We start from the raw sequence: 57,671 nt of genomic DNA, 5'->3' as shown, positions 1-57,671 counted from the left end.
TTTGGGTTTTCGTGATTTTTTTAAAAATCAAAAGATGCAAGAAGCAACTGCTGTCTCTCGTTTACGAAATGCAGGGGCAATTATTATTGGAATGACTAATGTACCCGAGATGCTCATCTGCCCAGAATCAGATAATCTGGTCTATGGCCAAACCAAAAACCCTTATAATTTTTCACGCACCTGTGGTGGAAGTAGTGGCGGTGAAGGAGCCACGCTTGCTGCAGGATGCTCTTCATTAGGAATTGGGTCTGATGGGGGAGGAAGTATTCGTGTCCCATCTCATTTCTCCGGTGTGGCTGGTTTAAAACCAAGCCAATATCGTGTTCCCAATACCGGAGGAGGTTTTGGTTTAGATTTAGGCCTACTTAGCCATTTTGTAGTAACAGGCCCTATGGCACGCGCTGTTGATGATTTGCTGTTATGTTTATCTATCATAGCTGGGCCTGATGGTTATGATCCACATACTATGCCTGTACCTCTTCACTCCTCCAGCCCTGCATCACTAAAAAATTTACGTGTTGCTTTTTATACAGACGATGGCAATAGAACACCAACACAAGATATCCAAGACACGGTTAAAAATGCAGCTTTTGCACTCAAAGATTTTGTTGGCATTGTCGATGAAAATCGCCCCGAATGTCTTAGTAAAACCTGGCCACTAGTATGGGAGGCTGCATTTTTAGGCGGTGACGGAGCTAAAGGGCATAAAGAAACGCAACAACTCTTTGGTAATCCACAAATATCATCACTGTACCAACAATTTTTGCACTTGGCCGAAGCCTGTAACCTCTCTGTGACTGAAATGAACAGCAGAATCAGAGCCATGGATCAATTTCGCGTCGAACTACTTGGTTTCTTTCAAAAATATGACATTATCCTTTGTCCCGTAGTTGCTACTTGTGCGAAACCACATGGTATGGCACTGAAAGAAATTATGGACCTTTCTTATTGTATGAGTTATAACCTAGGTGGAAATCCCAGTGTGGTTGTACGTTGCGGCACGTCAAAAGAAGGATTACCCATTGGTGTGCAAGTCATAGCTAAACCTTGGCTGGATGATGTAGCGCTTCTCGTCGCCAAACAATTAGAAAGCCTATTCGGCGGCTGGAAACCATCGCCACATCTTACTTAAACTCTAGTAACAAAAGTAGACCTGAGGGTGCAGGAAGCGTCTGCATTGTCCCTCTACAAGCAAATTAAATACTAAGAGTAAGAGCCATAAGAATTAGAAAATGGTGTCGGATGAAATGTTTGCTCCTCTGGCATTCTTTCTTCAGTTCTTATTGATTCACCTTCTTGCATGGATACATGTGTTCGTGCTTCTTGCTCTTCAGATTGAAGCGTTTTTAATGCTAACTCTTGTTTGGGTGGCATCAGTTGAAACATTTTTTTTGTACTATCAATGGGGCCAGTAACTTCTTCTGGAGATTGAGATATTTTCGGTGATTGTTCTTGATAGTGCATTCCGCGATTACATCGTACATTTTGCAGCGCCTCCCAATTTTCTTCCCAACCGGTGGCAAAACCATATTTCTCTTTAAACCACCTCATCGCATGCTCCAATTGGAAATAGGGTTTGATGAGTGTTTCAGCAAGAATATGTCCATTTCCTTCACTTGGCCCCTTTGCAAAATAAACTGTTGCTTTCCTTTCTTTTAAATCACCAGTTAAATCGATTGCAACCCACCCTCGCCATGGTCCCATGTCACCGGTCTTAAACGCGGTAAGTGGCTTGCCATTTTCATCGACCTCCAGTTGAAAGCCCAAACATTCAGCTGCATATTTTAAATCCTGGTGATCTGACACCGTTTCTTTCGCCCAAGGATCCTGCGTCATAAGAATTTGGGGATTAAAAGCATATTGCAATGTTTCATCATTCATCCAAGCTTGCACAAATAGTGCATAATCTTCCGCGGTTGTGGTTAATGTATTTGCTGCACAGGGTTTTTTTCCAAAACTGCTGTGGTTCATATGTAAAGGGTTAAACACATATTTCTTAGCAAGCACATCAAGGTTTGCGGTATGACCACGTTTTGCTACTTCTTCAAGAATTTTGGGTAAATAGGGATTAAGCTCCTGGACATCAGTAAGCTTTTGTAAATTACAATTAAGTGCGTTTAAGTCTATGGTACTGGATGTTCCTATCCCCGTATTATCAAAAATTGTATATCTTAGATTTGGAGGATTGATTGAAACATACAGTTTATTTTCCTCAAAAAAATCATTATCCGGCATTAAAGCAAGTTTGGGCTCGTGAAGTTTTTCAATCACTTTCTGCAAATAAAACAAAGGTAATCCTGAATACCTATAATATTCTTGGCCAGGCTCAAACTGATGATTCACTTCATTTTTTCGATTTAAATCAAATCCCGTTTTATGAGCAAGAATCATAGCCGGGGTAAATGCATTAATGCGCGCCATATCTGCTTCATTGATTTCTTCATCATTTTTCCATGCAAAACCATGTTGTTGACAAAAGTCCTTAAAGGGCAAAATGTCATTAAGCCTCTTCATATCCAAGGAGAGTTTGCCTGCTTCTGCAAGCTTTAATACCAGATAAGTAAATACTGGCTTACTCAGTGATGCAGCGCCAAAAACTGTATCTTTATTCACGGGTCCATAACCATGGGTTTCAGGAATGCTATTACCCACCACTGTGGCCACACTTACTTGTTCTATATTGGCTGTCTTCCTAATCCGTTCCACCTCAGACTCGGTGCTGTTAGTCCTACTTAAATCCTCTCTAAATGATGCCATTAATTTGATAATTTTTGCTTTCATGCTGTTCTCCTTCGACTTATAAATCCATTATACCGAAACACAAATCGCTAATTGTATAATCTTTGTATCAATTGGATATACTTAGACAGGAGTAGGGGAATTACGAACGGCTCTATCTCTCAACACTTTTTAACTGATTTTTATTTGGCTTGTGGTTTTTATAAGACGTATACCTAGTATTTGGGAATTCTAGACCAACATGACTACACTAATATTAAACCGCATAGAAATATAAACGATGAACATAAATATATTGTTGGTTGAAGATAACTCCAAATTAGTCAAGTATTTAAAAAAAATGCTTACTGATGAAGGATATCATGTTGCTACAGAGTCTCGAGGAGATAGCGCCGCCTATCGCATTATTAGAGAACAGCCCGATTTAGTGATTCTTGATATCATGTTGCCTGGGATGAATGGTGAGCAGATTTGTGAGACCGTACGCGATGAGTATCGTGGTAAAATTTTAATGTTAACTGCCTTAAACAGTGAGCAAAACGAGGTAACTAGCCTTAAACTTGGCGCAGATGACTATGTAACCAAACCAGTTAAAGAAGAGGTATTAAAAGCACGAATTGCAGCACTCTTAAGGAGGCCGAAACTAACCGTAGAGCCTCAAAAAATTCAATTTGATAATTTAATAATTGACCTAATAAAAAGAAATGTAAGTTATGCTGGAAAACTAATTGATTTGAGTCCAACTGAATATGAACTACTCACACTACTCGCAAAGAATGCTGATACTGTTTTGAGTAGGGATAATATTGTTTATGCATTACGTGGCAGAGAATATGATGGTGTAGACAGAAGTATCGACCTTAAGATATCAAGATTAAGGAAGATGTTAGGTGATAACATTGAGAATCCTTATCGAATTAAAACTATTTATGGAAAAGGATATCTACTTTTATCGGACTCATGGAAAGATAAATGATAAAATTATACCTAAAAACAATCTTCGCCTCTTTATTAATACTCTTTTTTATCCTGTTTGCGTTTTATCTATCCTTTACATACTCAATACGAATAAGCTCTCAAAAAGTTCATGACATTTTAGAAATAGGCAATTTTTCAGTACTCGAGCAAATAGTACTAAAGTCAAACAAATCACAAGGTTCTCATGGTGAATTTAAGAAATTATTTCCGCTAAACAGCCATGTCGCGCAAGTTATTGAGATGAATTCACTGCCCTTTACTGATAAAGAAAAAGAACAATTGCGTGCAGGTCATATCGTTTATAAAGATAAAAAAAACCTTATGTTTTTAACTTATAGCCTCCATGATGCCTATGCCTACAAATTGATTGATAAGAGCTCTTCTGTTTTGAAAATCCAAGTAGGCACAACGATGAATGAGATTATTTCCAACTCAACCTATTTGATGAGAGCGATCATTTTAAATAGGTTAAATAGTATCCCAATGAACCAATGGAGTGGCGTATTAGAAAAGCTCCAACGTCAATATCAGATTCCCTTAAAACTTTTATCAATTAATAACAAAAATATTTCTCAAAAAGCAAAAAATGAATTAATAAATGAGGGTATTGGTTATGAGAATCCGGCGAATGAGAAACCGATAACAACTATTTATTTTAAAATTCCTAATAGCGACAAAATAATAAGTGTTGGCCCTCTAAACTATCCCTATTTTTCACTTCGATTGTCAAAAATTCAAATCTACTTTGTCCTCACAATGACTTTTTTAGCTGTTTTTGCTGTGGCCGTTCTCACGTGGCTATTCAGCAGAAATAGCTTAAAAATATACAAATTAACTCAAGAGTACAGTCAGGGGCATTTTAACTATGATGTAAATCTAAATCGCTTTTCAACTTTAAGAGGTGTCTATGAAAATGTTGTTGCTATGGGTAATAAAATAAATAAACTGATGCAGTCACAACAAAATATGGCACGATTTGTCGCACACGAAGTCCGCACTCCTTTATATACCATACAGCTGGCACTAGATTCTTTAAAAAAACTTAAAACCCAGTCAAGTAAAGAGCAAGAACATTTTGAAAGCATCCAAGAAGACATACAAGAATTGAATCAGTTAATTCACACTTTTTTACTCTACTCACAAAGTACTACACATGAACTTAAAATCAATAAGGAACTACTTAATCTACGCAAGTGGCTTGAACATTTAGTAAAAGCACATCAGTCCTATGAAATAAAAGTGTTATTTAATTACCAACAAAGTGATAATGAATTGATATTTTTTGATCCAAAAATTTTATATTTTGCTGTAAACAATCTTATTAGTAACGCGCTTAAATACGCCCATAACGAGGTGCTAATAAGCTTGGAGTATCAAAATAAATCCGCGATTATTCGCGTAGATGATGATGGTCCTGGTGTGCTTGAAGGTGATAGAGTAAAAATAGTGGAACCCTTTACCACATTAAATTCTAGTGACACAACAGGAAAACATATTGGTTTGGGTTTATCGATCACGAAATCAATAATAAAATTACATGAGGGGATTCTCTCAATAAATGATTCCAGCATATTACATGGAGCGAGTTTTAGCCTTATCTTGCCTAGAAAAACTTAACGCTCAGGAAGCAGGACTTATAAAGAAAATGCAAATATAACCTTATTGAGTCACCACGCTCAAGTCAGAAAATCATCATGTATTAGGATATTTCAGTATTTAGTAAATAGCCTATCCTCCAGAACATCCAAGTGAATTTCTTCAAATGGCTGTGCTGAAAGAGATCTAATTTGAATAATAGCTTCCTTTATTTCTGCTGGCAGGATTTCGTTTGGAGCATCTTCTCCTGGCCAAGATTCATCACGAGTTTTCTTATCCGGCCAACACGAATAAGCCAGAAAAGCTCCATCATGAGTTTTATGTAAACGAGATCCCATTGCCCCTCTATTTTCAATGAAGTAACTTGCGATAACTTTCCATAGTTTTTTATACTCTTCTTCATTTTCAGAGGGTATATAACCTCGATAAATAACAGCAAACATAATCTATATCCAAAAAATTAAAAATGCCTCTATTCTAAACAACAGGAAGAGTGTAATCCAATCTGTGGTTCTAACTCTTGTGTTTTTGGGCATAATTAGCCATGCGTAGTCTGGCTGCTTGCAGCCAGGAACTCACAGAAACTCTCCAGAAAGTCCTGGTTGTAAGCAAACAGGCTACAGTAATGACTTTTTAATAAAGCAATTTGCTAAAAATCTCAAACTGACTTCATTAACTCATCCTGGCTGCTTTATAATGAGTAATATAATTTAGAGTAACAGATTACTATTATAGGAGTTTGTAGTGAGTAAGGCTTTTACTAAAGAAGATGATGAGTATACGGAGCCAGAGCGCCCAGACTTAAAGTTACCAAGTATCAAAAATTATATGACTCCCATTGGTTTTACAATGCTGCAAACTGAATTACGAAATTTAGTGAGTCATGAGCGACCTGAAATTGTGAAAGTAGTAAGTTGGGCAGCGAGTAATGGTGATCGCTCAGAAAATGGGGATTATATTTATGGAAAAAAACGCTTACGTGAAATTGACAGACGCATTCGTTATTTAACAAAACGACTGGAAAGTGCTCAAATAGTAGACCCTAAACTCCAAGTGGGTCTTACGCAAGTTTTTTTTGGTGCCACTGTCGAATACATCAATGAAAATGGTGAATCCCATTCTGTCAAAATTGTAGGCCTGGATGAAGCTGATATTAATGCAGGAAAAATAAGCTGGGTTTCACCCTTGGCGAAAACATTATTGAAAGCTAGAGTTGGAGACAGTAGGACCTTACGCGTTGGTGATGAGGAATATAATTTAACAGTGACAAATATTTCTTATGTGGTCTGATTTTATATTTAAATTCAGGCTCTTGAAAACCAAAGTTAAAAATAAAATCATCCTCGCGAAGAATCCATTTCAGAAATGTGGCATAGAAATGAGAAGCTCCCCTTTCTTCGCGAAAATGATAAGCGCTTTAACTGAATGACTGTGGTACAAAGGCTCTATAATTGAGTAACTCCACCATCGACGAAGAGCTCACTTCCTGTGATATAAGATGATTCCGATGCAAGCAAGAAAGCGACAGCCGCGGCAACCTCTTCTGCAGATCCGAAGCGCTTCATAGGATTGGATGCCTTGATATCCTCCAAAACCTTATTCACCTGATTTGCAGGCAATCCTCCTTCTACGAACCATAGTGGTGTATCTATTGGCCCTGGGCTGACTGCATTGACACGAATTTTTCGCGCCACAAGACTAGCAGCAAAAGTGCGAGCCATAGATCGCACTGCCGCTTTGGTCGCACTGTAAACCGAAGAGGTAGGACGACCTGTACTCCCAGCAACCGAGGCATTAACCACAATGGAGGCACCATCCGCCAAATGTGGAATTGCTTTTTGGAGGGTAAAGAAGACACTTTTGACGTTCATATTCATCAGTCTATCGAAATGCTCTTCTGTTACTTCTTCTACCGGTTCAAAGATTACCGTGCCTGCATTGGCAAAAAGTCCATCAATGAGACCAACATCTTTTTTAATAAAAGAGAACAAGGCATCAATATCACGCATACTACTGGCATCAGAAACAATGAACTGCGCCATTTTTCCAAGTTTTTTTACAGCAGCATCCAGATTCGTTTGATTGCGGCCAGTGATAATCACTCGTCCACCTTCATCAGTAACTCGTTTTGCGGCAGCAAAACCAATTCCACTACTTCCACCAGTAACCAGTACAGTTTTTCCATTAAATCTCATTATATTCTCCCTAATATTGTATGAAACAAATACATTCTACGCGCTGTCCGGCCTCTTGATTTGCCGAGCCCAATAACCAACCCACACTTTAAACTTCAACTTTATAACCTACATCAACATCACAGCCTGCGAGACCACCAAGAATTCCCCAATTTTCTCGGCTGCTTTCTCTCAAAAGAATTTTTATATGATCTTTAGGTATACCACATTGTTCTAAGTTTTCTGTAATTCAACAGTAGTGATAGCGTTTGGTTTCAATGGTTCGCCCCGTAAAGCAATCAATGGTAATCATTGTATATAATTCAGGATGGCTATAATTTTCTGATTTATTTTTTACAATTGCTCTTTTAGGCATTAGATCGATGCTCACGCCTTTATCTCAGTACATACATGTTCGACAGGCTTTTCTGCAAAACGATCAGCAACCCAAGGGACATATAAAGGTTCCGCACTTGCTGGAGTGGTAAAGTGGTTTTGATTTCCAGGGAGTTGTACCCTTATAACTTGACCACCTATTTTGCACATTTGCTTAAAATAAAGCGATCCCATAATGGGAGGTACGGTTGTATCATTTGTTCCCCAATAAATGATTACCGGAGCAAGTGGGGCGATAGGGTTTACACTACCCTTTATGTTTGCTTTTACCCATGAATTAGCATTCTTGATATCTGAACGTAAAAAGTTCTGATATCTATCCCCATAATTAAAACTCAACGTATCGGAAGCGCCGTGCATGCATTTTCTTGCCATCAGTTTATTTACGACATCAGCCCCCTCATCAGTCAGGATATCGCTCAGTTTCAGCTCAGGAAATGCCGCAACCAGTCCCCAAAGATTTTGCGCATAATGAGTAAAATTAAACACATTGGTGCCAAATATCTTACTGATATTCTTTAAATGCTCTAAGGCCTCTTGCTCTGTTTTAATCTGAGCAGGAAAAGTCGCAGCGATATCGTAAGGTGCCATAGCAACAAAGCCGAGAATTTTAATCTGATTATTCACGGAGTTTTTAATTTTAAGATAATGCTGCATGCCTCCTACCGCAAGAGTTGCTCCGCCACCTTGAGACCATCCGTACACTATAGCTCTATTACCCGCATGAGCTTCCTTAAGTTGGGTGGCTGCTCTGATAGAGTTAATGACGTCCTGGGCTTGGGTTGTTGCAACGGCATATTGATGCTTGCCTCCGCCACCCAGTCCTTGATAATCCGTCGCTACAATCACATAACCTGCTTTAATGAATGCATTCATCGCGGGCAAACCGAAATCTGTCCAGGAAGTACCATTCATTAAGAAATATTGATTCAATGGCTGAGCTGGATTCAATACTTGTGATGGACCGCAATTTTGAGCGGTTCCTGTTGTACCATGAGCCCAAGCCATAACCGGGCGCGGCTTTTGAGAATCAGATAAAGGAGCCACCAAAATACCTGTGGCTAGTGTTTTATTTCCATTCACATCGGAAGAGAGATAGGCTATTTTCCAAGCCTGAATACCAGGAAAAGTAGTCGCTATAGATTCATATTTGATCAACGAACCTAATTTGCCTTCGGAAGGGACATTAGGCAGAGTGTTATAAAATTCGCCCATGTCTACAGGACCAAAATCAGGGGAAGCATTAATCAGTCCTGAGAACAAAAGGATAAGGCCGAGCAATAATTTTCTTGATTGCAGCATGTTAATATCCTTTTATAGACCAGTTCATTTGGAATGAGAGAGTAGCATGTGGCAAATAAAAAAGTCACTACCATACACACGACTCGAGCAAGGTATTACATCTCATACAGTTTTGGGTAGATAAAAAAATGGACTGGCTGAGCGGTTAAACCCAGCCAAGGCTAATTCATTTAGGTTCTAAGAGCACAAAACCTGCTGCTTCAAATGGCGCATTCTCAAAAGCAGTATTGCCCGCTAAGGGAATAACCTTTAAAAGATTGTTTGCGGCTACTTTAGGTGTCATTCCTCTTGAAAGAATCATGTCAAAATAGAGAAATTCGATAATTGCGCTCATCGACCAGTCAACAGCAGTTGTATATCCTGAAATTGGAAATTGTACGTTTTGTGACATATGTTCATGAATTACTTTAGGAACACTTTCTTTCATCATTAAACAGGCTGAAAAATGTAACAGTTCTAAATTTACAGCATAGCTTAGAGCCTGGCTTATTTTTTCGCCGCTAATGGTTTCGTCACCGACAGTGATTCCATCAACACTTCCATGCGATGCTACTGATAAAACCACAGGTTCAGGAAGATACGCAATTTGTTGCACCCATTTAGTGAAACTTTTTTCACCCGTAAAATATCGATGACGAACTTGTACATTAGATATTCTTGCGAAAAAGCTTTTAAGCATGTCGCCAAAGGAAAACTCTTGTTGTTCAAGTGCAGTCTCCCAACGCGCTTCAACAATGACCAACCATTTGATCCCAGGCATTGGAAGCACTCTTGATCCTTGCCAATCAGTCCATTCTGTATTGCATTTCGCACGCCATTTCCCTTTAAAACCATTACCGGCCTCATTTAATTGGAACCATCCCTCTCCCTCGGCATTTGGTTCTTTATAGGTAAAATTAAACCGATTATTTTCTAAAGTGCCATGAATCGTTGAATTCATTGATGGATCATAGACGCCATCAATTTGATTATCTTTTTGGATTAAACGCATCGCACCATAATCTGTTTTCCAAACCCCATCAAAATTCATTTCCTTCGTGGCAAAACGCTCACCTTTCCAGGGGTGCCAATCACTATGCCCTTTTTCACGCCAAAAACCTGAAAAACTCTGTCCGTCTTCAGAAAGTTTAAAGTATCCCTTACCACTAGCCTGAGGCTCGCGATAAGTAAAAACAAATTTTTGGCCATTGTTTTCAAGATGCCCATCAATCTGACACGATTGCTGACTTAAAATATATGCGCCTTTGAGCTGATTTTCTCCAGCACTTTCTAATTTCATAATTCCAAAAGTAGTATTCCAACTTCCTAAAAAGTCGCCCGCGGCATTAGCCGTAAAACTTACAATACTTATTAAAAAGAAAAGAAAGAAGACGCGTTGCTTCATGCTGAATATCCTTTTCACAGGTGAAAATCATTCTAAAACTAATTGGCGAGTATTTACAATTGCATGCGACCAATTGATAAATTTATTGATATAAACAATAAACGAGATTTTGTTTCCTAATCTCATTTATTTTTGCCTCTAATCACGGTAAGAACTTGATAAATTAGGTAAAATTATCGAGTCCAAGTAATTAAAAATTTTTATGCATTCCAGTACATTAAATCAGTCAATATCTATATAATCATCCATAGCTTTATTGCTGAAGAACTTTATATGTCAGCATGTTATTTTGCTAAATAGATTATAAAGGGTAAGTGAACATGGATTTTAATCTCCGTGAAGTGAAAATCTTAGCTCAAATTCAGCCCCATCAACTATGGATGAAAATTGGATTTCCCTTTCCTTCGAAAAACTCAAAATTGTCTCTCTGATATTCAAAAACAAAATACTAAATAGAATATTAACATCGAATCCAGCATAGCACTTGAGTGAGCTATCATTTGATTTTAAGTTTTTTTGAATTATTGATGAGGGAATCTATAAAATGGAAATGAAATTATTTAAACCGCAAAAACCGAACACAAAAAAATGTCCATATGCCACGGACACAACACAAAATTCAGCAACATCGCCGCATGCAGTACTGCCAAACATATCCGAAGCAGAGACAACCGCTAAAGTACTACCGCAGCACCAACAAGGGTGGCGCAACTTAGGACGTTTATTCGATCAGGGCCCCTCTCTTTTCTCTTACGAGATGGCTGCACGCACAAAACAAAAGTTTTTCAAAATTAACATTGGCCCACAGAACCTTTATATGATAACTGATGGGAAAATTGCAAAAGAGCTGCTGACAAAACATCCAGAGCTTGGCCGCGGAGATATTCTCGAGCCTTTTACACATATGGTAGGAAGAGTTTTTTTCGCAGAAGATGGACAGGCAGCTTCTGAACCACGTAAAGTTTTTTTGAATACCATTGCTCGCGGGCCAATAAATTTTGAGCGAATCACCCAAGTCAATCAGCGTACCTTTGACTCTCTGCAGCTGACATCCAATGGCGGCATTGATGATCTCTATGCCAGTGTCGCATGGCATACTATAGGTTGCATTGCAGCATGTTTTGTAGGCACTTATGATCTGTCGGCGTTACCACCAGACACACACAAAATATTCATGGATGCAACGCGCTTAATTACCAAAGCAAGTATGGATCCTTTAAGCCGCCTGGTCCATCCAGGCCTACGATCTGACTTTCGGGCAACCAGCAAGGCTATGGCAGATATTGCACAGAAACTTCTTTATTCAAACCTAGACAACATTTGCAAAGGCAATAATTACATCTGGGATTTGGGGGTATTTCGTGCCGAGCAATTGCACCCCGAGATGAATTTTGATAACTGCACGCACTTTGATGAAAACAATCCACAAGCAAAGATTATACGTAATCTGATTGAACATGATCGCTTTATTCGAGAACACGGGCCGCTAACGATTTTCGCCTCCTCTAATGTAGGAGCAACGATGTTTTATATGCTAGATGTGCTCAGTCAAAGACCCGATGTAGTAAAGAAGATGCACGAAGAAATTGCTCGCGTTTTGGGCAATGAACCATTTACATACAAACGAATAGCAGACTTACCCTATGTGCAGGCAGTCGTTCAGGAAGCATTATGGCAAGCAACTCCTATTCCCAATTTTCCCAGAGCGGTACTCAAACCCTTCCAGGCGAATATTAACGGAGAGACTGTATCATTTCAGAAAGGTGAGATGTTGATGTTTCTGTTTAGACCCATGCAGGGGCCCAGTCGCACGTTTTCACCAGAAAGGTGGCTTGACGGCGATGATGAGTTATTCTCATTCGGCGCAGGAGCAAGACGTTGTCCAGCGAGTCCTTTTGCAAAGCAAATGTTAATTCAGTTTTTGGTCGACATGAACATACATGGCCTGCGAATTATGCCAACGAGACAACCCACCTATACCACGCGCAACGGTTTATTAGGGCCTGATTATCAGCCAGGACAGCCCCTGTCTGCCGAGGTGGAGCATGATACAGAAGCGGAATATCCAAGAGCAACTGCGAGATTATAACGCTTTCTGAAGGCATGTCTGGTTGCCGCTCATGAGCAGTGATCTTACTGGGGGATGGATTCATCCTCCCCCTATTATTATCCTGAAAATAAAAAAACTTTATCCTATTAATTATGCACCACCTAATCCAGATGAAAAGCACAATCTTCTTCTATAAACTGAATATATATCATACAAAAAGATTGCTATTTATTGCCCTTTGCAGCACACTTCTCTTGCATAAAAGAGAGTAATAGTACATGCAAGACAAAAAATGCACACAACATTCTTATCCCTTTTCTAAAACCCTAAATAATCCCGCAGTTTTTATCACGAACTCCAAAAAAAGAGAACGTGGCTCAAGCTTATATTTTGTTCATGAAAATGGGACTATTCGCTGTTCTGGATCCAATGAGGGTAAAAGAAAAGCAACAACCTTTATAAGACCTTATCTTGTTGGTTATATCACATCTAAAAAACCTGTTATCTTCAATGTGCCTGCCATAGGACTTTTTCCATTTGAAGGACGTGCCAAAAACTATCATGAACTACTGCAAATTAAAAAACTTGGATATGGTCATAAAGGAAATATAATCACAGAAGTCATATCGTTTGAGAGCCTAATAAATCCCCGTTTTATTCCATTATCTTGGCAAGGATCAGAGAAGGGAGGAACAGATTGGAATATTGCACGACAAGAAGTACTTGATGCATTGAGCAATATTCGCTTAAAAAACGGTGATTTTAAAAAAGAAGAACATCATGTAGAAGACCCTGAGTTTAAAAAATCACTTATTTAACTGCAATAACTATGACGTTACCTAAGAAATCACTGTATCTAAATCGCGACCATTATGTAAATAAGCAGCAACATTGTATTGAACTACAGTGATTTTTTGGCTAATCGATTTAACATATGTTTAGGAAGCAGGAGCCAATAATGGCCTTCATTTTTCATATGCTCACCAAGAAATGCAGCAAGCTTACCTGAACCCCAGTAAATATCACCACGCATAAACCCACGAATCGCACCACCGGTATCTTGGGCAATCATGAGACGCTGGAATTGCTTTTCTTTTTCTTGATCTTTTTTATCAGGACGTTTTGTATCCAACCAAAGTGGAGCACCCAACGGAATCCATTTTTTATCTACAGCTAAGGAATAACCTGGTGTAAGAGCCATCCCTTGAGCGCCAAGCGCCATAGGTTCCTTTAAATCCTCAAAAAAGACAAACGATTTATTTTTTTGGATAATCGTTTTTGCTTTTTCAGGATGCTTCTCCAAATAACGGATAATCGCCTCTTTAGATGCATTATGGCGAGTCATGATCCCCCTATTAATCATAACCTTGGCAATTGATGTGTATGGAGCGCCATTTTCACCTGCGTAGCCTAAATATATATTTTCACCATCAGGCAGTTGAATCACACCTGAACCTTCTATCTCTAAAAAGAGCCGCTCAGCAGGACTATGGATCCATGCGATCACACGTGCTTTTTTCTTAAGCGCCCCATTATCAATTTGCTCCCGAGTATAGGAAGTTGAATATTTACCCTTTGGCATTCCATAAATCGGCGTATTGTATTTAGAGCTTTTTGTTAAATTTCCTTTTATTTTAGGCATATAATAGCCTGTAAATAAGCCATGAACTGGTTTCTTTTGTGCAAACTCAATAGGGTGAAACCACTTTTCAAAAAACTCTTTTGCCGAATCATCTGAAACCGAATCCAGAGCTAAAGCCGCTTTACATGCCGGATGCCAATCCCGGGCTTTTAATTTGATGTGTTGTGTTCTACTAATCGTATGTGATGGTGATTGTTTCAAGAACGTCTCACACGATTTCTGAAATGCCAATAAAGATTTTTTTACATCTGCAGTATCCCAACCAGGCAATTCATCGAAAGATACTTTGGTTAAAGCAACATTTCTGCTTTTCGCAATCACCTTGTGTGGGGGAGGGGTAGATCGATTGCTTTTTTTGGCAATCACAGTTTTTTTAGTATGCTGTGCTATTACTTTAGCACTTTGCGCAATTTTTTCAGCGTCTTTATGTGCTACTTCTTTAGCACGACGCGCAATTTTTTTAGCGCTTTTATGTGCTATCTTGTCAGCATTCTTATGTGGGGTATTATCTTTTGTCGTGCCCTTTTTTACCGTTTCGGTTTTTTTAATAACTTCCTTTTTAAGACTTAACGGCGTCTCATGAACCTTAGCTTTATTATAAAGTGCCAGTCCAATCGCCCCAAATGTAAGGCAACTAATACCGATTATTATGTAAATTAATTTCCTACTCATAGGGCGCAAGGTTTACATAAGATGAAATTTAAATCAACACTTTTTGGCCTTTTTTCTACAAAATTAGCTCCAATTGCATTATATTTGCACTATTTTTATTAAAAAAATACTGAAAATGGTATCATAAGTAAGAAAATTTATCGCTCAAAAAGCGTCAATTTGAACCTTGCTGCGTGTTTTTAACCTGATAGGCGGAGTATTTTTTTGCACATATTTGAGATTAATTGCAAACATGTGCAGAACGGATTTAGCCCCAAAAAACCAAAGCCACTCACCAAAATGATGTGTATTTATTTATAATTTTTTTGATTGAATTAAGGAGAGCAAGTCTTGGTCCATAGCTGTAAAAAATGCCATTTTGTCCTTAGCTTGATGGCTAGACTTAGGCCCTACGCAAACCAAAGATTAATCCCCTCAACCAACGTAGGATGGGCAAACATTACATCGCGTAACTTCTGATAAGGCATACCTAATTCCATCGCCAACTGTATTACACCTAGAATTTCACCTGCTTCCGCACAGAAGAGGGACACACCCAAAATATGATCTGTTTTTGCATCAATTACGGCTTTCAAAAGGCCTGTTGTTTCCCCTTGTGTTTTTGCCCTAGGAATAATCGCCGCAGGAATTTTTGCTATCTTCACAACATGACCTTGAGCAAGGGCTTGGCTTTCAGTTAGCCCAATACGCGCTAGTTCTGGGTCGAGAAATACTGTATAAGGAATGAGCCGTCCTTGAACTGAACGCTTATTCTGAGGATTTTGCAGATTATGCGTCACTAACCGATAATCATCTAAAGATAAATGCGTAAATTGAGCCCCACCCTTTACATCGCCTAAAGCCCAGATACCTTTGGCTGTTGTTTCTAAATAGTCATTAACCTTAATAAAGCCACGATCATCCAGCGCAACACCTGTTTTCTCTAAATTTAATCCGCTCGTATTCGCAGTACGCCCCACCGCAATGAGCACATCACTCCCACGAATCTGCTCGGGCTTTCCATTTTGATTAACATGGATAAGTACTTCACCATGTTCTTCTTGAATACTATTAATTTTAGTATTCAGCGCAATATGAACTCCCTCTTTGGTTAAAGTAGTGAAAACCTGTTCCGCAATATCTCTATCTTCACGACTAAGAAACGTGCTGTCTGCTTCGATTACCGTAACCTCTGCCCCTAAGCGTCGAAATAATTGAGCGAACTCTAAACCAATATAACCGCCACCAACAATAAGCAAATGCTGAGGCACTTTATCAACATTCATTAAGCTGTCGTTGGTAAAATATTTTATTTTGTCAAGGCCTGGAATTGCAGGTATAAAGGGTAAGGCTCCAGTATTAATAAAAATTTTATCCGCAGTAATTTCCAATACTTTTTGGCCATCTCTTGGTGAGGATAGGCTCACTTCAATCGTCTTTGGGCCAATGAAGTGTCCACGACCCAACAACAGATCCATACCTGAATCCAAAAACTGTTTTAAATTAGCCTCTCGCATCGCATGCACTACGGCATCCTTGCGCGCACGAATCGCTTTAAAATCAATGGGCGCAAGAGTAGCCTCTAATCCATAATCTGCTGCAGAACGACAATAATGTGCTATTTTTGCTGATTGTACGAGTGTTTTTGTGGGGATACACGCCACATTAATGCAGGTGCCACCAATTTGGTTGTCTTCAACCATCGCAACCCGCTGCCCAGCTTTAGCTAAATTAACAGCTAGGGTTTTTCCTCCTTTGCCACCACCTAAAACAATCACATCATATTCCATTAGCATGACGATTTCCCTGAGTTATAATAACTAGTCCATATCGCAAAAAGAACGTGTGAACAACAACTAGTCACCACCTTTCTCTAGAGCAAAATTTGCTGTGATATTTATGGTACCGATCCCATAATTGCTGTTATTTGAATTCGTCACCGCGCTGGTATTATTTTTATTAAAATTGACGGTAGAAAGATAGCGAAAATCAAGGCCAAGAGTAGTAAAGTCGTCAAGATAATAATTGAATCCGACGATACCTTGTATCGCGAAGCCATTGCTTGATGTATTCAAAGTTTGCGAGACAATCGGCGAACAAGTACCTAAGGAAATACATTGGTTATTACTATGAAATAAAGCATGGTTTTTAATCATAGCGCCTCCCAAACCGAGCCCCAGATAAGGGACAAAGTTTACGGTTGGATCGCTGGACAAAAAATCATAAAACGTATTAAAAAGCCCATAATAACCCATGGTGTTGCCATTAAACGCAAGACCAGTATTTTCAATAAAAGCAGAACAGTTACCATTAGGACCTAACACATCGGGACTAATAAGAGTACAAGAACCAACATTAAGTGAACCGTAATTATTTATATTAAAAAGGAGCTCTCCCTCTAAGCGAAAGTTTCTTATTTTATACCCTATAGAACCGCCAACACCACCACCTACTATGCTTAATTTAACTGATCCATTATAAGTATTCCCATCGGGGAGTGAAAAACTAAGATTTGTATTTGGTGCATGACTGAGTTGCCCCAGTAAACCCAAATAAAACCCTTGAACAGGGTCTGCACTAAAAGCGTTGCTACTCGCCGCTAAACCTAATATAAATCCAAATTTAATTATATGTCTCATTCTATATCCTATATTAATCCAAAGGACAAAGTCCAATACTCCTGCACAGGCTGCAAGGCTATATGAAAACATACTGCCCATGCAAATTTTTTATTTTAAGAAATTAGTGTGTACCTCAAAAATTCTTCTATGGGTAGAAAATTTATTTTTAAATAGACTAAGCCCCTCTTCACGCATTGTTACCGCAAACTCAGCAAAATAGACATTGAGAGCGTTTCTATTTTCTAATTGATATTGGACAGTTAATTGCTCCTGCTCCGTAGTTCCCTCATTTTCGGGTGCTAAAACACTTGCTTGAATAAATCCAGGAAGTTGCAGCATTTCTTTAATGTGCTTTTTTAGCCATAATTGAAACCGAGGGTAAATATCTCCATCAATGGCCAAATTTACTTCATATATAACCATATTCTTTCCTAAACAAAGTCAAAGCTAAAGCAACATAAATACTTAATAACACACCTGTTTAAACAAATATGAAGGTTACAATTAAATTGGATGTTAATCCAGCAGATAAAATAGGAAGAGAATAAAATTTTTTATGAATACATGACTCAGCCAATACCATACTGAATTATTTTTTCAGGGCTTTATGCCAATTGTTCTTTGTACTCAAAGTTGCAATTCTTTAAGTTGACACAAGTAGGCGAACGGTTAACATAAAACAATGATTAGTAGAAAAACTACCAATAACAGGCACAATAAATGAAATGCTTGTTTAAAAATTTTAAAACAAGAAAAGCATCAACACTGCTTCTCAGCATCATGCTCATTATTTTTTCTAAAGTAAATTTTGCTGGTGCCCCTTTTCTTACCGATGATCCTGTCCCCCTGAACTCCAAACAATGGGAAATTTTCCTGTTTACAATTTTCGATAAAAACAATGATCTTTTTTTAGAACCCGACCTATTTGCTCCTGCCATAGAAATAAATTATGGCCCACTCGATGATTTACAGTTGCATGCTATTGTTCCTTATGCATGGTCTTTACCCAATGCTGCGCCGCCTGCAAATGGTTTGGGGGATATTGAGGTAGGGGTCAAATACCGATTCATTCGCGAAACATCAAAGCAGCCACAAGTAGGTTTTGCGCCTTTACTTGAGTTACCGTCAGGGAATGTATATCAAAATTTGGGTAATGGCATCCCTTGGGTAAAACTCCCTGTTTGGGCACAAAAAAGCTGGGGGAAATGGACCACCTATGGTGGTACTGGTTATGCCATTAATACAGCGCCAGGCATGCTGAATTATTTTTACACAGGCTGGTTGTTACAACGAAAACTCAAAGAATCACTTACGTTAGGCAGTGAGATTTTTTACCAAGGTGCTATAACAGCTGATGGCAATGCCTCCGTCATCTTGAATGTTGGCGGTTTTTATAATTTCAATAAGAATTTTTCCCTGCTTTTTACGGCAGGACATAGCATTGCAGGACAAAACCATTTAGTCGGCTATTTAGGGCTTTATTGGACGTTTGGTAAAGTTTACTCACCTCCAACATCACATCGTCGGGGTGGTAGGATTTTTTTTGCAGAACATTGATTAGTAGAAATAATTATATGTCGTCAACTACCTCGCAGGTTAAAGTAAGTTTAAGTCGTTCTGGAGTGGTCCTTATTTTATTTTCTGGAAAGATAATACGAAATCCTGGTTCCAGAATTTGCCCTCGAGGATTTAATGAAATTTCAGAAGCACGAACCTCTGCTTGCCGTTGCGCCAATAAATGATACATCATAAGTACGTTGTTACTCTTTTGCAGTTTGAATTGGCAGTGTTGCAGATATTTCTTTGCTTTTCGCATATAAAACGCTGCATCGTGTTGTGACGCCATGAGATTTTTAAGTAGACTTTTAGCAGCCCAATCCCCTGATTGGTTAAGATTTTCTTTAAACACTTCGCGCCAATTCGCTGTGAGGGCATTAGGAAGGAAACGCAAAAGCCGACAACGTGCTGAGGAAAATATTGGATTTGTCATATCTACATCCAAAACATCCATCATAAATTTTTGATCAATAATCCCATTTTTTATTAGATTGTCCACTGCCAGCATATCTGACTGAGCCTTCACGGGGGTAAGCCAGGCATGATCAGCATCGTTTAAATCAGTTTCAGGAAAATGACTCCCTACTGCATTCAATGCAGCATTATAAAAAACTCTAGAAATCCTTATGGTTTGCTTTTCTTTAGTCTGCAACAATCTTGAGTCAAGAAAAAACTCTGCCGGGATATTGAGTTCGGCGCGTTGTTCATCGCTAGGGGCCGTATCTGACATTAAATTTAATTCAACAGGACAAAATAAAGGGCGGAGTTGCTCCGGTAATGAACGCGCTTTTTGGCTCCGATTCAATTTTTTAAGTCCTTTTAGAACATTTTTAGCTAAATGCTCAGGAGGAACTAATGTTTCTAGAATCTCTTGCAATAAAGCATCCGGGTTGTGCCCACCAAAATCCAATCTCCTAATAGGTTCCCACCAATCATTATGCGGTTTAGCCAGCTCTTTCATAATGGGTCCACCAGCACCATGACAACCAGAGCAACGAAGTCGATTACCAAACTCTGGGTGCTGGGGATTGGGCTGTCGATGTAGTAACTCATTATCGGCAAAAATATCCGATGAATCTCCTCGATAAAACCATTGCCCCTGTGAGCCATCACCACGTAATTCATAGAAATTAAATACTTTTTTCTTTGTATCCCAGGCAAACGCTTCGATCATCAGTGAGTTTTCTTCTGGATTTTGATCCGCTATTAAATCACCCTCTGCTCCTATTCCTGTAAAATGCCCAAAGAAAAAATCACCTGCATTAATGTACCAATGAGCATCTGATATTTTGAGCTCCCCCAAAGCCATTTCAAATAAACTAAAACTACCCTGAGTTGGATTATGAAATCCTCGATTTGCAACCATGGTGGTTTCCAATGTCAAACCAGCATTTTTGAGCAGTTGACGCAATGCAAAAACATTTTGCGGACATGGCATATTAGATAGAAGTAAACGCCCTAAAGCATCATCCACACGCTCAACAGTGTGGCTTGAAGAATCAATAAGGGAACAACGAGCACATATATTCTGAGAAAAAATTATTGTTATGAAGTAGAGAATAACTGAAAAATAAAATGTTCCTTTGTTCGCCATGACATTCCTATTTCTATATTTTCTACAAGAGATTAGTGTTCACTTAAAAAAGTGGTAATTGTTGTTTCATCCAAAAATCATTCTGCAACTGATAGTGCATTCGCGAACCTTTAAGAAAATCATTTTTATTAATTTCTAGAATTTGCCATAAGTTTGGAATGATTTGCAGGACACCAAAAGACGAAGAAATCCCATCCACAGTTTTATTGGTGTTTATTAAGTAATAATTTCTCCAATATTCATCTAGAAAGTTTTGCCAATATAAACTGGTTAACGAAAGATTGCTCTCACTTGTATCTAATACCGCAGTTCCCTCTACGATTATTTGCCCGTAATCTGGATTCAAGATACAAACTCCTATATTAGGACAATGACTTAAATGTATCCATTTGGGTGAACTCGTATCAGTTAAAAAAATCAACGAACCTTTAGGGGTAACATGGTAGAGATCCATCGTTCTAATATGTGGTTTTTGATTCATTACCGTTGTTACTTGTGCAAATATTTTCCTTTTAGGAAAAGAAAACCACTCATATAGATAATGTTCTACGGTATTCATTAGCTCCAAGGAAGTAATTAGCATCATTTCTCTTTAACCAAATAAATCACATCATAAAACAAATATTCATTGAGTCAAAAATTAACTTAACCCACTGAAAGACAACCAATAAATCACTCCGACCAAAATAAGTGCACTTTTTCCAAAAACTACTATACTTTTAAAACTTGGACGAACAGGAATTGAGTGATATGGATGCCATTCAATTAGCACTGGATGTACATTTAAAAAGGACTTATCAAAACTCGCAACGATTTTTTTTTAACAAGCATGAATTATCAGAAACCACTCATCCACTATTCGTATTTTATCTGGAATGGCTTAGAGCAATTAATGCAGAGCCGAATAAATTTGATGTGCTGCAGCAAAATGAACAAAAAAAATATGCATTCAAATTCTTATTGAAACACAACCTGTTATTTTTTCTAACAGTTACACGCCAATTTAATGTCATTGCCAAATTGTACAAAACGCCGTCTTACAAGGCGAAATTACGTCATTTGCACGCTTTAGTTAGAAAAGCGCATCAGAAAGCAAGACAAAAAAAGAGGAAACGTCTGCTGATGGCCAAATTTAATGAAAAAGCAAAAACCTACAACTTAGACCGAAAAAAAATCGATACACATTACCCGGCGAATGCACACGATAACAAAAAAATTAGTAGCCGCTTATCGGATGAATATAATGCTAGAAAAATAAAAGATATGTCTTATGCTATCAAAATTAATCATGTTAGGAGCACTTTAAAAACAATCCCAAAAAATGCCTATGCGCGAGCAAGTACTCAAAAAACATTCCGGCATCAACTTACATCCATTCACCAGCACACATTAAACAATAAGACCTCACAACAGCTTACAAAAAACCATAGTAACAATGAAGACTCTACACCCCCATATGTTGGATTTCTATCTGAGGTTTGGCAACGGCCAAATACAGATCTTTTGCACAACCAATTAACTCCCGAATTAGCAGAACGTTACAATGAAGAAGTAGCTGTATTTATAAAATGCGCATATGAGCCAGAACACAAACATCATGAATTACAGAATGAGTTAGATTTAGAAAAAATAGATGATGTATTCACTGAAGATATTGATACACATTTAAATACCTATTCAGAACATCCTGTAGACACTAAAAAAAGTTCTTTTATGAATCAACGCCTCACTTTTTTTGCAACAATACCTCAATATAAAAAGGAAGAGGCAGTGCAAGCTTGCTGTGAAACAACTCATAGTACTAGGATGGGTAGGTAAAGAGATTTAAATTTGGACTTTTTGCTGCAGTCAACACTGCAGCAAGATAACCGACTCTATGAGGGTGTGTATTTGATTCGACCTTAAACTTCGCGTCGAATACACTCGATACCACCTAAATAAGGTCTTAAAGCCATTGGAATATGGATATTGCCTTCTTTATCTTGATAATTTTCCATCAAAGCAACCAATGTTCTACCGACGGCAAGACCCGAACCATTCAAGGTATGTACCAATTCTATGTCACGTGTTTGCTCTTGTCTGTAACGCGCTTTCATTCGGCGCGCCTGGAATGCTTCCATATTAGAACATGATGAAATTTCTCGGTACGTATTTTGGCTGGGTAACCAGACTTCCAAATCGTAAGTTTTTGCTGAACTAGGCCCCATATCTCCGGAGCAAAGGGTCATAACACGATAAGGCAGCTCTAAACGCTGTAAAACCGTTTCTGCATGGTTTACCAATTGCTCTAAAGCATGGTAAGAATCTTGGGGTTTAGTAATCCAAACTAATTCAACTTTTTCAAACTGATGTTGTCGGATCATCCCTTTGGTATCTTTACCATAGGAACCCGCTTCACTACGAAAACAAGGTGAATGACACGCATAACGAATGGGTAAGACATTCTCATCTAAAAGCACATCACGAACCGTATTTGTTACAGGAATTTCTGCAGTAGGAATCAAGTAATATCCTTGCTCCCCAGTTAACTTAAACAAATCTTCTTCAAATTTTGGTAATTGCCCTGTACCCATCAAACTGTCTGCGTTAACCATATAAGGCACATAAATTTCTTGATAACCATGTTGTTGCGTATGCATGTCCAACATAAATTGGATTAAAGCGCGATGTAATCTAGCCAATTGATTTTTCATGACTACAAAACGGCTACCCGTGAGTTTAGCAGCCAAAGCAAAATCCATTTGGTTTAAATTCTCACCCAACTCATCATGCGATTTAACAGGGAAATCAAAAGTAGGAATTGTACCCCAGCGTCTTATTTCCTGATTATGTTGTTCATCTTCACCAACAGGAACTGATTCGTGCGGTATATTAGGTAATCTTAGCGCAATTGCTTCAATTTGCTGTAACAAGTCATCGAGCTCACCTTTTTTTTCTTCTAATTCCTTAGCAAGACGGCTCATATCTTCACGCATTGGCTCGATATCTTCACCGCGAGACTTTGCTTCACCAATAGCTTTAGAACGTAAATTACGCTCATTTTGCAAAGTTTGTGTGGCTACCTGCAGCGTTTTACGTTTCTCCTCTAAAGCAGTAAAAGAGGAAACGTCAAACTTAAATCCCCGCTTTAGTAATTGCGACGCAACAAATTGCGGATCATCTCGTAATAATTGAATGTCTAGCATAAGATATCACTCTAATCATTAGAATTCGTCAGAAACCCTACTACAAAGGAGAATTGCTTCGGCGATACGGTGCTGCGCTCCACTTTTCTCTTTGTAGCGAGTTCCGAAGAAGTCTATTGTTTATAATCAATTTACCTAACAATCCCGCGCGTGGATTGATTTAATGCATCAATCATTAAAACTACTTCTGGACATTCATTTTGCATTAATTCTAATTCAGTAACAGCTTGTTGTACGGTTAGTCCTTTGCGGAAAATTATTTTATAAGCACGTCGCAAACCATCAATTGCTTCTGATGAGAATCCTCGTCTACGTAATCCAACGGTATTAATACCACATGCAGAAGTTGTGTCTCCGGAAATCATAAGGTAAGGAAGTACGTCTTTAGCTACATAAGAGGCTCTAGCAATAAAAGCATAAGCTCCTACATGGCAAAACTGATGTACTGCAGCATAACCACCTATATTTGCATAATCGCCAACAGTTACATGTCCTGACAGTGCAGCATAGCTAACCAAAATAATTTGGTTACCGATCATGCAGTCATGTCCAACATGCGAATAAGCCATAAAAAAGTTCTTATTACCAATACGGGTAACTCCACCGCCTTTAACGGTTCCACGACTAATCATGCAGTATTCACGAATAATATTATCATCACCGATTTCTAATCGAGTGGATTCGCCTTGATACGTAATATCCTGGGGAGCATCGCCCACTGAAGCAAATTGGAAAATTTTGTTATTTTTTCCAATGGTGGTTGGGCCTTCAATGATTACATAAGGACCAATCCACGTATTCTCACCAATTTCCACATCAGCCCCGATTACAGTCCCAGGACCTACGGACACCCCCTTTGCCAGTTTTGCAGAGGGGTGAATTATCGCTCGTTCATCTATCACTTTTGAATTTCCTTTGCAGCACTTAATAAATCCGCGGAACAGGCCAGTTTATCGCCCACATAGGCTTCAGCATGTACACGCCAAAATTCTCTTTTTCTTGCTAATATTTTTACTTCCAAGCGTAATTGATCTCCTGGAGTAACCACATGTTTAAATTTTGCATTATCTATGCCCGCAAAAAAATGCAAAATACCATAGTTTTCTTCAGGTGTTTGAGATAATCCTGCTAAAAGCGCACTAGCTTGTGCCAATGCCTCCAGCATTAATACACCCGGCATAATTGGATTTTCTGGGAAATGTCCCACAAAAAAATTCTCATTAATGGTGACATTTTTTATAGCCGTCAAACAGTCAAACGGTGTGAAATCAAGCACCCTGTCTACTAAGATCATGGGGTACCGATGCGGCAATATACTAAAAATCTGTTTAATATCTACAGGTTCACTCATACGCAGTTTCTCGCTTTAATAAGTATGCTTAGATAGTATGGTCCAAAAAGGGAGTCCAAAAGAAAAAACATTATCCTGATTTAGTCGGTTCAAATCAATTGTTAATTGTTAAAAACTTATTCTTCTGATTCAATATGACTTAACTTTTTCTCTAAGGCACCTAACTTTAAGATATAATCATCTAATCGTCGAAATCGGGCTGCATTACGACGCCAGCGGCGATGTTCATGTACTAGAGTACCGGATGAATAAATTCCAGATTTGGCAAGCGATTTACTCACTGTAGACATGCCAGTGATCACGACGTCATCTGTCAAATGCACATATGCAGCAATACAACTGGCGCCACCAATAACACAATCTTCTCCAATTTGCGCATAAGCACCTATCGCAGCACACCCGGCAATGACCGTATTTTTCCCCACCAACACGTCATGCGCAACCTGGACCAAATTATCAATACAAACCCCTTCGCCCAAATAGGTATCGCCTAATGCACCTCTGTCAATTACAGTATTCGAACCTATGTGTACTTGGTCCGCGATAACAACAGCACCTGCATTAAAGCCTTGTTGCCAGTGTCCATGTTGTTTCAAATAATTAAATGGGGGAGCACCAATCACACAGCCGGAATTTATCACTACGTGGACTCCCAGCTGACAGCCTGAGTAAACCACAACATCATGCCCAATCTGACTGTTTTTACCGATATGTACCGATGATTCAATCACACTATTTGTACCGATTATTACTCCATCCGCCAATTGCGTGTTTGCGCCAATTACACTATAAGCACCTATTGATACATTTTGGCCTAATTGAGCAGACTCATGAACTATGGCAGTAGAATCAATACCAGAATATGTAGGCCGAGAGTCTGATAAAAGTTGAGTCGCTTGCATCATTGCTTGCAAGGGATGAGAAACAACAATGCAGTTTCCCGGATATAAATGTTGATGTTCTGCTTTGAGTAATACCGCACCAGCTGCTGTGTTATTTAGAATGTGGCGCAATGCAGAGTTATCATAATAGGCAATATCTTGGGCGGTGGCTCGTGCAAGAGAAGCATAACAAAAAATGGCGTGATTGGCATTTCCATGCCACACGCCACCCAAATGACTCGCTAATTCTGCTAACGTCAGCAATTTTGCATCGCCGATTAGTTAATTGCTTTTACAACTTTATCAGTTACATCAAGAGTAGTTGCACTGAAAGGAGCTGCATCTTTTTGTACAATTAGATCGTACTTGTCATCTTTCGCAACTTTTGCAATTGCTGCACGAACTTTGGCATACAAACCTTCCATTGCTTCGTTATTTGCAGTGCTTAACTCTTGTTGATACTGCTGACCATCGCGCTCAAATTGTTGTTGTGCACTAACAATTTTTCTTTCAATATCTTTCTTTTGAGTCGCGCTCAGAATCGCACTATCACGTTTGAATTTTTCCATATCCGCTTTAATGCCAGCTTCAACTGCAACAAGCTTATCGCGACGTGGCTTAAACTCTTTCTCTAATTTCTTTTGGATTTCTTTTATTTGGCTTGAAGTCTGCATGATTTTTTGCAGGTCCACTACACCAATTTTTGCTACATCAGCAAACGCGCTTGCGCCAAATACACTGAAAACAAAGGCCACTAAGACCAGACCTAACCGCTTCATAACTAATCTCCTAAATTAACGTGAGTTTCGACAAACTAAAGAGCATGATGCTAGCACAATTCCCAATAGGTTGCGATATATACAGCATGATTTTCGATAATTTTGTAACAAATAGAAAATGCTCATCCCTCTTTTCTCCCAGCACAGGGAGAAAAGGAGGAACAATATAAGTTAGAATCCTGAGGATAGAGCAAATTGGAAGAATTGCTTTTGATCGAATTGTTGAGGATTCAATGCCTTAGCTAAGCTAAATGCCAAAGGTCCAAATGGAGAACGCCATTCAAGCGAAAGACCCGCTGAATACCTTAAAGGACCTTCATCTCGTCCAGTCAAAATAGGTAAGGTATTTACAGCAAATACGTTACCCGCATCAACAAAGGCGGTAGTTCGCACATTATCCCGGCTCAAAGGATAAGGCAATATAATTCCCGCAGTTCCACTGAGTAATAAGTTACCCCCCACAGAGTTACGGTAATTATCCAAGGGACCTAAAGAGTAACTGTCATACCCGCGGACCTGACCTGGCTGCGCAGTACCCCCTGCATAATAGTTTTCAAAAAATGGCAATCCTTTATTATTAAAGGAGTTTCCGTAGCCAGCAAAACCTTGTAAGGAGAAAATCCAGCCTCGTGCTATAGGCTGATACATTCGGGCTTGATAAGATCCTTTATAGTAAGACAAAGAACCTGAAGTCGCAGGCAAGGCAACTACCGCAGAAAGCTGCTGGTTAACTCCTCGTGTGGGATAAGGAAATTGATCATAACTGTTTCTATTCCATCCTGTAGATAAGCGAATTTCCTGGAAATGGGTTCCATACATCTTCACAAAATTCTGGATGGGGATTACATAACCTACACTCTTGATTTCTACATCCTGATATCCATAACCCAATTGCCATCTACTTGCTTCCCCAAGAGGAATACTGTAGTTCACATCACCACCAAAACGGTTGGAGTTGTAAGTACTGACATTAAGGTTTCTGGGATCAACGCGAGCATAATAAAGGTTTAAGCCACGTCCTATACCTGTATCGGTATAAAATGGATTGTAATAATTTACGGTATAGTCTTGCCCCCATTTGCTCGCAGTAAATGCAGCACCCATGGAGCGTCCAGTACCCATAAAATTATGCTGATTTACGGAGGCATTTAATTGATATCCGTTAGTACCGTAACCAATGGAAGCACTTGCTTCAGCCGAAGGAGCTTCTTCAACGTTCACATCCAAATCCACTTGGTTATTTGCTTCTGGTACTGGATTCGTCTTGACATCAACATTTTTTAAATAGCCTAGTAAGCGCAATTGTCTTTCAGATTCTTTAATATTGTGCAGCGATAATAATCCACCCTCATCTTGACGAATTACACTTCGCAATACGTAATCACTGGTTTTTGTATTACCATGAAACTTAATACGACGGACATAAACATGTCGACCAGGCTGTACTATAAATGCAATGAATACGGTCTTATTATTTTCATCGATTTGGGGTTCTGCATTAATTGCAGGGAACCCATAGCCTATATCACCTAAAGCCAAACCAATGGCTGAAATTGAATCAGTTACTTTCTTACGCGAAAAAACAGCACCTTTTTTGACTTGTATTAATGAATTAATTTTCTCAGGCGGTAACATCGGTTTCCCCACTACTTTGTAGCCTGAGAAATGATATTGAGGCCCTTCTTCAATATGAACATTAATATAAACATCTTTTCTATCTGGCGACAGTAATACCTGCGATGAGACGATTTTAAACTTCAAATACCCTCTATCCAGGTAAAAAGAACGCAATGCTTCTAAAGACGCATCCATACCTGACTTTGAGTACTGATCTTTTTTAGTAAAATAGGTAAAGATACCTGATTTTGATAGTGTAAACTCTGGCAATAATTCATTGGTGGTAAAATCATGATTGCCGATTATTTTGATTTGTTTAATTCGAGAAACACGACCCTCAGAAATATTAATAGTAATACCAACTCTATTATCAGTGAGTGGACTAACTCGAGTATCGATACGTGCGTTATATTTTCCTCTGGCGTTATATGCTTGTTTTAGTTCTTTTTCTAAACGTTCCAAAGTAGATGTTTGAAATACGCGACCTTTAACTAAGCCCATTTCTTTAAGAAATTCTTTCATTTTGTCGCTAGGAATTTCTTTATTTCCTACCACACTAATTGAACCTATAGTTGCTCTTTCAACCACATTAACAATTAAAGTATTACCTTGGCGTTCTAATGAAACGGACTGAAAAAAACCGGTATCATAAAGGGTGCGAATAATTTCAGCAGTTGATTCAGGGCCGACCTCTTCACCAACCTGGACAGGTATATAATTGAGTACTGTTCCGGTTGAAACACGTTGCAAGCCTGTAACTTTAATATTGCGAACGACAAAAGTATCTGCTGCTATTGTTTGTGAAGACCAAGCGATGAGCGAGGAACAACAAACACCTAATATAAACTTACTACTGATTTTTTTCATTATTATTTTACGCCCAGTACTACGTGTACTACTACTCAAATTCGGTACACTGAAAATTGAACCACTTTTTATAGGAAGTAGAAACTACTGTCAAGTTTTTGTTCCCTGACTTTGCCAATACTTTGCGATTAAAGTCTGATTAATTTTCCTACTATCCTGTTAGTCTTGACAGATCATTTGTTAACGCGATAAACATCAGCGCGGCTAATAGCAATAGACCTAAATAGGCTCCTGCTGATTTTAAACTATCAGATAAAGGTTTACGTCGAATTGCTTCCAAAAGGTAATACAACAAGTGCCCGCCATCCAGCATTGGAATAGGTAGTAAATTTAATGCCCCTAAGCTAATACTTACTAAGGCAAGGAAAAATAAATAAGAAGTTAACCCACTACGTCCCGAATCCCCGGCGCCCTGGGCAATACCCACTGGACCACTAATACTATTTAATCCTAATTTACCAGTAACTAACCTACCCATTAAAGTAAATGTAGTGGCGGTCAGTTGTACCGTTTGCTTTAATGCTGTAGGTACCGCAGTTAAAGGATCCTGTCTCTCTAAACGTAACCAATGTGCCGGCCATTTGACCTTTTGTGAGCGAACTCCAATAAACCCTTCAATCTTGCCTTTATTGTCCTGGCTGCCAGTTTGTACTACAACATTTTGTATACTTCCTGCTCTTTTAATCGATAAAGTTAATTGTTTATCAGGACGAGCTTTTACGTAGTCCACTAAAAACAACCAATCATTAAAAGGTGTTCCATCTACACTTAATATTTTATCGCCATTTTCTAGTCCTGCTTTCGCTGCTGGAGAATCAGGAACTATCTCACCAACAATAGGAGGAATTGAAGGAATAAATGGCTGAATTCCAAGGCTACCTAGCGGATCAGGCTTTTTGCTGTCTATTTGCCAATGAGTCAACGGTAAAAATATCTGTCGTTCTTGTCCATTAACCAAAGATTTTATTGTTAGCTGAATTGTTTCATTAGAGCCAACCAGAGGCATGAGTGCGTACTGAAAATCACGCCAACTATTTATCTTAGTATGATCCAATGCAATAATTTCTTCTTGTGCATTTAATCCAGCTTGTGCTGCGATACTATTGGGTTTCACTGATTCGATCATTGGCGCTAACGATTGTATCCCAATAACCAAGACTAACCATAAAGCAACAAAAGCAAAAATGAAATTGAAAAAAGGACCTGCAAGTACAATTGCAGTCCTTTTCCAAAGCGATTGATTATTAAAAGCTAAATGACGTTCCTTTTCGTCTACATCACCTTCAGACTCGTCAAGCATTTTGACATAGCCACCCAGAGGAAATAAAGACCAGGCGTATTCTGTTCCTTTTTTATCACGCCAATGCGCTAAAATAGGACCAAAACCAAAAGAAAAACGCAGTACTTTAACACCACACCAACGCGCTACTTGAAAATGACCATACTCATGTACCGTAACTAACAAGACCAACGCCAAAAGAAAATACAGCAATGTTGAAAGCATAGTACTATCCTAAATTAAAGTATATCCTCGAGAATACCATCCCAAATTCGCCGAAACCCAGGTAAAAAGAGCCTTTCTTGCGATGCACGCTTGCAAAACATTTTTGATTGATTTTCACAAGCGTACTCTATGGACCCCTTTAATTCGAGAATTACCAAGTTAGTCCGAAATAAAATACAGGTAACGCCGCAATTAAACTATCTAAACGGTCTAAAATACCACCATGACCAGGAATAAGAGCGCCTGTATCTTTTAAATGACAACGACGTTTCAATATACTGATGAATAAATCACCAAAGATCGCAATAATTATAGTACATAAGGCTAAAATGAACCAATGCGCCATAGCGTCCGGTTTAAAATAGCTATAGCCAACCCACGCAATCAGCATAGACAGAATAAGGCCACCAATAACACCCTCCCAAGATTTTCCTGGGCTGACCTGAGGAATTAATTTATGCTTCCCCATCAGTTTACCGCTAAGATAAGCGCCTGTGTCTGAAACCCAGATTAAAAACAGCAAATAAACGAGCAATGCTTTACCATTAGGCAAGTTATATAAGTGAATCAAGCTTTGAACGAATAGCGGTAGCAACAGAAAACAAACAACTCCTACGATGACCGGATAGCCCCAATATTTTTGTGAACCAGGAAAACTGAGGATAGCCAGTATATTTAGACCCCAAATAATTAGTCCAAGAACCAACCAATAAGAAAAAACATAACCACAAGCCCACAAACCCAAGATCATCACTACAAGAAATCCGGCTTGTAGCCCCCAATTCTTCAATGGAATTAATTGCACACATTCTCTACATGAAGCAAGAAAAACAAGTAAAACAATTCCTGCCAAAAGCCACTGATTACCATAAAAAATAAGCCATAAAACCAAGGGCACTAAAATCAGTGTTGTAATCAAGCGTTGCAAGAACATAATGTTCCCTTATGTTTGGGGCCTATTTACATGTCTTCGCTCTTGGCCAACTGTCTTGATTTTCTGAAAATTCAGACGTTTTGCTCATCTTAGCGAAATGTAAACAGACACTAGAGTTAATTAAGAAATTTGCCCAAATCTTCTTTTCCTTTTATTAAAGGAAGCTAATGCCAATTCAAGCTCCTGCTCACCAAAATCGGGCCAATGTACTTCACTAAAATAAAGCTCTGTATATGCAAGCTGCCAAAGGAAAAAATTACTAATTCGCAATTCACCACTAGTACGAATAAATAAATCAGGTTCGGGCAACCCATCTGTATCCAGATAATGGGCAAAATTGGTTTCATTGATATCATCTATTGCCAACTCACCGTTTAGGACGGCTTTGGTTATTTTTTTTGCAGCGTTTACCAAGTCCCACTTACCACCATAATTAACAACCACATTCAAAATTAATTGTTCATTATTTGCCGTCAAAAGCTCTGCTTCTCGCATTTGTTGTTGCAACAGTGGTGAGAGCAAACTACGGTCTCCCGTAAATCGCATACGTATTCCATGCTGATTTAACTCAGCGAGCTCCTTTCGTAAGGACTCTAGGAATAATTCCATTAAAAAATTAACTTCCTCAGAAGGCCGAGACCAGTTTTCCGAGCTGAACGCAAATAAACTAAGACAAGGAATTCTTTTGGTCATGCAGCATCGAATCATTTTTTTTACTGATTCAACACCTGCTTTATGACCTTCAATACGTGCTAATCCTCTACTTTCAGCCCAACGGCCATTTCCATCCATAATAATGGCAACATGCTGAGGAATTTTTTGTTCCAAAACTTACTCTTCCCAATCAAATAAATGGTGCATAGTCTAACCTCTTTAATACAAAAATGTCACTACTGAGAGGCAGAACAGCATAAAAGAAGTCCTGAGAATACATTTCGAAATACTTATTAAGTAAGGTATAATTTTCCGCACTAAATTTAGATTGTGTTCCATGGAGAATTGCATGCCAAAAAAAGCACCCTTGTTGCTCATGATCTTAGATGGCTGGGGATATAACAAAAATAATAAATATAATGCGATTGCCCAGGCCAACACACCACAATGGGATGAATGGTGGGCAAACTGTCCCCATATTCTTTTACACGCCTCCGGATTTGCCGTTGGTTTACCTGATGAACAAATGGGTAATTCAGAAGTTGGACACATGCATATAGGGGCAGGTAGAGTCATACAACAAGATTTTACTCGCATCAACGAAAGCATAAAAAATGGGACGTTTGCTAATACCCCCGTTTTCCATGAAGTACTAGCTACATTAGAAAAAACCGGGAAATCATTGCACATTATGGGTCTGTTTTCTCCCGGAGGTGTGCATAGCCACGAACAACACCTATTTGCCTTACTTGATTTATGTGCACAACAACAATTCACTTCTGTGTATTTGCACCTATTTTTGGATGGGCGAGACACGCCACCACAAAGCGTCTTACACAGTTTAGAACGTCTCAATACAGAATTAAAAATACACCCTGTGGCCCGCATTTGCTCAATTAGCGGGCGCTATTATGCAATGGACCGCGATAATCGTTGGGAAAGAATCGAACCTGTCTATACCTTATTAACTCAAGGATACTCCCAACATCTTTTTCAAGATGCAGAAACCGCAATAAAGTCTTACTATCAACAAAATCTGTCTGATGAATTCATACCTCCCACACTCATAGGTGAAAAGAAAACGATAGAAGACGGAGATGCTGTTTTATTCTTTAATTTTCGCGCAGACAGAGCACGACAATTAACTAGTGCTTTTATTGATCCGACATTTAAACAATTTAACCGCACAGTACAACCGCAATTATCTTATTTTATCAGCATGACCCAATATGATAAAAATTTACCAACTACCCAAGCGTTTCCACCGATTTCTTTAAATAACACTTTAGGTGAAGTTCTTGCAAACCATGGCTTAAATCAATTACGCATTGCAGAAACAGAAAAATATGCCCATGTCACTTTCTTTTTCAATGGCGGGAATGAAAATGTTTTTCCGAATGAAGAGCGAATTCTCATTCCTTCTCCTAAAGTCGCGACCTATGATTTGCAACCAGAAATGAGCGCCCCCGAATTAACGGAATGCTTAGTCGAAGCAATTAACAGCAAAGCCTATGATGTCATTATTTGCAATTATGCCAATGCCGATATGGTAGGACACAGTGGAGATTTTCAGGCTACAATTCGCGCTATAGAGTGCCTTGATCAATGCATGAGTAAAGTATGGGCAGCCTTAGCCAAACAAGAAGGTAAACTACTCATTACAGCGGATCATGGTAATGCGGAAGAAATGTTTGACGAAACAACGCATCAAGCACATACTGCCCATACAAGTGAACCTGTACCATTAGTATATGTTGGCGGTCATTGGCATTTCACTTGTAATGAAGGAAACTTAATTGATATTGCACCAACTATGTTGGCCTTGCTTGGAATTACTCCTCCAGTTGAAATGACAGGACATCAATTGTTAGAAAAAAATACTCATGAATAAACGGAATTATGTAATTGTTTATAGTTTGATCGCTGTCATGCGCAAATTAAAATTTACGATCAGGAAGTTGCGGGTAATCTTTTTTAACAGATTGGCCTTGGGGATATTGTTTTGCTTTGGAGTGCATGCAGAATCGTCTACCGTACTCCAGACACAAAATAAGTTAAAGCAATTAGATGCACAAATTAACAGTCTCCAACAGACCTTAAACTCTGCTCATGACAAACGCGGTGTTTTAAATAAAGAATTATCGGAGACTGAAAAACAAATCGGTGAAGGAGTTCACAAACTGCACTCCATTCAAGAGGATATCAAAAACAAAGAAAATAAAATTACTGACTTACAAAAACGCGTAAATCAGTTAAATCAACAACTGAGTACCCAACAACAATTATTAGCCAATCATGTTCGCGCTCGTTATCAAATGGGCGAATATCAACCCCTTAAATTGCTACTTAACCAAGATGCTCCGAATAAAGTAAGTCGAATTTTAACCTATTATCAATATGTCGTTAAATCTCGGCAACAACTGATTGAGAAAATAGATAATACGCGCGCGAGCCTAAGTGAGAGCAAAGAAAAACTGCGTACAGAGCTTAATGCAAACAAACAGCTCAAAACCGAGCTTACTCAGCATCAAGATCAACTCCAAAAAAATAAAAGTTATCATACTGCCCTGATTCAATCCTTGAATCATGAAATTCAAGATAAACAAAACACCTTGCGTGATGTACGCAAAAATAAGGAGAATTTGGCACGATTACTTAAGTCATTGGCACAACAAAGTATTGCTCGAGAAGATAAATCCCTGCATCAGGCGAGCAGTCCATTTAGTCAGATGCGCAAAAAATTGCCGCTTCCAGTCCAGAGCCAGAGCCGATCGCTACGAAAAATGAACCAAGGAGTGACATTTTTTGCCGAAGAAGGAGCCGTGGTTACTGCCGTTTACCCAGGAAAAGTAGTATTTAGTGACTGGCTTAAAGGCTATGGGCTACTTATTATTATTGATCATGGACAGGGTTTTATGACCTTATACGCTCATAATCAATCCTTATTCAAAAGTAAAGGTCAATATGTACGTCAAAATGAACAAATTGCAAATGTAGGTCATAGCGGCGGAATTAAACAAAACGGTCTATACTTTGAAATAAGACTAAGGGGAAAGGCGATTCCACCACTTAATTGGTTGTCATAAGTGAACCCTGGCACCTTAATTGCATTTCAATAATTATAATAAAAGAAGATGGCTTATGTAGTAGCCTTGCATCTGAGGAGATCGCTATGTTGATAAGAAAACTATATCCATCCACGCTTGCGATAGTATACGCTTTTACTCTTATGTTACCTCTGACAGGCTTTGCAGATGATGAGGCGAATACGTCTACAAGCTCCAGTACCACTTCTAAAGCAGTTCCTTTAGAAGATGTTCAACGATTTTCCAATGCAATAGGTGAAATTAAAAAATACTATGTCAAGCCTGTTGATGATAAAGAACTTTTCGATAATGCAATTCGCGGCATGCTCAATGGTCTTGACCCTCACTCAAGCTACTTGGATGAAGAAGAGTTTAAAGAGCTGCAAACATCAACTAGTGGTGAGTTTGGCGGCTTAGGATTAGAAGTGACCATGGAGGAAGGAGTTGTCAAAGTGGTTACTCCCCTGGTTGACACACCAGCATTTAAAGCCGGCATTAAATCTGGCGACTATATTATCAAATTAGGAAAAGAGTCTGTACAAGGACTCTCGCTCAAAGATGCAGTCAACCTGATGCGCGGCAAAGCTGGAAGTACTCTTCAGTTGACGGTATTACGCAAAGGAGTGAACAAAGCGCTTACTTTCGATCTAGTACGAGAAGTGATTCAAATTAAGAGCGTACAAAGCAAAATGCTCTCTCCAGGCTATGGTTATATCCGTTTAACTCAATTCCAAGCGTTAACTGGAAAGGATATGTTACAAGCCATTGATCGCCTAAAACAACAATCTGGTGGAAATTTAAAAGGCCTGGTCCTGGATTTACGTAACAACCCAGGAGGCTTGCTTGATTCAGCCATTCAGGTTTCTGATGCATTCCTTGGTAAAGATAAGTCAGGTAAACCAGAAACAATCGTTTCAACTAAAGGACGTTTACCTGGTTCAGACTTTACCGCCTTATCCAAAGGCGAAGACGTTTTACATAATGCACCAATAGTTGTATTAATCAATAATGGTTCTGCATCTGCTGCTGAAATTGTAGCTGGAGCACTTAAAGACAATAAACGAGCTGTTATTCTAGGTACAACAAGTTTTGGTAAAGGCTCAGTGCAAACTGTATTACCTTTGGATGAAAAAACAGGGATTAAGTTAACTACGGCTCTTTATTACACTCCTTCTGGAACTTCAATTCAAGCCAAAGGGATTGTACCTGATATCGTAGTCAATGAGTTAGAAATTCCTAAAAATGCTCCTAAGTCCCCTGATCTTACTGGATTTAGTGAAGCAAACCTTAGTGGGCACTTACTCAATAAAAATAATGAGGGAAATGCCAAAGTCAAAAGCGCTAAAGCTCAAGTAGAGGATTTAATGCATAACGACTACCAACTTTACGCCGCTTTAACTGTCTTGGAAGGCATGTCATTAGCTAACAGATAATTATACTTGTACACAAAAAGGAGCCTACTTAGGCTCCTTTTTTTAGCTTGTAGCACTCACCTTAGCTTGATTCATTATTCAATCATCTTAATCCCGGTTGCTTGCAACCGGGAATGGAACACGTTTGAATATCATAAAATCAGGCGGTAAGGGTCTGTTTCTTATAAGAAACCCCATTTTTACCCAAGTTAAATCTACCCATTACTCCTGTTCCTGGATCAAGCGCCAAAAGATGTGATGCAACTACCTGGCTAGAAAAATCAGAATGAGTCTTCATAGCAAGCACCGCGCTATTATGAATCATATGAAATATATCAAAAGCATAACCTGCTTCGCTCACTGGATGACTGAAATATTCCTGTTTAAATTGAGCAATAAACTCTGGTTTTAATGAGTGAGTCAAAACAGCAGCTTGTTTGTGGTTGGGGCTTTGTGCTAAGAAATTATTTTTCCCATCAGCAATTATCGAATCATCGGTCAGACAAAAATGAATAAGATTATTTCTTTTTGCTAAAGGTGCAACTAAAGACCCACTATCAGCACCCTCAGTTATCAGTACATTAATGTGGTGTGCATCAATAAATTTTTGCAAGGTTTTTGCTGTATTCGCAGTATTTGGCATTTTATCTAGAGTATAAAATTCATAATTAATATCTGAGGATTTAAGTTGATCACGTGCAATTTCCATTGCTCCTAACATATTTCTACCAATAAAAGCAGATTCACTAGAAAAAGGGGCATAAATACCAACATTGATTGTCATCTTGGTTTTATTTGTAGAGTCACTGATGTTAGATGCAGCGTCGCAAAAACCTGTCATTAGTGATAAGAAAAAAGTACCCAAAATAGCGGCATAAAATTTTGATAAAAAATGGTTCATATTCATCATCCTAATTGATTAGACTCTCTTGCTCTTCCATTCAAAGGATTGCTGAGTTCTTTGCTCCTCCCACTGCGCTACTCCAGATGCGCACGAGTAGTTTTGAAGCAGGAATTATTTTGATAGCTACCTAAGAATAGTAAAATCATTTTGCTATGAATGGAATCTAAATACAATGGTTGGGATTTAATAATAATTATGCGATAATCATTCGCAAAGTGATATTTTTTAGAAAATAATGAACTATATTAAATCAATTTTCGTTCTGAGCAGCCTCTTTTTTTTCTCTTTTGCACAAGCTAATGTTCAATCACATTTTAATCAAATAAAAAATGATCCGAATTCCTTATATACGTTTTTTAAGAGCATGCCTAAAGGTGGGGAGTTGCATTACCACTTATCGGGAGGTGCATACCCTGAAATCATGCTGGAACTAACATCTAAAGATAATTATTGCTTGAATACAACCACTTGGACGGCCAGTAAAAATCCTTCTGTTTGCAAAGGCGTGGAAACAAAAGATCTGTTTAATCATCCCGACCTCTATGCAAACGCGATAAAAAGTTGGTCTATGAAAGATTTTGTTCCAGGAAAAGAATCCGGCCACGATCATTTTTTCAATTCATTCTACAAATTCAATGCCATAGTCGCTGATCATCAGCCTGAATTACTTGCATCAGTAATGCAAACTGCAGCACTACAAAATGAACACTATATGGAAGTAATGATTTTACCTGATAATGCGCATTCACTCAGTTTTGGCGATATGCTCAAGGACACGACTTCATTTAGCCAAAAAAGAAAGCTTCTCTTAGCAAACCCAGACTTTCAAAATAATGTCAATTTTACGGCAATAGAATCAAATCGTATTTTACAACAAGCACACCAAGAACTCGGTTGTGAAAGCAATCCAGAAAAGAAAGTCTGCCAAGTAAAAATTAAATTTCTATACTATTCACTTCGAGAACAATCTTCAGACAACCTGTTTGCACAAACACTGAATGCGTTTGAGGCAGCAGCCCAATCTATAAAAAATAAGGGTGCTCTTGTTGGTGTTAATTTAGTACAACCAGAAGATGGCATTATTTCTTTACGTGACTATCGTAAACAAATGCAAATATACCAATACTTACATAAGGTGTACCCACAAGTTAATATTGCCTTACATGCTGGGGAACTAACCCAAGAAATTGTTACTCCAGAGGATTTGGAATATCACATTCATGACGCACTCTTTACTGGCCAAGCCCAAAGAATTGGACATGGAGTGGATATTGCCCAAGAGCATAATGCAAAAAAAACCTTAGACCACATGGCAAAGCATCATAAAGCGGTAGAAATTAACCTCATCAGTAATTTAAAAATATTACAAGTCTCTGGTACAAAGCATCCTTTGAATTTTTATCTTAAGCACGATGTCCCAGTTGTATTGTCTACCGATGATGAGGGTATTTTACGCACCAATTTAACCCAGCAATATGTAGAAGCTGTATTAAACCATGGCTTAGATTACCAAACATTAAAACAAATCAATAGGAATGCACTAACCTATTCGTTTTTACCTGGAAAAAGTATTTGGTCTGATGCAAAAAATGCCGAATTGACTCATGACTGCCAAGATTTAGAAAGCGATAGTTGCCAGCAATTCATCAAAACCAGCGAGAAAGCCCAACTACAGAGGGAATTAGAACAACAACTGCATGCATTTGAAAATAAATTTTAATAGTTCCGTTCACCCAAGCTACAACACAGCATGTTTAGGTCGGGCCTTGGCTCGACAATTCCTTGTGATTAGTAGGTTTATGCAAATAAAAGATTGGGTTGGTTAACACACTGCGCTCGGGTCACTTCAGAGCAATTACATTGTCGGGCCAAAGCCCGACCTGCTACCTTGTTATCCTTCCAAATATGCAGACTATTTATTGAAACCGGTACGAATTACACTCTAAAAGGATCGCGTAAGATAATTGTCGAATCACGCTCAGGGCCTGTTGATAATAAATCAATAGGCACATTCAGTAGATTTTCTATTCGTTTTAAATAAGCTATGGCATTAGCAGGCAAATCGCTCATATTCGTGACATCAGCTGTAGGCTCTTGCCAGCCAGGCATTTCTTCATAAACGGGCTCTAAACCTTGGAAATCAGCCGCTGCTTGAGGCGGACGAGAAATTAAATTACCCTTTTCATCTTTATAAGCAACAGCAATACGTAATACATCTAATTTATCCAAAACATCCAACTTTGTGATGCATAATCCCGTAATACTATTTAACTCAATTGAATGTTTTAACAAAACTGCATCAAACCAACCGCAACGTCTAGGTCTGCCAGTAACAGCACCAAACTCTTGGCCACGTTCAGCAATTTGTTTCCCTACTTCGTCAAAAAGTTCTGTTGGGAAAGGACCACCACCAACACGGGTAGTATAAGCTTTGGTAATTCCTAAAACATAGTCGAGGTACTTCGGACCAAATCCGGCACCATTAACTACTGAACCAACGCAAGTATTTGATGAAGTCACAAAAGGATATGTTCCATGATCAATATCTAGATAAACCCCTTGAGCGCCTTCAAATAAAATATTATCCCCACGCTCTCTATGCTCATGCAAACAAGCAGAAACATCACAAACCATAGGACGTAATTCTTCAGCCCATTGTAGTGCTGAATCCAATAAAGGTTGTAAATCTAGGGCAGGCTGCTTGAAATATTGTGTCAAAATAAAATTATAGTAGTCTAAAAGATCTGCTAATTTTGTTGCAAAGCGCTCAGGATGAAATAAATCACTGACTTTTAATGCACGACGAGCAACCTTATCTTCATATGCAGGACCTATGCCACGTCCAGTAGTGCCTATGGCAGAGTTCCCCATGTGCTGTTCGCGCGCTTTATCCATAGCAACATGACAAGGAAGAATCAGTGGGCAAGCCAAGCTAATACGTAAACGGGAGCGTACATCAAGTCCACTTTGTTCCAGCTCTTTAATTTCCCCCAATAGAGCATCAGGTGAGAGAACTACCCCATTTGCAATATAACAAGTCACATGAGGTCTCAGCATACCTGAGGGAATAAGACGTAGAACTGTTTTCACGCCATTAATTTTTAAGGTGTGGCCTGCATTATGGCCGCCCTGATAACGCACAACAGCTCGTGCATCTTGCGTTAATAAATCGACAATTTTACCTTTGCCTTCATCGCCCCACTGTGTTCCTAAAACAACAACATTTTTACCCATGATCCACTCTTAAATTTGCAAATGCTATTCGCAGCTAAAACTGAGAACTTCAGAACCCAATTTCAACACAATTTATAACTACACATTCTACCCGATTCCATATTGACACATCTTAAATGAAAAACATCCTGAAAAAGCGCTCTTATAACCATGGCCCTTTTTCAGAATGTTTTTTGTTCAAGCTGCCTACAAATATAGGCATTTCTCCAAGATTTGGTATAGAGGTGAATAGTTACCAAAACTCGACATTATAGTTACTTTTTAGCAGGTACACCATCATTTTTTGGTGTGGATTGCTTAAAATAATCGAAAAATGCGCTACTTTGATCCAACACTAAAATGTCTTTTCTACTTTTAAAACTCCCTTCATATGCAAGCAAACTACGATATAAAGCAAAAAAATCTTTATTTTTACCGTAGGCATCAGTGTAAATAGACGCCGCCTGTGCTTGCCCAACAGCTCGTACTTTTTGTGCATTACTACGCGTTTTTGCCAACAAAACCATAACATCAGCATCTGCCTTAGCTTTTATCTCTTCAGCAGCCGCTTGGCCATCAGCTCGATGTTTGTTCGCAATTTTTTGCATATCCGCCCGCATACGTTGATAAATCGCATTACTGGTATTGGCCGGTAATTCGATTCCTTTAATACGCACATCAACCACGTTAATACCTAATCCACCAGCTTGTTTTTGAGCAGCTTTACGCAGTAATTCCATAACATCATCACGCCCACCCGATACTACTTCTGGAATAGTACGTTTACCAAACTGGGCACGTAATAAGGTGTTTAATTGTTGCTCTAGTAATGTTTCTGCTTTAAATTCATTACCGCCTGTAGATTTAAAATATTGAGCCAAATCAGTAATATGCCATTTAACATAATAGTCGACCATGACGTCCTTTTTTTCTTTGGTCACAATACGAGTCGACTTGATATCCATAGTTTGAATACGCGTATCAAAAATGCGTACGTTTTCGATAAATGGTATTTTAAAATGCAATCCAGGATTCAATACTTTAACCTTATCAGTCAACTCATCATTAACTAAACGGCCTAAACGCAAAAGAATTCCTTGCTGACCTTGGGTTATAGTAAAGACACTAGTCAATAAAAATAGAAGTAGTAAAAAGATCAAAATACCAAGAGTTCTACCGGTAGTTTTCATTGTTAATTTCTCCCTTGTCGATAAACAGGTCTGGTGAACTCACGACCATCGACCAAGTTTTCTGTCTCGTTGGATTCATCACTTTCCGCTTTGCTATTTTTTGCGGTCTCTGTTGGAAAACCCGAGGTCTTTTCAAATAGCTTATCTAAAGGGAGATACAGCAAATTCCCTGATTTACTATCAACAATGATTGTACTACTACTGCTTATCACTTTTTGCATCGTTTCCAAATACATACGTTCCGCCATAATCTTTGGCGCTGCAGTAAATTGAGGCAATAAAGCCAAAAACGCAGAAACTTCCCCTTGAGCATTCAATACAAGTTGCTTGGAATAGGCTTCAGCTTCTTGTTGGATACGACTCGCTTTTCCTTCTGCAATCGGAACTACTTTCGCCGCATAAGCAAGAGCTTGTTCTTTAAAGCGTTTTTCATCTTCTTGTGCTTTAATTGCATCGTCGAAGGCATCTTGTACACTTTCAGGTGCACGAGCTGGCTGTGGCGCGACATTAACGATAAAAATACCGGTTTTATATAAATCCAGTGTTTTTATCAAAGTCTCTTGAACTTGGTTGCCCCAAACCTCTCGCCCTTCAGTAATCATTTGATCCAATGTAGTCGTCCCTACAACTTGTCTCAGCGCACTGGAAGTCGCTTGTTGTAAACTTTCCTCAGGATTAGCAACATTAAATAAATATTCGTTCAGATCACCAATGCGATATTGTACAGCCAAAGACACCGACACCAGATTTTCATCACTAGTAAGCATTTGTGCGGAGTAAGAATAATCCAACACTCGGTCAACATTCATGATAATTTTGGAAGAAATAATTCGTGGTATCCAATGTGGCCCTGGACCTACCGTTTCCACATATTTACCAAAGCGAAGAATCACTGCTTGCTCCGCAGGATCGACAATAAAGACACCAGACAATACCCACAAAATAAAAGCAAGCAAAATAACTATAGTAGTTATTAAACCACCATTCGATTTTTTGGAAGGCTCATTACCCACTTTATTGGAACCTCCAAATAACATTTTCTTCAATTTGTCATGAACGCGTTTAAACGCTTCATCCAAATCTGGAGGTTGATTTTTACCCTTCCAGGGATCTTTGCCTTTGTCCGGCTCATTCCACCCCATGTACTACTCTCCCGGAGAATTTTAAGAAAATTAGAATTCTATGGGGTATATGAAGTTTAAGCAAGTTCTCATGCTGTAATTAGCTCAATCCAAATTTTTAGTATTCCCCATAAAGTTGGCATTTCTTAGGCAGTTCATACTAAGAGAATAGGATACTTACCTGGCTTAGATCGGTTATAAAATAGCAATTTATGAGTTTCTACTGACATTTTCCTCGAAGATCAATATCCCAGACATCAACTACAATATCATTCTCAGTAATAAAAAATTGATCAAATAAATTAATGGTTGGGTCGCAATGAGGAACAACCAGTTCTAAAACTTCACCATAAGCAGGTAGTTGAGCTCCAGGTACTGCAGTCACTTTACCGTGCTCATCACCAAATCCACCCCAATCATATTCCAATCCCTGATGGCTGATAATTTGCGGTTTATGATGATCCACATAAATGGATTTTGTACCTGCATCAACGGTAACATGTTCTGTTCTATTGTTACTGATAACCGTGGTCAAAAGAGTCATTGCCGGCTTAAAAGTGTTAAATCGCCGCTCATTACTTTTCGAGCCAATCACTGTATATTGCACATCCATAACGGTATACGAACCCGGTTGAATCTCTGTTACTGCAGTCGCCTCAACATCAATATCATAAGTTCCTGTTCCACTTCCTGTTAATATGGGACAATTAAGCCCCTTTTCCCGTAGATTTTTTACAAGATCACTCGCCATTTGCATGGTCTGTAATGATTTGCTTTTTCGTTCGCTAAACGAGGCTATGTGTTGTAAATTACCTGCATAACATTGAACTCCCATCAACTTTAACCAAGGTAACTGCTGCAGTTCTAGAGCAAAATTTAAGACGTCCTCTGGTTTAACTCCAGTACGTCCAATCCCTGGATCCACATCAACTAACACATTGATCACTTTTTTATTGAGCATACCTGCTTCATTCAAAGCAATCATATTTTCTCTATTATCGACAACCACCAAAGTAGAAGAGGCTTTTTCCAGGCAGGAAATAAGCTTAGAAATCTTATTCTTTGTGACAATTGGTGAGGTAATCAGTATATTGGCTATCCCATTTTGAATAAGAACTTCAGCCTCTGAAATTTTCGCAACGCTGACACCTATTGCACCATACTCGACCTGTAAGTGAGCTAATTTGGAGCATTTATGGGTTTTACAATGCGGTCTGATATTTATATTCGTTGCAATAGAATGCTGTCTCATAACCTCTAAATTAGATTTTAGGATGTTTTTATCAATGACTAAGCAGGGAGTATCCAACTCTGTTTTTTTTAATCCCACAGTTGCTTTTGGCATTTTATTCCTCTGAAAAAAACTAATCCGTACTCAACATCACTCGAATTCCCACATAAACCAACAAGCCACCAAATATGCGGGTCAAAACAGTTTGAAAATTAGCCAAGGCTTTTCGAATATTATTTGCCTGCAGGAATAAAACTAATAAAGGCCAATAAATGGAAGATTCAACGATGAAAACCCCAGCAACTACAGCTTTATCACTAATTGATGCGTTAATTGAAACAAACTGGGTAAATAAGCTAAGTAAAAAAACTGCAAGTTTTGGATTTAAGGCATTACATAAAACCCCTTCAATATACGCTCTGGAAGCGGTTATCTCTTTTAATGAAGAACGATCCTGATGTATTTGGGTAGATTGTTTTGATTTTAAACCTTTTAATCCAAGATAAATTAAATAACCTGCACCTGCATATTTTATAGTCGTATAAAGAACAATGCTCTGAGTAATAACGAAGGCTAACCCTAAAATACAATAAGTTGCATGAAAAAAGCATCCAGTAACAATACCCAAAGCAGTGGCTAGAGCCTGACGTTTAGGATATAAAAGTGCATTTTTTGTAACCAATATAAAATCTGGCCCTGGACTAATCATGCCAATAAAACAAATCACGGTTAAAAGTAATAAGCTAATATTCATAATCGCTATAAAATAAAATATTTCCCGATTGATACCAATTTTAATTCAATACCCATGTTACGTCCATTCATGAGCATTCGTTACAAGAGGTGGGCTCCATTAAAACGCCACGGTTTCCACCTCCACTACCGATGACAAAATGTTGTTTTGTACTCTTCTTAACTCTTGAATGTGGGGCTCCCAGTTGAATTTTCAATGGACTCATGCATCTCCATTTTAGGTAATTTCTTAAACATATCATCATAGATGATCTGTGTTCTACTTCCAGGATTACTACCCGCGTATTGTTTTACTGTATCCCAACTACATTTTCCTTCGGCTATCATCCCATGCATAGTACTCCAAGTAATTCTTTGGTTCTGATAAGCTTCGTTATGTCGCTTGACAAATTCCGCATAGAGTTTGAATGGAGGCTCATTCCCTTTTAATGGCACTGCGGCAGCGGTTGGTAATTCGGGACTATCCATACTTCCTTCTTGACGACGGCTGTATTTGCGCGTGACTAATCGTTCAATGATAAAAGCTGCGTCACTCTGTCTACCAAAAAGCTGGCGCAACGCGCTTCCCCAAGAATGATCTACATAAATTATGTTGTACAATGCACTGTCAACCACATGGCATCGGTGTACAAAAGGATCAACCAATTTGGGCCTGGAATCCATATAATTATCAATTTCTTTGAGTAAATCACTACGTTTGTCGGCCAATAATTGACATAGAGCCTCACTTCGAGGGGGTTCTGCTCCACTACAAAGCAACATAGCAACACCTCGAAGTAAATCTTTATTATTGCGGTCACGAGCCAAGCGCTTACAGAGCGCTTCTATTGCATTACTGCCTGTTTTCTCATCTTCCTCAGGACAACTTTCCGCTTCCAACTTCAAGTCTTTTACTGGAGATTCATCCAATAAAGCTTCAAGAGCCTTTATTTTACCTTTTCGTGCCGCTAAGAGCAGCGGAGTATCTTTCCTCACCCCCACAGGATTAGCCACATCAGCACCAGCTCTTACTAAATTAATCACTCCAGAAGTAAAATCCAATACTATAGATTGATGTAGCGGTTGAAAAGGAATACGGGCTTCTTTAAAGCGAGTCGTTGCATTTACATCGGGATGGCACATTAAAATTTTTATTAATAATTCACGCTTTTTGGTAGGTAATGCTAAAGACAATAAAGTACGTCCATCTTCATCGCGTTTATTGACATCAAATGCATGAGTATCCAAAAGATGGAGAGCCAGTTGAATTTTGCCGGTTGTAATTGCTTGATGCAAGGGCAGGCCAATGTTTTTATCCTGAACTTTACTTAGTATAAAATCAATAAATTCAGTCAAATCAGAAGGGATTTCCCTGTCAACAGAACCTACATTTTTTCTCTTGTGTTGTTGAATCAAATAATTCAAGACAGTCATTTGAACACCACCCTTCATCCAGAATGGATGCTCAAGATAACTCTTATCGATTAGCAGCTTCTGTTCAATAAACTCTTTGAATCCTTCTAGTCCTAATTTTAGAGCTGCATTTATTTCCATGATCAATTCCATATTACGTCCCCTGTAGTGTTACTTCCGGATTTATATTACACATTGGACAATAGAAGATCAAAAGATTAGTTAAAATTTCTACAACGCTAATTTTTAAAAGAACTGTTTAATCGTATGATTTATATTACAAATTAAGATAATCCATCCCGCTTCGTGAAAATTAAATCCCATACACCATGTCCTAAACGTTCACCACGTTGCTCAAATTTTGTAAGTGGTCGTGATAAAGGTCTGGGAGAATAGCCACCCTCTTCCTGTGAGTTCTTCAAAGCAGGCTCTGTAGATAAAACATCCAATATATGCTCAGCATATTCTTGCCAATCAGTAGCACAATGAATAAACCCACCTGGTTTCAATTTTTGTATTAATAATTGGATAAATTCTTTCTGGATCAAACGTCTTTTATGATGACGTTTTTTATGCCAGGGATCTGGAAAAAAAATTTGTACTCCAGCAAGTGAGTTATCTAGCAATTGTTTACGAAATACTTCAACGGCATCATGGGCCACAATACGTACATTAGATAACTGTTGCTCATGTAAATCAGCAGCCAAACTACCCACACCCGCAAGATGAACCTCTATACCGATATAGTTACATGTAGGATTATTTTTAGCCATGGTCAACAAAGATGCTCCCATGCCAAAACCTATTTCAACTACTGTATCTGCATTACGTGCAAATTCACCAACTAAGCTCCAGGGATTATCATCCACAGTAAGTTCATAATCTTTAAGCCAAAGCTCCAACCCCTGGCGCTGTCGATTACTCACACGGCCAGCCCGTAAAACATAACTTTTTATTCGGCGTTGCATAAATCACACTCATCATTTTGTCAAAGTCGGAATTATATGTTCTTACAAAAATCTTGCAACTAATGCATTTTTTTGATATAAAACCGCTCTTGTATTTCACATCCGGCTATTTGCCCAGAATTTTACAAAGACAAGCAACTTAAAACCTATTTTGGAGTAACACAATGTCTAGAGTATGTCAGGTAACTGGCAAGCGACCCATGACTGGTAATAAAGTGTCGCACGCTAACAACAAAACTAAAAGACGCTTTCTGCCGAATATTCAGAACCACAGTTTCTGGGTTGAAGAAGAAAAACGATTTGTCACATTAAAACTCAGTACCAAAGGTATGCGTATTGTAGACAAATTAGGTATAAAAGCAGTTCTGGATAAACTCAGAGCTAACGGCGAAAAAGTATAACTAAGGGGATAAACCATGGCAGCCGTCACGATCAAAGTGAAAATGGAATCCACAGCAGGAACTGGATACTATAAGACCACTACTAAAAACCCAAGAAACCATCCTGAAAAAATGGAACTGATGATGTACGATCCTAAAGTACGTAAGCATGTTCTGTTCAAAGAGAAAAAAGTAAAATAAGGTGTTCAGCCCCATTACTTGGGGCCACACTTCATGTCGTTTTATATTTTTTTTTTGCCTAAGCTCATTTCTAAGCAGCTCATATTTTAATTGCTCTACCCAACAGATTTAATTAATGAGTTATTCATTGAGAATTCATTAATTTATGTCGTAACGATTTAACCTCACCCTACTCTCTAAATATCAGTAGCTAAAATGCAGTTTTTTTCAAGGCTTACGCCTAAAATAACGCGTAGATACTGGATTATCCTTACGAATCGTTTAAACTGATAGTAAATAGCAATGAATACAAAGAGGATTTGCATGAAACCATCATTGCAACTAAGTATCGGACAGCATTTAACACTAACCCCACAGTTACAACAAGCAATAAGACTGTTGCAATTATCAACGATTGACTTACAACAAGAAATTCAACTCATTGTTGAATCAAATCCAATGCTTGAAGCAACGCCCAACGAAGATAAAGGAGAGTTCGAAGCCAATGAGGCAGAACATCTCCATAACGACGAATCGTACGATTTTCAATGGTCAGAACTGTATCAAAGTTCAGGTAAGCGCACTACTTTTGAAGATAATGATTATAATTTTGATAACTTGCATTGCACCACAACTAATTTACAAGATCATCTAAGATGGCAACTTGAACTGTCTCCCATGAGTGATATAGACAGGGCGATAGCAACTACGATTATCGATGCAGTGAATAGTGATGGATTCCTAACGATGAGTATTACTGAATTACATGCAAGCCTCACAAGTGACACTCATCCGCTGGATTTAGATGAAATAGAAGCCGTACGCCATCGCTTACAATTATTTGATCCCGTAGGCTGTGCTTCTGTGAGTCTCGCAGAAACACTACTGGTACAACTAGAGCAGCTGCCTTTAGGTGCAGAAAACTTGGCATTAACTAAAAAGATTATTGCTGAAGATATTGAATTACTAGCCCAGCATAATTATAGACAGCTCATGAAAAATCATCAGATTAGCGAAAAAACAGTTGATGATGTATTGAAAACAATTCAAGGATTAAACCCCAAACCAGGTAACTTAATTCATGAAGACATTACCGAATACATTATTCCCGATTTAACTGTAAAAAAAGTTAACCACAAGTGGAGAGTGCAACTCAATCAAAGCGTACTCCCCCATCTAAGCATTAATAACCAATATGCATCTCTAATTCAACGAGCCGATAATAGTGCCGACAATCAATTTCTAAAAAATAACTTACAAGAAGCACGTTGGTTTTTAAAAAGTATTCAGAGCCGTCAAGAAACACTGCTTAAAGTAGCCACTTGCATTATGGAATACCAACAAGGATTCTTAGAATATGGTGATGAAGCAATGAAACCATTAATTCTCAATGATGTTGCTTCTGCTCTCGATATGCATGAGTCCACCATTTCGCGTGTCACCACACAAAAATTTATACATACTCCCCGAGGAGTATTTGAACTTAAATACTTTTTCTCAAGTCATGTTAATACAAATGCTGGAGATGAGTGCTCCTCAACTGCCATACGGGCAGTGATAAAAAAATTAATTTCTGCGGAGAATAGAAAAAAACCATTAAGTGACAGTAAAATTACCCAATTACTGGAAGAGCAGGGTATTAAAGTAGCAAGACGAACCGTAGCAAAATATCGTGAAGCAATGGGAATTGCTCCATCTAATGAAAGAAAAACAATTCGTAATTAATTAAGAATCATGATCCTATCATGGTTCTATGTAACTAGGAGAATTTTATGCAAATTAACATCACTGGACATCATATTGATGTTACTCCTGCACTCAGAGCATTTACCGAAGAAAAATTCGATAAGCTGGAGCGTCACTTTGATCACATCACATCCATCAATGTGGTATTGAATGTAGAAAAATTGCGTCAAATTGCTGAAGCTACTGTTCATGTAACTAAAGGTGAACTGCATGCAAGCGCAGAATCTGAAGATTTATATACTGCAATCGATACTTTGATTGACAAGTTAGAACGTCAACTGAGTAAGCACAAAGAAAAAAATCAACATCATGCTTAATAAATAAGCTTATACAGTAGCTTTGTAGGCGGCAAAGCTTATCCTAAATCTTCTTAGGATCAACTTTGCTGCACTTAGCTACACTTATAACCTGATTCGTGGTAGATTTGTGACGCTATGATTAAAACTAAAATTAAAATAATTAATAAGCTGGGCTTACATGCACGTGCTTCGGCAAAATTTGTTTCTACTGCAGCACGATTTCAAAGCCAAATTGATGTAACCAGCAACTCACAAACCGTTAATGGAAAAAGCATTATGGGTGTCATGATGCTCGCAGCCAATAAAGGTAGTGAGCTCATTATGGAAATAGATGGTCCTGATGAAGTGCAAATGAACGAAGCCTTAACTCTTTTAATTAATAATTATTTTGGTGAAGGTGAATAATTAGGATTGAATTTCAAAATTTTCTTTTTGAAATCAACCCTAACGTCATTGGATTTTCGTTACAGTTTATCATTACTAATTTCTTTGGACTTTTTCTTTCTCATTTTTTGCAGAGCAAGTAACGTCATCAATAATCCAGATAAAGCGTAAATAGTAAAGCCAACAAATAAAACTAATGAAGGATTAGCTGCAATGGCTACAAATAAAATAATCATCACCAAAACATAAATGAATGGAACTTTGCCCTTAAAATCTACTTCCTTAAAACTATAATAACGAAAGTTAGAAACCATTAATCCTGAAGCAATTAATGATAAAATCGCAGCCAATATGGCAACAAATATATTCTGCCAATCGTGTTGATAGCATAACCAGGAAAAAGAAGCCATAACTGCTGCCGCAGGAGGGCAAGGTAAGCCCTGAAAATATCGTTTATCAGCTATTTCAAGCTGAGTATTAAAGCGAGCTAATCGTAAAGCAACAGCAGCAGTATAAACAAAAGCTACCAGCCAGCCGACTTTCCCTAATTGGCTCAAAATCAAATTATACATGAGTAATGATGGCGCAACCCCAAATGTAACCATATCCGATAAACTATCATATTCGGCGCCAAATTCAGTTTGTGTATTCGTTAAGCGTGCAATTCGCCCATCGAGCCCATCTGCAATCATACCAATAAATATCGCGATAATGGACGCCTCAAACTGCCCTTTCATTGAGGCAACAAGAGAATAAAATGCTGCGAACAAGCTGGCCGTTGTAAATAAATTGGGCAGCAAATAAATGCCAGAATGACTTTCTTTTTCCATTCCTAATAACCTTCAAAAAAATACCAAATAGAATATGTTGACATAATAGGGATAAAAATTAATTTTGAAAACCAAATTTAACACAAATTTATTTTTACAAAATGAATAAATTTCCGTACAGCACCCATCATATGATGATATACTTGGCACTCTGTATTTATATTGCATAAACATATGGCAACAGCTGAAAGCAAGACAATTATCATAGAAGGAATAACCTCCCAAGGAAAAACCTTTCGTCCCAGCGATTGGGCAGAACGAATGAGTGGCTCGTTGGCAAGCTTTAAAAACAGTCGCATTCGTTACTCTCCATTATTAAGACCAAGTATGAATAGTGAAGGATACCAATGCGTTTTGCTGGATCCTAAACTTAAAGAATCAAGCCCCTTGTTGTACCAATCTATCCTTGATTTTGCCAAAGCAAATAACCTGAGAATATGTGGAGAAGAAGATTAGGATATCTAAAATCCTGCGCTTGTTTTAACTGTCATAGTCCAAGTCGTCATAGTGCTCATCATATAATTTAACATCGCGATGGTGTTGTCAAAATTCATTGCCAATATGCCCGCAATTATAAATACCAAACCTTTAGGCCCATGCTGGGTTCCTGGTTGGCTGGAATGTGCGACTAATACACTCCCACGTACAAACCACAATACTCCGGCAGTTCGAACTACTAATCCCATGGAGCTGAAAATATTTGACGGATTATATGATGTATAAGTTAATACATTCCCGGTACCAAAAGTAGTATTAGCCATAAGGTCTAAAGCAGAAGGTAAATACAGTAATGCAGCTCCCATTACTAAATACATCATTGGTGTATACATCTTTTCTTGTGATGAAGATTGGGCCCGGTGATCTGCAATTTTTCTGAGTTTGGCGATAGCGGTCATAAAAAATAAAATGCCTAAAATATACGCCCCACCAGTAATTAAATGCTGCACAGGGTATAAAGAACGGCTAAGATTGCCTATAATTGCAATAAGATCTGGTGTATTCATAATTTAATTATACGCCGTTAAAACTTGTAATGCATAATTTTTTGCTTATTATTAACCCTAATTAAGGGTTATAATCTCAGATTTTTACAGTAAGTTGATATCCGCCATGCAAATAAATACATTTCCCGTCACTTTAAAAGAGTCTTTTATGATCTCTCCTAAAGTAAAACACTTCATTTTTACTTGTGAAGTATCCCCACATTTTAATTATCTACCTGGCCAATTTATTACTGTTCATTTTGAACATCAAGGTAAAACATTAAAACGTAGTTATAGTATAGCTAATACGCCCAAACAAGATAATCAAATTGAACTCGCGGCAGGTTATTTTGAAAATGGACCAGGCACTGAGTTCCTTTATAATTTAAAACCTGGAGATACGATCCAGATTAGTGGTCCATATGGCAGATTAATTCTTAAAGATGAAATACCTGGCCGACTTATCTTAGTTGCTACAAGTACTGGTATTACGCCCTATCGCTCAATGATTCAAGAACTTGGCATACTCATGGAGCAACACTCTGAATTAGAAGTGGTTATTTTGCAAGGAGTACAAAGACGAGAAGAAATTCTCTATGCCAATGAGTTCCATGCTTTTTCTCAGAAATATCCTAAAGTCATGTTCAAGCCTTACTTAAGTAGACAACCAGCACATGAGTTAAATGAAAATGAGTGCAGCGGTTATGTGCAACATGCTTTTCCTACGCTCAACCTGAATCCACAGCGCGACGTTGTTTATTTATGTGGAAATCCAAGTATGATTGACGAGGCGTTTAACTCGTTAAAAGAACAAGGCTTTGCGATGCAACACATTATTCGAGAAAAATATATATCTAGATAAATAACAAATCAGGAGCAAATACAATATGAGTTATGAAGAATTGTCCAATACTATGGAGCTAATACTGCAAGAGGGTAAAGGAATTTTAGCCGCAGATGAGAGTAATTCAACTATAGGTAAACGCTTTACCTCCATTGGTATTGAGAATACAGAAGAAAACCGTAGGGATTATCGATTGCTTTTAGCAACTACTCCCGATTTAGAGCAATACGTTAATGGGGTCATTTTATTCGAAGAAACCTTTAACCAGACTGATGAACATGGAACTCCTATCGCTAAGATATTTGCAGATAAAGGTATCGTTCCTGGCATTAAAGTCGATAAAGGATTAGTTCCGTTAGCAAATACTGAAAACGAACAAGTGACTCAAGGTTTGGATGGATTAGCCGAACGCTTACAACATTTTAAAAAATTAGGTGCAAAATTCGCTAAATGGCGTAATGTGTACTCTATTTCTGAATTTGCTCCTAGTTTAACAGCAGTAAAAACAGGTGCAGAAAATCTGGCTCGTTATGCTGCAGTTTGCCAAGAAGCAGGAATTGTTCCTATCGTTGAACCTGAAGTACTGATGGATGGGGATCATACTATTGAACATTGCGCAGAAGTTTGTGAAATCGTTCTTCATGAGTTATTCCATGCTTTATTTATTCACCAGGTTGAGTTAGAACACATTATCTTAAAACCAAGCATGGTTACCTGTGGTAAAGCACATAGTCCATTCAGTGAGCCTGATGAAATTGCTGACTATACGATTAGCGTATTCCGTAATAATGTACCTGCTGCAGTGCCCACCATTAACTTCCTATCTGGCGGTCAAACACCACAACAGGCTACAGCAAATTTAAATGCGATTAATAGCATCGATCATCAACCCTGGTTATTAAGCTTTTCTTTCGGAAGAGCATTACTGGAAAATTGTTTAACTGCCTGGGCTGGAGATAAAGCGAATGTTGCTAAAGCACAAGAGGCTTTATTGAATCGTGCTCGCTTGAATAGCTTAGCCTGTGTTGGTGAATATAATCACAAAATGGAGTAATTATCTTTTGGCGACCTTGTTTGTAGAAGTAAGTTAGTCCCCAATGATGAATACCCTGTACTGCATTAGAGAATTTGCAGCTTAATTGTTATTACTAATCGTGCCTATGCTCACTAAAATAGCATAGGCTTTTCCGAGCACACATATGTTCACGTAAACGAAAAGTAATTAGTTGTGATTCAAATAAGCAACTCAAAACGTGCATAAAGAGGTAAATGGTCAGAAAGCATACGCCAGGGTTTACCATGCAAACAAGCCACTTCTTGTACCTTCATCCCACGAAAATATACACGGTCAATGCAAAGTGCTGGTCTAATAGCCGGGAATGAGCGTGCATGTTGGCCTTCCACAGAAACAAAAGCTTCTTCTACATTTAAGTGTTCAGCCAGAGGTTTGGAAATAACCGTACGCCAATCATTGAAGTCTCCTGCCATCAATAAAGGCTCATCTTGCGGTACTACATCCTGAATGCGTTGCATTAAAGTATTGAATTGTACTATGCGCTCGGCCTTAAAAAGGCCCAGATGCACACATAACAAATGAACTGTTACTTTATCGAGTTTAAGTTGCGCGTGTAATATTCCTCTTGAAGCTCTACGAATGTTTGCCAGATTAATATTTTCAATGCGTTCAAAAGCATATTTGCTTAAAATTGCATTCCCATGGTGTCCTGACTCATAAACGGCATTTTTTGCGTAAACGTAATGAGGCCATATGTTTTCAGCGATATACTCAAATTGAGGGGAGTCAGGCCATGCATCAATTCGTTTTTGTCGTTTCCTGTGTTCACCCTGAACTTCTTGTAAAAAAACAAAATCAGGATTTAAACTGGTAATTGCGTCACGCATTTTAGGCAGCAAGAAACGTACGGCCCCTACTCCGAATCCTTTATGCATATTATAAGTTATTAATGAAACGCTATTTGCCTCTTTTTGCATAGTTTACTCTTTTCAAGTTCCCCTATTAGGGATAACAACCAAATGTATAAAAAAATTGTACTACACCCCCATCAAGGATCTCGCAACTTATCCAAAGATTAAGGACACAATCATTGTACTTGTTGAAACAGATGAGGTAAAAATTCTACTCTATAATGAATTATAGCCTTCCTGTTTGTAGTAGATATATAATGTTTACTAAATAAAAGTTAAAAAAATCGCAAATAAAATGAATACTCTAACGCTCTCTATTCCGGGTTTTTCTATAGCATGTAAAATTTGGGGAAACCCTGATAAACCTACTATCCTAGCTCTGCATGGATGGCTAGATAATGCAAATAGTTTTGCTCCTCTTGCGACGTACTTAGAAAGTGACTTTCAGGTTGTAGCCGTTGATTTACCTGGACATGGTCATTCATCACATCTGCCTGAAGGATGCCACTATCACTTTTTTGATGGTATTTTTATCGTTATTGAAATAATCAATGCACTTAAACTTGATAAAGTACACCTGTTAGGACATTCCATGGGGGCTTGTCTGGCAAGTTTAGTCGGAGGTGTAGCTCCAGAGCGATTTCTATCTCTAAGTTTAATTGAGGGATTGGGGCCATTTTCCAATCCCGCAGAAACCGCATGTCAGCAATTAAGAGAGTATGCGCATGTTCTTAGTCAAAAAAGCAAAGAATCGAAAGGCTATGACCATATCAATAGTGCCGCCCTTGCTCGTGCATTTAAGGGGTATGTCTCTTTAGACATTGCAAAAATTCTTTGTGAGCGCAGTTTGCTTGAAAACAAGGGAAAATTTTATTGGCGGCATGATCAACGCTTACTGGTCCGCTCCCCCTTACGTATGACAGAAACGCAAATACTTTCTTGTTTACGGGAAATTACCGCGAAAACTTATTTACTTTTATCTAGTAATGGCTTTTCTTTTGACGCAGACATAATGAATCAGCGTGTGCAGGCAGTAAAAGGTCTCACCCTTAAAAAAATGGAGGGAGGACATCACATTCATATGGAACAGCCAGAGGTTATAAGTAAGCTTCTAGCGAGCTTTATTCATCAGTAAATAGTCAGGAACGACCATATTACAAACTCGACCGTTCACTCAAAGATTTTTAACGTGATCATAATTAAGATTGGTTTTGCGATATAAAGGCAGCAAATGCCTTTATATCGCACTCATGTTAATTAGAAGTACATCCATCCATATTGATCATGATCTTAACTTCACTTAATGACTTTTTAACATCACATACAGCAGTTTCAGGATACTTCGCATGGCTTGGATCACCAGCTACCAAATCATTGATTGCACTGACCAAACCCTCGCCACCATCATCAAAGTTTGAGTAAGGAGTCCAGTAATCCATGTTGGCTTTAACCATGACATCAAATGCCAATCGAGTATTCCAATTCGCTTGGTTTGCTAATATGTAGAATAAATGGTTGTATACCCCACTGGAATAGTGAACATCCAAACCACCATAATACTCATCAGCAGTGTCAATAGACTCACCATCACGGCTTGGCATATCCATGTAGCGTAATGCGTCATAACCGCTGTCTTCTTTCATGATTTCGCCACCAATTTGCCAGGTGCTTTTATTTACAGAATAATATTCAGCTGCTTGAGCCGCCATATCAGAGAACGCTTCGTTCATACCACCTGATTGGCCATAATATTCAAGGTTAGAATGCTGTTCTGTAAAACCATGGCTGATTTCATGCGCTGCTACACCAAGAGATACCAAAGGATACATCATGGTATCACCATCACCGAAAGTCATTTGTCGGCCATCCCAATAGGCATTCTCATAGCCCTCGCCATAGTGAACACGCATCACTAATTGCATCGGCGTTCCATCTTCGTTGCTTAAGGCATTAGCATTATACCAATCTTTATACATGTGGTGTATTACATGGCCAGAGTACAATGCATCATTCGTTGGAGAAGCAGCACCATTGTCTTTATCGTAACCATCTGCTTTGTAACCTGTAAGATAAATATTTGCATCATTAGTGGGGCAATTAAACTTCATTGCTCTACTTCTTGCACTGTATTTATGCCCCATGTCAATTACTTTAACATCGGCATTTTCCATAAAGCAGAGTTCATTGGTCGCATCACGAGTTAAATCAAGATAGGGTAAATCCGTACCGTACTGAATAAAACCTACTTTATTATTTCCACCAAAACCAGACCCATTTACAGAGTCTCTATTTTGAGTTTTTATGTCGTTCCATTGCACAAAAGCTTGATTGGTTTTTGCATCAATAATTGCAGTGGGACGCTCTGGTATTTTA

Annotated in this window: 53 protein-coding genes (2 of these 53 running past the window's edge); 21 read left to right on the top strand and 32 right to left on the bottom strand. The window is 38.5% G+C overall.

Annotation, left to right across the window (positions count from 1 at the left end; all coding sequences use genetic code 11):
* On the top strand, positions 1–1,132 hold the 3' portion of the coding sequence (locus BGO44_RS16620; protein ID WP_273198236.1) for an amidase. 284 nt of this gene lie to the left of the window's left edge; the window shows 1,132 of its 1,416 coding nt (coding positions 285–1,416); its start codon lies beyond the left edge, outside the window; the stop codon is at positions 1,130–1,132.
* A 71-nt stretch (positions 1,133–1,203) separates the two neighbouring features.
* Here the strand turns inward: BGO44_RS16620 and BGO44_RS16615 are convergent, their stop codons facing one another.
* A complete protein-coding gene (locus BGO44_RS16615) occupies positions 1,204–2,781 on the bottom strand; it encodes a serine hydrolase domain-containing protein (protein ID WP_273198237.1) in 1,578 nt (525 codons plus the stop codon).
* A gap of 238 nt (positions 2,782–3,019) precedes the next feature.
* On the opposite strand from BGO44_RS16615, the gene BGO44_RS16610 reads away from it, so the two are divergent.
* Positions 3,020–3,715 (top strand): response regulator, encoded by a 696-nt coding sequence (locus BGO44_RS16610; protein WP_058510754.1) that lies wholly within the window; start codon positions 3,020–3,022, stop codon positions 3,713–3,715.
* Complete coding sequence (locus BGO44_RS16605; protein WP_273198238.1) at positions 3,712–5,334, top strand: ATP-binding protein; 1,623 nt, start codon at positions 3,712–3,714, stop codon at positions 5,332–5,334. The genes BGO44_RS16610 and BGO44_RS16605 overlap by 4 nt, the downstream gene beginning before the upstream one ends.
* Before the next feature lie 92 nt (positions 5,335–5,426).
* Here BGO44_RS16605 and BGO44_RS16600 read toward each other — a convergent pair whose 3' ends face one another.
* Complete coding sequence (locus BGO44_RS16600) at positions 5,427–5,756, bottom strand: hypothetical protein (RefSeq protein WP_273198239.1); 330 nt, start codon at positions 5,754–5,756, stop codon at positions 5,427–5,429.
* A 301-nt stretch (positions 5,757–6,057) separates the two neighbouring features.
* Between BGO44_RS16600 and greB the strand changes: the two genes are divergently transcribed.
* Positions 6,058–6,603, top strand: a complete 546-nt coding sequence (gene greB, locus BGO44_RS16595; protein WP_273198241.1) for a transcription elongation factor GreB — start codon at positions 6,058–6,060, stop codon at positions 6,601–6,603.
* A 155-nt stretch (positions 6,604–6,758) separates the two neighbouring features.
* Here the strand turns inward: greB and BGO44_RS16590 are convergent, their stop codons facing one another.
* The 3 genes from BGO44_RS16590 to BGO44_RS16580 form a co-directional block, all read right to left on the bottom strand.
* Positions 6,759–7,508 (bottom strand): SDR family oxidoreductase, encoded by a 750-nt coding sequence (locus BGO44_RS16590; RefSeq protein WP_058510758.1) that lies wholly within the window; start codon positions 7,506–7,508, stop codon positions 6,759–6,761.
* 366 nt (positions 7,509–7,874) lie between these two features.
* A complete protein-coding gene (locus BGO44_RS16585; protein ID WP_273198243.1) occupies positions 7,875–9,185 on the bottom strand; it encodes an alpha/beta fold hydrolase in 1,311 nt (436 codons plus the stop codon).
* 166 nt (positions 9,186–9,351) lie between these two features.
* Positions 9,352–10,569: a hypothetical protein gene (locus BGO44_RS16580; protein WP_273198244.1), complete on the bottom strand. Its 1,218-nt coding sequence runs from the start codon at positions 10,567–10,569 to the stop codon at positions 9,352–9,354.
* Positions 10,570–11,113: 544 nt separating this feature from the next.
* Between BGO44_RS16580 and BGO44_RS16575 the strand changes: the two genes are divergently transcribed.
* Complete coding sequence (locus BGO44_RS16575; RefSeq protein WP_273198246.1) at positions 11,114–12,658, top strand: cytochrome P450; 1,545 nt, start codon at positions 11,114–11,116, stop codon at positions 12,656–12,658.
* 239 nt (positions 12,659–12,897) lie between these two features.
* Positions 12,898–13,437, top strand: coding sequence for a hypothetical protein (locus BGO44_RS16570; RefSeq protein ID WP_058510761.1), 540 nt, complete (start codon positions 12,898–12,900; stop codon positions 13,435–13,437).
* A gap of 83 nt (positions 13,438–13,520) precedes the next feature.
* On the opposite strand, the gene mltA is transcribed toward BGO44_RS16570, so the two are convergent.
* The 4 genes from mltA to BGO44_RS16550 all read right to left on the bottom strand — a co-directional run bounded on the left by mltA (position 13,521) and on the right by BGO44_RS16550 (position 17,956).
* Positions 13,521–14,933 (bottom strand): murein transglycosylase A, encoded by a 1,413-nt coding sequence (mltA, locus tag BGO44_RS16565; protein WP_237760458.1) that lies wholly within the window; start codon positions 14,931–14,933, stop codon positions 13,521–13,523.
* Between the two features lie 389 nt (positions 14,934–15,322).
* Positions 15,323–16,708: a mercuric reductase gene (locus BGO44_RS16560; protein WP_058510762.1), complete on the bottom strand. Its 1,386-nt coding sequence runs from the start codon at positions 16,706–16,708 to the stop codon at positions 15,323–15,325.
* A gap of 60 nt (positions 16,709–16,768) precedes the next feature.
* Positions 16,769–17,551 carry an outer membrane beta-barrel protein gene (locus tag BGO44_RS16555; protein WP_058510763.1) on the bottom strand — a complete coding sequence of 261 codons (783 nt, stop codon included), beginning with the start codon at positions 17,549–17,551 and terminating at the stop codon, positions 16,769–16,771.
* 90 nt (positions 17,552–17,641) lie between these two features.
* On the bottom strand, positions 17,642–17,956 hold the full coding sequence (locus BGO44_RS16550) for a DUF4286 family protein (RefSeq protein ID WP_273198249.1): 315 nt from the start codon (positions 17,954–17,956) through the stop codon (positions 17,642–17,644).
* Between the two features lie 297 nt (positions 17,957–18,253).
* Here BGO44_RS16550 and BGO44_RS16545 point away from each other — a divergent pair, with 297 nt between their 5' ends.
* Positions 18,254–19,090, top strand: coding sequence for a transporter (locus BGO44_RS16545; RefSeq protein ID WP_058510765.1), 837 nt, complete (start codon positions 18,254–18,256; stop codon positions 19,088–19,090).
* Positions 19,091–19,103: 13 nt separating this feature from the next.
* Here BGO44_RS16545 and BGO44_RS16540 read toward each other — a convergent pair whose 3' ends face one another.
* Positions 19,104–20,684 carry a hypothetical protein gene (locus BGO44_RS16540; RefSeq protein WP_058510766.1) on the bottom strand — a complete coding sequence of 527 codons (1,581 nt, stop codon included), beginning with the start codon at positions 20,682–20,684 and terminating at the stop codon, positions 19,104–19,106.
* 43 nt (positions 20,685–20,727) lie between these two features.
* Positions 20,728–21,243: a pyridoxamine 5'-phosphate oxidase family protein gene (locus BGO44_RS16535; protein ID WP_237760459.1), complete on the bottom strand. Its 516-nt coding sequence runs from the start codon at positions 21,241–21,243 to the stop codon at positions 20,728–20,730.
* Positions 21,244–21,434: 191 nt separating this feature from the next.
* Here BGO44_RS16535 and BGO44_RS16530 point away from each other — a divergent pair, with 191 nt between their 5' ends.
* A complete protein-coding gene (locus tag BGO44_RS16530; RefSeq protein ID WP_273198251.1) occupies positions 21,435–22,502 on the top strand; it encodes a hypothetical protein in 1,068 nt (355 codons plus the stop codon).
* A gap of 83 nt (positions 22,503–22,585) precedes the next feature.
* Here BGO44_RS16530 and serS read toward each other — a convergent pair whose 3' ends face one another.
* From serS to uppS, 9 genes are all read right to left on the bottom strand, one after another.
* Positions 22,586–23,869 carry a serine--tRNA ligase gene (gene serS, locus BGO44_RS16525; RefSeq protein WP_273198253.1) on the bottom strand — a complete coding sequence of 428 codons (1,284 nt, stop codon included), beginning with the start codon at positions 23,867–23,869 and terminating at the stop codon, positions 22,586–22,588.
* A 131-nt stretch (positions 23,870–24,000) separates the two neighbouring features.
* The gene (gene lpxA, locus BGO44_RS16520; protein WP_058510769.1) at positions 24,001–24,771 is read right to left on the bottom strand and encodes an acyl-ACP--UDP-N-acetylglucosamine O-acyltransferase; all 771 of its coding nucleotides are present in this window, start codon (positions 24,769–24,771) and stop codon (positions 24,001–24,003) included.
* Positions 24,768–25,220 (bottom strand): 3-hydroxyacyl-ACP dehydratase FabZ, encoded by a 453-nt coding sequence (fabZ, locus tag BGO44_RS16515; RefSeq protein WP_058510770.1) that lies wholly within the window; start codon positions 25,218–25,220, stop codon positions 24,768–24,770. Before fabZ ends, lpxA begins: the two co-directional genes overlap by 4 nt.
* A gap of 116 nt (positions 25,221–25,336) precedes the next feature.
* Positions 25,337–26,365, bottom strand: coding sequence for a UDP-3-O-(3-hydroxymyristoyl)glucosamine N-acyltransferase (gene lpxD / locus BGO44_RS16510; RefSeq protein WP_058510771.1), 1,029 nt, complete (start codon positions 26,363–26,365; stop codon positions 25,337–25,339).
* A 14-nt stretch (positions 26,366–26,379) separates the two neighbouring features.
* Entirely contained in the window at positions 26,380–26,880 is a 501-nt protein-coding gene (locus tag BGO44_RS16505) for an OmpH/Skp family outer membrane protein (protein WP_273198254.1), read from the bottom strand.
* Between the two features lie 171 nt (positions 26,881–27,051).
* A complete protein-coding gene (bamA, locus tag BGO44_RS16500; protein WP_058510773.1) occupies positions 27,052–29,364 on the bottom strand; it encodes an outer membrane protein assembly factor BamA in 2,313 nt (770 codons plus the stop codon).
* 151 nt (positions 29,365–29,515) lie between these two features.
* Positions 29,516–30,868 carry an RIP metalloprotease RseP gene (rseP, locus tag BGO44_RS16495; protein ID WP_058510774.1) on the bottom strand — a complete coding sequence of 451 codons (1,353 nt, stop codon included), beginning with the start codon at positions 30,866–30,868 and terminating at the stop codon, positions 29,516–29,518.
* Positions 30,869–31,019: 151 nt separating this feature from the next.
* Positions 31,020–31,802: a phosphatidate cytidylyltransferase gene (locus BGO44_RS16490; protein ID WP_058510775.1), complete on the bottom strand. Its 783-nt coding sequence runs from the start codon at positions 31,800–31,802 to the stop codon at positions 31,020–31,022.
* A gap of 120 nt (positions 31,803–31,922) precedes the next feature.
* A complete protein-coding gene (uppS, locus tag BGO44_RS16485; RefSeq protein ID WP_058510776.1) occupies positions 31,923–32,630 on the bottom strand; it encodes a polyprenyl diphosphate synthase in 708 nt (235 codons plus the stop codon).
* A 175-nt stretch (positions 32,631–32,805) separates the two neighbouring features.
* Here uppS and gpmI point away from each other — a divergent pair, with 175 nt between their 5' ends.
* The 3 genes from gpmI (at position 32,806) to BGO44_RS16470 (ending at position 36,975) form a co-directional block, all read left to right on the top strand.
* Positions 32,806–34,347 carry a 2,3-bisphosphoglycerate-independent phosphoglycerate mutase gene (gene gpmI / locus BGO44_RS16480; protein ID WP_058510777.1) on the top strand — a complete coding sequence of 514 codons (1,542 nt, stop codon included), beginning with the start codon at positions 32,806–32,808 and terminating at the stop codon, positions 34,345–34,347.
* Positions 34,348–34,384: 37 nt separating this feature from the next.
* Entirely contained in the window at positions 34,385–35,542 is a 1,158-nt protein-coding gene (locus tag BGO44_RS16475) for a murein hydrolase activator EnvC family protein (RefSeq protein ID WP_193393396.1), read from the top strand.
* Positions 35,543–35,628: 86 nt separating this feature from the next.
* The gene (locus BGO44_RS16470; RefSeq protein WP_273198258.1) at positions 35,629–36,975 is read left to right on the top strand and encodes a S41 family peptidase; all 1,347 of its coding nucleotides are present in this window, start codon (positions 35,629–35,631) and stop codon (positions 36,973–36,975) included.
* A 139-nt stretch (positions 36,976–37,114) separates the two neighbouring features.
* Here BGO44_RS16470 and BGO44_RS16465 read toward each other — a convergent pair whose 3' ends face one another.
* The gene (locus BGO44_RS16465) at positions 37,115–37,855 is read right to left on the bottom strand and encodes an ABC transporter substrate-binding protein (RefSeq protein WP_058510780.1); all 741 of its coding nucleotides are present in this window, start codon (positions 37,853–37,855) and stop codon (positions 37,115–37,117) included.
* A gap of 238 nt (positions 37,856–38,093) precedes the next feature.
* Here BGO44_RS16465 and BGO44_RS16460 point away from each other — a divergent pair, with 238 nt between their 5' ends.
* A complete protein-coding gene (locus tag BGO44_RS16460; RefSeq protein ID WP_058510781.1) occupies positions 38,094–39,578 on the top strand; it encodes an adenosine deaminase family protein in 1,485 nt (494 codons plus the stop codon).
* A 215-nt stretch (positions 39,579–39,793) separates the two neighbouring features.
* Here BGO44_RS16460 and BGO44_RS16455 read toward each other — a convergent pair whose 3' ends face one another.
* From BGO44_RS16455 to trmB, 7 genes are all read right to left on the bottom strand, one after another.
* Entirely contained in the window at positions 39,794–41,092 is a 1,299-nt protein-coding gene (locus BGO44_RS16455; RefSeq protein WP_058510782.1) for an adenylosuccinate synthase, read from the bottom strand.
* A gap of 254 nt (positions 41,093–41,346) precedes the next feature.
* The gene (gene hflC / locus BGO44_RS16450; RefSeq protein WP_058510783.1) at positions 41,347–42,261 is read right to left on the bottom strand and encodes a protease modulator HflC; all 915 of its coding nucleotides are present in this window, start codon (positions 42,259–42,261) and stop codon (positions 41,347–41,349) included.
* Between the two features lie 2 nt (positions 42,262–42,263).
* Complete coding sequence (gene hflK / locus BGO44_RS16445; RefSeq protein ID WP_058510784.1) at positions 42,264–43,403, bottom strand: FtsH protease activity modulator HflK; 1,140 nt, start codon at positions 43,401–43,403, stop codon at positions 42,264–42,266.
* 199 nt (positions 43,404–43,602) lie between these two features.
* Positions 43,603–44,727 (bottom strand): DSD1 family PLP-dependent enzyme, encoded by a 1,125-nt coding sequence (locus tag BGO44_RS16440; RefSeq protein ID WP_058510785.1) that lies wholly within the window; start codon positions 44,725–44,727, stop codon positions 43,603–43,605.
* A 19-nt stretch (positions 44,728–44,746) separates the two neighbouring features.
* Positions 44,747–45,367 carry a LysE family translocator gene (locus BGO44_RS16435; RefSeq protein ID WP_058510786.1) on the bottom strand — a complete coding sequence of 207 codons (621 nt, stop codon included), beginning with the start codon at positions 45,365–45,367 and terminating at the stop codon, positions 44,747–44,749.
* A 158-nt stretch (positions 45,368–45,525) separates the two neighbouring features.
* Entirely contained in the window at positions 45,526–46,899 is a 1,374-nt protein-coding gene (gene ankC, locus BGO44_RS16430) for a Dot/Icm T4SS effector AnkC/LegA12 (protein ID WP_272947118.1), read from the bottom strand.
* 143 nt (positions 46,900–47,042) lie between these two features.
* On the bottom strand, positions 47,043–47,726 hold the full coding sequence (gene trmB, locus BGO44_RS16425) for a tRNA (guanosine(46)-N7)-methyltransferase TrmB (protein ID WP_058510788.1): 684 nt from the start codon (positions 47,724–47,726) through the stop codon (positions 47,043–47,045).
* Between the two features lie 164 nt (positions 47,727–47,890).
* Here trmB and rpmB point away from each other — a divergent pair, with 164 nt between their 5' ends.
* From rpmB to BGO44_RS16400, 5 genes are all read left to right on the top strand, one after another.
* A complete protein-coding gene (gene rpmB, locus BGO44_RS16420; RefSeq protein ID WP_058510789.1) occupies positions 47,891–48,127 on the top strand; it encodes a 50S ribosomal protein L28 in 237 nt (78 codons plus the stop codon).
* Between the two features lie 15 nt (positions 48,128–48,142).
* Positions 48,143–48,307, top strand: a complete 165-nt coding sequence (rpmG, locus tag BGO44_RS16415) for a 50S ribosomal protein L33 (protein ID WP_003635328.1) — start codon at positions 48,143–48,145, stop codon at positions 48,305–48,307.
* Positions 48,308–48,610: 303 nt separating this feature from the next.
* On the top strand, positions 48,611–50,011 hold the full coding sequence (locus BGO44_RS16410) for an RNA polymerase factor sigma-54 (RefSeq protein ID WP_058510790.1): 1,401 nt from the start codon (positions 48,611–48,613) through the stop codon (positions 50,009–50,011).
* 47 nt (positions 50,012–50,058) lie between these two features.
* On the top strand, positions 50,059–50,349 hold the full coding sequence (hpf, locus tag BGO44_RS16405; RefSeq protein ID WP_058510791.1) for a ribosome hibernation promoting factor: 291 nt from the start codon (positions 50,059–50,061) through the stop codon (positions 50,347–50,349).
* A 117-nt stretch (positions 50,350–50,466) separates the two neighbouring features.
* Entirely contained in the window at positions 50,467–50,736 is a 270-nt protein-coding gene (locus BGO44_RS16400) for an HPr family phosphocarrier protein (protein ID WP_058510792.1), read from the top strand.
* Positions 50,737–50,795: 59 nt separating this feature from the next.
* Here BGO44_RS16400 and pssA read toward each other — a convergent pair whose 3' ends face one another.
* Entirely contained in the window at positions 50,796–51,545 is a 750-nt protein-coding gene (gene pssA / locus BGO44_RS16395; RefSeq protein WP_058510793.1) for a CDP-diacylglycerol--serine O-phosphatidyltransferase, read from the bottom strand.
* A 174-nt stretch (positions 51,546–51,719) separates the two neighbouring features.
* Here pssA and BGO44_RS16390 point away from each other — a divergent pair, with 174 nt between their 5' ends.
* Positions 51,720–52,001 carry a DUF3579 domain-containing protein gene (locus tag BGO44_RS16390; protein WP_058510794.1) on the top strand — a complete coding sequence of 94 codons (282 nt, stop codon included), beginning with the start codon at positions 51,720–51,722 and terminating at the stop codon, positions 51,999–52,001.
* 5 nt (positions 52,002–52,006) lie between these two features.
* Here BGO44_RS16390 and BGO44_RS16385 read toward each other — a convergent pair whose 3' ends face one another.
* Positions 52,007–52,549: a hypothetical protein gene (locus BGO44_RS16385; protein ID WP_058510795.1), complete on the bottom strand. Its 543-nt coding sequence runs from the start codon at positions 52,547–52,549 to the stop codon at positions 52,007–52,009.
* Between the two features lie 106 nt (positions 52,550–52,655).
* On the opposite strand from BGO44_RS16385, the gene BGO44_RS16380 reads away from it, so the two are divergent.
* Positions 52,656–53,390, top strand: a complete 735-nt coding sequence (locus BGO44_RS16380) for a ferredoxin--NADP reductase (protein WP_058510796.1) — start codon at positions 52,656–52,658, stop codon at positions 53,388–53,390.
* Between the two features lie 25 nt (positions 53,391–53,415).
* A complete protein-coding gene (locus BGO44_RS16375; RefSeq protein WP_273198484.1) occupies positions 53,416–54,426 on the top strand; it encodes a class I fructose-bisphosphate aldolase in 1,011 nt (336 codons plus the stop codon).
* 179 nt (positions 54,427–54,605) lie between these two features.
* Here the strand turns inward: BGO44_RS16375 and BGO44_RS16370 are convergent, their stop codons facing one another.
* Positions 54,606–55,364: an endonuclease/exonuclease/phosphatase family protein gene (locus tag BGO44_RS16370; RefSeq protein WP_058510798.1), complete on the bottom strand. Its 759-nt coding sequence runs from the start codon at positions 55,362–55,364 to the stop codon at positions 54,606–54,608.
* Positions 55,365–55,593: 229 nt separating this feature from the next.
* Here BGO44_RS16370 and BGO44_RS16365 point away from each other — a divergent pair, with 229 nt between their 5' ends.
* A complete protein-coding gene (locus tag BGO44_RS16365; RefSeq protein WP_273198486.1) occupies positions 55,594–56,433 on the top strand; it encodes an alpha/beta fold hydrolase in 840 nt (279 codons plus the stop codon).
* Positions 56,434–56,551: 118 nt separating this feature from the next.
* Here BGO44_RS16365 and proA read toward each other — a convergent pair whose 3' ends face one another.
* Positions 56,552–57,671, bottom strand: partial view of a zinc metalloprotease ProA gene (gene proA / locus BGO44_RS16360; RefSeq protein ID WP_058510800.1) — the 3' portion only. The gene runs 530 nt beyond the window's last position; only the last 1,120 of its 1,650 coding nucleotides appear in the window; the start codon falls outside the window, past its right edge; it ends in the stop codon at positions 56,552–56,554.

The sequence above is a fragment of the Legionella sp. 39-23 genome, from assembly GCF_001897665.1.
GTDB classification, from domain to species: Bacteria; Pseudomonadota; Gammaproteobacteria; order Legionellales; family Legionellaceae; genus Legionella; species Legionella steelei.
Note: the sequence above shows the minus strand (reverse complement) of the source record. Positions and strands in the feature narration are given on the sequence as shown.

What these genes read in the sequence shown, in the direction of transcription:
- BGO44_RS16615 (WP_273198237.1), bottom strand. Translation starts at nt 2,781, where the DNA reads ATGAAAGCAAAAATTATCAAATTAATGGCATCATTTAGAGAGGATTTA.
- BGO44_RS16610 (WP_058510754.1), top strand. Translation starts at nt 3,020, where the DNA reads ATGAACATAAATATATTGTTGGTTGAAGATAACTCCAAATTAGTCAAG.
- BGO44_RS16605 (WP_273198238.1), top strand. Translation starts at nt 3,712, where the DNA reads ATGATAAAATTATACCTAAAAACAATCTTCGCCTCTTTATTAATACTC.
- BGO44_RS16600 (WP_273198239.1), bottom strand. Translation starts at nt 5,756, where the DNA reads ATGTTTGCTGTTATTTATCGAGGTTATATACCCTCTGAAAATGAAGAA.
- BGO44_RS16590 (WP_058510758.1), bottom strand. Translation starts at nt 7,508, where the DNA reads ATGAGATTTAATGGAAAAACTGTACTGGTTACTGGTGGAAGTAGTGGA.
- BGO44_RS16585 (WP_273198243.1), bottom strand. Translation starts at nt 9,185, where the DNA reads ATGCTGCAATCAAGAAAATTATTGCTCGGCCTTATCCTTTTGTTCTCA.
- BGO44_RS16580 (WP_273198244.1), bottom strand. Translation starts at nt 10,569, where the DNA reads ATGAAGCAACGCGTCTTCTTTCTTTTCTTTTTAATAAGTATTGTAAGT.
- BGO44_RS16575 (WP_273198246.1), top strand. Translation starts at nt 11,114, where the DNA reads ATGGAAATGAAATTATTTAAACCGCAAAAACCGAACACAAAAAAATGT.
- BGO44_RS16570 (WP_058510761.1), top strand. Translation starts at nt 12,898, where the DNA reads ATGCAAGACAAAAAATGCACACAACATTCTTATCCCTTTTCTAAAACC.
- mltA (WP_237760458.1), bottom strand. Translation starts at nt 14,933, where the DNA reads ATGAGTAGGAAATTAATTTACATAATAATCGGTATTAGTTGCCTTACA.
- BGO44_RS16560 (WP_058510762.1), bottom strand. Translation starts at nt 16,708, where the DNA reads ATGCTAATGGAATATGATGTGATTGTTTTAGGTGGTGGCAAAGGAGGA.
- BGO44_RS16555 (WP_058510763.1), bottom strand. Translation starts at nt 17,551, where the DNA reads ATGAGACATATAATTAAATTTGGATTTATATTAGGTTTAGCGGCGAGT.
- BGO44_RS16550 (WP_273198249.1), bottom strand. Translation starts at nt 17,956, where the DNA reads ATGGTTATATATGAAGTAAATTTGGCCATTGATGGAGATATTTACCCT.
- BGO44_RS16545 (WP_058510765.1), top strand. Translation starts at nt 18,254, where the DNA reads ATGAAATGCTTGTTTAAAAATTTTAAAACAAGAAAAGCATCAACACTG.
- BGO44_RS16540 (WP_058510766.1), bottom strand. Translation starts at nt 20,684, where the DNA reads ATGGCGAACAAAGGAACATTTTATTTTTCAGTTATTCTCTACTTCATA.
- BGO44_RS16535 (WP_237760459.1), bottom strand. Translation starts at nt 21,243, where the DNA reads ATGAATACCGTAGAACATTATCTATATGAGTGGTTTTCTTTTCCTAAA.
- BGO44_RS16530 (WP_273198251.1), top strand. Translation starts at nt 21,435, where the DNA reads ATGGATGCCATTCAATTAGCACTGGATGTACATTTAAAAAGGACTTAT.
- serS (WP_273198253.1), bottom strand. Translation starts at nt 23,869, where the DNA reads ATGCTAGACATTCAATTATTACGAGATGATCCGCAATTTGTTGCGTCG.
- fabZ (WP_058510770.1), bottom strand. Translation starts at nt 25,220, where the DNA reads ATGAGTGAACCTGTAGATATTAAACAGATTTTTAGTATATTGCCGCAT.
- BGO44_RS16505 (WP_273198254.1), bottom strand. Translation starts at nt 26,880, where the DNA reads ATGAAGCGGTTAGGTCTGGTCTTAGTGGCCTTTGTTTTCAGTGTATTT.
- bamA (WP_058510773.1), bottom strand. Translation starts at nt 29,364, where the DNA reads ATGAAAAAAATCAGTAGTAAGTTTATATTAGGTGTTTGTTGTTCCTCG.
- rseP (WP_058510774.1), bottom strand. Translation starts at nt 30,868, where the DNA reads ATGCTTTCAACATTGCTGTATTTTCTTTTGGCGTTGGTCTTGTTAGTT.
- BGO44_RS16490 (WP_058510775.1), bottom strand. Translation starts at nt 31,802, where the DNA reads ATGTTCTTGCAACGCTTGATTACAACACTGATTTTAGTGCCCTTGGTT.
- gpmI (WP_058510777.1), top strand. Translation starts at nt 32,806, where the DNA reads ATGCCAAAAAAAGCACCCTTGTTGCTCATGATCTTAGATGGCTGGGGA.
- BGO44_RS16475 (WP_193393396.1), top strand. Translation starts at nt 34,385, where the DNA reads ATGCGCAAATTAAAATTTACGATCAGGAAGTTGCGGGTAATCTTTTTT.
- BGO44_RS16470 (WP_273198258.1), top strand. Translation starts at nt 35,629, where the DNA reads ATGTTGATAAGAAAACTATATCCATCCACGCTTGCGATAGTATACGCT.
- BGO44_RS16465 (WP_058510780.1), bottom strand. Translation starts at nt 37,855, where the DNA reads ATGAACCATTTTTTATCAAAATTTTATGCCGCTATTTTGGGTACTTTT.
- BGO44_RS16460 (WP_058510781.1), top strand. Translation starts at nt 38,094, where the DNA reads ATGAACTATATTAAATCAATTTTCGTTCTGAGCAGCCTCTTTTTTTTC.
- BGO44_RS16455 (WP_058510782.1), bottom strand. Translation starts at nt 41,092, where the DNA reads ATGGGTAAAAATGTTGTTGTTTTAGGAACACAGTGGGGCGATGAAGGC.
- hflC (WP_058510783.1), bottom strand. Translation starts at nt 42,261, where the DNA reads ATGAAAACTACCGGTAGAACTCTTGGTATTTTGATCTTTTTACTACTT.
- hflK (WP_058510784.1), bottom strand. Translation starts at nt 43,403, where the DNA reads ATGGGGTGGAATGAGCCGGACAAAGGCAAAGATCCCTGGAAGGGTAAA.
- BGO44_RS16440 (WP_058510785.1), bottom strand. Translation starts at nt 44,727, where the DNA reads ATGCCAAAAGCAACTGTGGGATTAAAAAAAACAGAGTTGGATACTCCC.
- BGO44_RS16435 (WP_058510786.1), bottom strand. Translation starts at nt 45,367, where the DNA reads ATGAATATTAGCTTATTACTTTTAACCGTGATTTGTTTTATTGGCATG.
- ankC (WP_272947118.1), bottom strand. Translation starts at nt 46,899, where the DNA reads ATGGAAATAAATGCAGCTCTAAAATTAGGACTAGAAGGATTCAAAGAG.
- trmB (WP_058510788.1), bottom strand. Translation starts at nt 47,726, where the DNA reads ATGCAACGCCGAATAAAAAGTTATGTTTTACGGGCTGGCCGTGTGAGT.
- rpmB (WP_058510789.1), top strand. Translation starts at nt 47,891, where the DNA reads ATGTCTAGAGTATGTCAGGTAACTGGCAAGCGACCCATGACTGGTAAT.
- rpmG (WP_003635328.1), top strand. Translation starts at nt 48,143, where the DNA reads ATGGCAGCCGTCACGATCAAAGTGAAAATGGAATCCACAGCAGGAACT.
- BGO44_RS16410 (WP_058510790.1), top strand. Translation starts at nt 48,611, where the DNA reads ATGAAACCATCATTGCAACTAAGTATCGGACAGCATTTAACACTAACC.
- hpf (WP_058510791.1), top strand. Translation starts at nt 50,059, where the DNA reads ATGCAAATTAACATCACTGGACATCATATTGATGTTACTCCTGCACTC.
- BGO44_RS16400 (WP_058510792.1), top strand. Translation starts at nt 50,467, where the DNA reads ATGATTAAAACTAAAATTAAAATAATTAATAAGCTGGGCTTACATGCA.
- pssA (WP_058510793.1), bottom strand. Translation starts at nt 51,545, where the DNA reads ATGGAAAAAGAAAGTCATTCTGGCATTTATTTGCTGCCCAATTTATTT.
- BGO44_RS16390 (WP_058510794.1), top strand. Translation starts at nt 51,720, where the DNA reads ATGGCAACAGCTGAAAGCAAGACAATTATCATAGAAGGAATAACCTCC.
- BGO44_RS16385 (WP_058510795.1), bottom strand. Translation starts at nt 52,549, where the DNA reads ATGAATACACCAGATCTTATTGCAATTATAGGCAATCTTAGCCGTTCT.
- BGO44_RS16380 (WP_058510796.1), top strand. Translation starts at nt 52,656, where the DNA reads ATGCAAATAAATACATTTCCCGTCACTTTAAAAGAGTCTTTTATGATC.
- BGO44_RS16375 (WP_273198484.1), top strand. Translation starts at nt 53,416, where the DNA reads ATGAGTTATGAAGAATTGTCCAATACTATGGAGCTAATACTGCAAGAG.
- BGO44_RS16370 (WP_058510798.1), bottom strand. Translation starts at nt 55,364, where the DNA reads ATGCAAAAAGAGGCAAATAGCGTTTCATTAATAACTTATAATATGCAT.
- BGO44_RS16365 (WP_273198486.1), top strand. Translation starts at nt 55,594, where the DNA reads ATGAATACTCTAACGCTCTCTATTCCGGGTTTTTCTATAGCATGTAAA.